Below are 57,671 nucleotides of genomic sequence, written 5' to 3'. Positions count from 1 at the left end.
GGTTAATTTTACTCTAAAAGAACATTTCCAAAAGACAGTTATTATCGTACTAACAATGCACAATTCATTATCATGGTAACTATTTAAAACATCATTATTTGATCAATCACATCTTGTAATTTCTTTCATCTTATTTACTTTCTCATTTTAAAAAACAAAGAATTTAATAAAACTAAAATAGATGATAAAAACATTGCTAACATTCCAATGTGTGGTGATAACACACCAAATAAAGCCAAAGGTATTATTATTAAATTATAAGTGAATGCTCAAAATAAATTTGAATAAATAATTTTTTTAGTATTTTTAACTTCATTTATAGTGTCAACTATTAAACTAATTTTTGAATCTAACAAAGCAATATCTGCATCAAGATCTAAATAAGTGCTTTTATTAATAACTGCAATTGATAAATCTGCTTGTTTAATAGCCAAAGCATCATTTAAGCCATCACCTGCAAAAAGAACTTTTTCCCCATTCATTTGCATTTCTTTAATTAAAAGAAGCTTTTTATCAGGTGTCATATTTGCATATACATGTTTTATTTTTAATGAAATAGCAACTTTTTTAGCAACTCCAATATTATCACCAGTAATCATTACAACTTTAAAACCCTGCCCCATCAACTCTTGAATCTTATCATCTACACCTTCTCTCAGTTTATCTTCAAAAAATATTTGAGCTACAAGATTTTCGTTTTTAAACAATAATGAGCTTGTGTTTGTAGTCTGTCTAAAATTAATTTCTGGTGCTAATCCTGCACTTTTAAAATTACTATATTTAATTATTTGATAATGATCATCTAAGTATGTGAACGCTAAAAAATCAGTATCAATTTGGCGTAATTTTATATTACAGTCAATATTTTTTTTATTGAGATAATTAATAATTCCTGAAGCAATTGGATGTTTTATGTTTAATTGAAATGAACCAATTATTGGTAAGTATTTTTCATCACCAATATAATCTTTAACTTCAATTTCGCCTTTAGTTAAGGTACCAGTTTTATCAAAAACAACTGTTGTAATTTTATGCAGTTTACTAAAAGATTCAGGTTTATTAAATATAACGCCCTTTTTAGCAGCCCTGCTAGCCCCTATTAAAATAGCTAATGGTGTTGCTAAACCTATAGCACAAGGACAAGCGGAAACTAAAACAGTTATAGAAACTTTTAAGGATAACAAAAAACTACCATTTTCAAAAAAGAAATAAGATATGAAAAAACCTAAAATAGATAAAACTAAAACAACTGGTGTAAATCACAAAAGTACTCTATCAACAATTGTTTGAATTCCTTTTTTTTCGGTTTGAATTTGATTTATTTTCTTAACCATTTTATTAATTAAATTATCTTTTACTAAACCTGTAGCTTCAATTGAAAATTCCTCACCCATATTCCTCATTCCTGCAAATACATTATCTTTATATGATATTTCCAGACCATGATTTTCACCATTAATAAGTTGTGAATCAACAAGTGCTTGTTTAGATATTAAAATACCATCCATTGGAACACTGTAACCAATAGGCACTTTAATAATATCACCAGCACTAATTTGATTTACGTTTACTTTTATATATTCTTCATTTCTCAATAAAAAAGCATTTTTAGATTGAAGTGATTGAATTTTTTTTAAGTCATTTCCGATTTTTGATTTTATATAATCATTTATTAAATCACCTATTTTTACAAAGATAATTACAAAAATTGGAATTTCTATTAAATGCAATTCTAAATGATCACCATGATTTAAGTAATAAATAATTTCTATTAAACTATAAATTAAAGATATTTGAGTTGATGCAAATACTAAAAAGTTCATCCCTATTCTTTTTCACTTAAATATTTCAAAATATGTTCTTTCTATATATTTTCAACCTATAAAATAAGTGTTAATAATAGCTAACGGGACAAGACCAAAAAACACCATATATAAATTATTACTTATGGTTGAGTTTAAATTAATAATCGATAAAGAAAGCGCTAGTATAATATCTATTAAAAAAACCAGTTGTTTTAAAAACTTTTTAGTTTTAACTTTCGCTAACAATTGTTCCTTTATATCCTGATTTTTTTAATATTTTTCTAATCTCTTTGGCGTTAGTTTCATTTTCATCGTAAACAACTTCTATTTCTTTTTCACGTAATGAAACTGTATAATCTTTTATAAAATTATTTCGAAGTGATTTTCCAACAGAAGAAACACAACTTGCGCATTCCAATGAATCTACATGTAATAATACAGTTTTTGCCATAAATAAAAACTCCTTTTTTCGATATATAAATTATATATCTTGAATAGGAGTTTTTAAATTAAAAAGTGCTTGTTTTTATAAATTTACGAGTTACCATTTTGTTATTTATGCAATTGTATAAGAAACTAAAGCTAAAAAGTATTACAACAACTAAAACAAAGGCAATTGCGAATCATCCATATCCAGGAATTCCCATAGGTCCTACTTTGTGAACATTTAAGAAAAAGTAAGGGTAAAGAATGCTTTCTGTGTAACCAGATTTAAGTCTTATTTCACCTCTAAACATTGCAAATAAACAATATGCTAAAGTCATTGTGAATGGAATTCAGAATTTTTTTACAATGTATTCTTTTTTAATAACTATTTCCTTGTTTTCCATCATGAAGTTTACATAAATTACAAATATAATTGGTGTGATTACATGATTTATTATTGAAGTTATTCAACTAAATGTTTGTGTTGGAAAACCTTGAACAGGAATTAAGACAAAATTATAGATTATAAAAGTTAAAGTAATTAATGTTGCTAAAGTATTTGCACTTGTATGACCTAATAATTTGCTTTTACCTTCTTGTTTATAATTGATCCCTGCTGCAATTAATCATGCATGAACTAGAACATTTGAAAGTAATGTAAAAGTAGTAAAATAATCTATGGTAAAAGTCTCATAGTTTCCATTATATACGTCTATAATATCATTATTATTAAAAATTCCTCATACATAATACGCAATCATTACAGTAAATGATAGTAGTCCAAAAAATAGTTTATATGATATTTTAAATTTTGTCATTTTTTTATTTCTCCTTAATAGTTTTAATTAAAACTTAATTTTAACCAATTCTCTTCTAGCCGAAGTTAGAAGTTTATAACCTTTATTGGTTACTAATAAGTCATCTTCAATTCTTACACCACCAATTTCAGGGATATAAATCCCAGGCTCAATAGTTATAGTCATATTAGGTTCAAGTATTCTATTACCTGTGGGTGAAGTGTATGGTTCTTCATGAATTTCAACACCATAACCATGACCCAAACCATGTGTAAAGTAACCAGCATAACCACGCTCATCAATATATTTGGCAACAGCTTTATGAATTTCACCAGCATCTTCACCAGCTTTAACTAAACTTATACCTAAACTTTGAGCTTCAAACACTGTATTGTAAATGTCTTCTAACTTTTTATCAATTTCTCCCATTGCAAAAGTTCTAGTTTGATCAGAACAATAGCCATTGTAATAACAACCCATATCCAAAGTGACTAATTCACCTAATTGAATTTTTTTATCACTTGGAACAGCATGTGGCATTGCACCATTAATTCCACTAGCGACAATAGTATCAAAAGAGATTTTATCAGCACCTAAAACTAAAAATTCATTATCAACAAATCTTTGTAATTCTTTTTCAGTCATTCCAGGTTTAACAAATTTTAAAACTGATTCAAATACCTCATTAGTTATATCACATGCTTTTTGAATTTGTTTTATTTCTCATTCATCTTTAATAATTCTAATTGACGAAGTATCAACTGGTTTTAAAGTTAGTTCTTTAAAGATTGTTTTATATTGTTCATATTCTGAATAATGAACTCAATCTGATTCAAAAGCTAATGTTTTAATATTTTCATTTTTCAACACGTCTTTAATTGAGTCTCATAATCCTTTATTAAAACCTGAAATTTTAATATCACTTGGAATATTTTTATTATTTAAAGCAGCAGTAATATATCTACCATCTAAAAATAAATAACTATTTTCTTTAGTTACAATTAAATACCCTAGTGAAGAATGAAATCTTGAAAATCAGTATCTATTTTGTGGTGAATATAATAATATTGCATCAGCATTATTTTTTTCTAATAAATTTTTTATAATTTTTTGTTTTGACATAAAATCTCCTTTTAATAAAAAATTATTTAAATAAATTATACCAATATTATATGATACGATTTTTATTTAGTTTCAGAATATCTGAATAATTTTCTGCATTTTTAGAAAATTATTTTTTAGTATTGTTTTAGCTAATATATATATAAAACAATCATTTTTCTTGCAAATAATCTTTACTTTTTCTTGCTAACTTTATTTTATGGAATGATTTATTTTGTAAAATATTAAAAGCAATCAAAATATAAAAATTAGTATTAATTATTTTTTTTGTTTATGAACTTCATGTTTGTTACATTTGCTACAGAATTTTTTAACTTCTATTTTTTCTTTTTTCTTGTCGTTTCTACCAATGTAGTTTTCATTTTTACATTCAGTACAACGTAGAATATATTTTTCACGCATAAACTTTCACCTCGCTGCTCATTTAAATTGTTTTGTTTTTTAAGACAATCTATAATAAATAATATCACAGATTTGTAAAACATTTTTATATATTGATAAATATTTAAATAATTTTTATTTGTTATAAAATCAGTTTTATAGTAAAATATATTTAATATATCTTATAGGAGAAAACATGAAGAAATTATTGATCATTTTGGGAGCATTAACGTTAACAGCAACACCTAGTTTAGTTGTTGTTTCTTGTTCTAATAATGTTGCAGAAACAGTTAATCAATTTATTGAATTAGCTGATGGTACAAGACCAACTTTTAAAGGGGTAAATGAAATAGATAAAAAAGGTTCAACGCTAGTTTATTATATAGGTGGGGCTGACAACTACTCTTCTTTATCATTTGAATATGCTTTAAAACAAGCAACAAACACTGAAAATTTAACAGATGCTTTTGCAGTTTTAAATAATGGTACAGATGCAAGTACTGGTGCTGTTAAAGCTTTTAAAGATCTTGGAAAATTAACTTCTCTTGGAAATGATGCTGGAATTCAAGAAGTTTCAACAAAATGAAATAAATCAAATTCTAGACATGAGTTTATAAATAAAACTGAAAATGTTATTTTTTCAAAAGAAGCACTTGGAACAGATATTAAAATTGCAGGCTATCAAGCTTCTTCAATTGATAACTTATGAACAAGCAAAGTTACTAAAAAAATATTAAGTGATTGATTAACTCCTTCAATAGCTAGAATGACTTATGACATTACTTTAGAAACAAACAATCAAAAGTTAGCTGAAGCTAATACTAAAACTAAAAAAAATGAGTTATTTGATGGAGCTCAAACATTAATTGAAACAAAAGTTAAAGAACTTAGCGAGTCAAAAGGGCCTATTTTCTTAATTATAAGAAATGGTGAGCTAATAGGCTATTTAAATGGCTATACAGTTTACAATGAAGTTGATAAAGTTATTCTTCAAAAAGACCAAGATGCTTTTAAAGATAAAGGTAGATCATATGATTCAAAAGATATTGAAAATATGTTTAAAACTTGAAATGAAACATTAGCTTTTAGTAATGTTGAAAGTAATAATAAATCAATTTTACAAGATATCTATAAAAAAGAAGGAACATCTAAATTTTCTTTTAACGATAGTGGTCTAGAACCTTATAAAAAATTTATTGAGAAATGAGATGAAGGTGTTTTAAATAGAATTCCTGATTAAACTAACTTATTTAGTTAGTTTTTTTATTATTAATATTATTTAAAAAATAAAAAAAACAACCTTAATGGTTGTATTATTTTAAAATGGTCCCCAAGGCCAGACTTGAACTGGCACAGGATATAAAGCCCGGCGGATTTTAAGTCCGCTGCGTCTACCGATTCCGCCACTTGGGGATAATTAATGGTGACTCGCCGCAGGCTCGAACTGCGGACCCACTGGTTAAAAGCCAGTTGCTCTACCGACTGAGCTAGCGAGTCATAGTTGGTTGGGCCAGCAGGATTCGAACCGGCGCATGAAGGAGTCAAAGTCCTTTGCCTTACCGCTTGGCTATGGCCCAATAAATGGTGGAGGGGGAGGGATTCGAACCCCCGAACCAAAGGAAGTGGGTTACAGCCACCCGCGTTTGACCGCTTCGCTACCCCTCCATTTATATGGTGCTGACTAAAGGAGTTGAACCTTCGACCTATTGATTACTAGTCAATTGCTCTACCATCTGAGCTAAGTCAGCATTACCTTTAGATATGCATCCTTATTCTAACAAGGACAATATTTATTTTATCTTAAAGACAAAAAATAAACAAGTAAAAATAAGAAATTTTGAAAATTTTTTGTAATAAAAAAACAAGTAGTTTTAACACACTTGTTATTAGTCAACTACATTGAAAATATCTTTAAGTTTTTTCTTTTGTTTTTTTGGTGAAGGATTAGTTTTTTTCTTAATTGATTCTCTAATTTCTTCTTCATTTTTAGGATTAATTTTATTTATAGTTTTGTAATCTCAAATCAAATCTTTATCCTTGTATTTTTCCATGTTTTCTGAGATAACTTTTCTTACATTATTTGATAAATCTTCTGTTTTTAAAGATATATGTTTACTTGGCATTATTGGTTTACCAAAAATAACTTTTACTTCAACTTTTTTTGGTCTATCTTTTTTAAATATTTGATAGGCATTAATAATTGTTACAGGAATAACAGGTGCATTAGCCATTTGAGCTATTTTAAGCGCTGCTGGATGAAAATCTTTTATTTCTTGTGACTTACTTCTAGTACCTTCTGGAAATATCACTAAAGATCTCTTATAATCAACAACAAGTTCTTTAGCTTCTTTAAATGCTTCTAAAGCACTTCTTGGATTTTCTCTATCTAAAGGAATACAGTCAATAATTCTTACAAATCTACCTAATTTTTTATCATTTCACAATTCTTTTTTAGCAATAAATGCCATAGGTTGATTCAAGTAAAAATTGTTTAAAGCAAAAAGAATAGTTGGATCAAAATTTGACTGATGATTAGCTGCCAAAATAACTCCACGATCTAATCAATTTTCATACCCCTCAACTGTAATATTTATATTTGAAGCTTTTAAAATTCTATTAGCTGATTTTTTAGCAAAATTATAAGCATACTCTTCTGAATAAAAACCAGGAGTTTTGTAATTTTTTTTACTAATTTTTTTAGCTTTAGCCATCATTCTTCAAATTGGAAACCATAAATAAATAATTTTTAGTTTACTAATTTTTAAACTGCGTTCATTATCGTTTATTTTATTTTCTGATAATTCATGTTTTGTTAATTCTTTATTAGTTGTCATCTTTTCTCCTTGTAAAATATTCAATATAAAAGTCTTTGTACTCAACTATATTTATTTTATCAAATTTAGTTAAATTTACTTCATCCATGTAAACATTACCTTCATATTCATCTTTTATAATAGTTCGGATTAATTCATCAGCAAAATCAATCATTTTACTAAAAACTGAATTTCCACCAATAACATATAGATCTTTTTCATTAGTTTGATATTTTTCAATTAGTGAATCAACATTATTTATAAAAAATAAACCATCTTGATTATCTTTATAAGAATCAAGATTTTTTGTCAAAACATAATTAATTCTATTAAGCAGTTTTTTATTATTCATTGATGTAAAAGTTTTTCGGCCCATCAAGACACTAGAATTAATTGTAGTTTTTTTAAAATGTTTCATTTCTTCAGGTATATTCCATGGTAATTTTGCGTCTTTTCCTATTACCCCACTTTTTGTTTGAGCCCATATTAACTTAATCATAAATATTAATAGCCATTCCTATGGAATACTTTTTTTCATGAGATATTGAAATTAATATTTTACTTAATTCTAGATTAGTTATTATAGGGCTTTGATTATCATAACCAACATTAATTTTATTAAAACTTATTTTTTGTTTTGAATTAAGAGATTTAAATATAGCTTCTTTAACAGCCCATCTACCAGCAATAAAGTTTATTTTTGCTTTTTTAGAAATAATACTTTCTAAAAGCACTTTTTCTTCTATTGTTAAAACTTTATCAATAAATTTTTGTTTTATTTTAATGCGTTTATTTTCAATAATGTCAATTCCGATTCTTTGCATATATATTCTCTTTCATTTTTGTATATTTATCATTTAATAAAAAATAGCCATTAAGACTACTTAGTAACTTCAACAATAATATCATTTATTTTTTTAGTTGGGATATTAGCAGCTTTTAACATTCTGATAGAAGCTTGGGCTTCTTTAGAATCTATGTTTTTATCCCCTGTATAAAAAACTTCTTTAATACCTGCTTGAATAATAATTTTTGCACACTCATTGCATGGAAACAAAGTTATGTATAAACTGCAATCTGATAAGTTTGCTCTTGCGTTTACAATTGCATTTAGTTCAGCATGCACCACAAATGGATATTTAGTATTTTCTCATTCTGCTTCTTGACTTTTTGTTCAAGGAAACTCATTATCATCAATTCCTCTTGGAAAACCATTATAACCAGTAGCTATTATTTGTTTTAAAGGATTAACAATAACAGCCCCGACTTGAGTTGAAGGATCTTTACTTCTCATTGCACAAACCTTAGCTACACTAACAAAAAAACTCTCTCAACTTAAATAGCCTTGTCTTTTCATATTAGACACCTGTTATAATTCCAGGTTGTCATACTCAACCAGACCATGTTATTAAACCTGCTGTGTTTTTGATATCAACATAATTAATATCACCCATTCAACCAATTTTATTAACAACTAAATTAGACGCGTATCCTTCACTAATAATTCCTTTACTTAGATAAAAGTTTATAGCGGCTAAAATATTATTATTGTATGCGGGAATTGTTTTTAAAACAAATAAAAACACAATTCCAACAACAATAAATAAAACTAATAAAAACAACATAATTTTTTCAGATACTTTTCATTCATTTGCACCTTTACTTGTTAATGCATAAGTTATTGAACCAAAAACCATTCCTAAAAAAGCAATTGAAAATGAACTCATTGTATCATTTGATGAAGATGCAACTAAGATAATGATCAATATTGGTCAAACTGATTTTGTTTTTGCAAAAATTGATACTGGTGTTTTATCACCAGAAACATTCATTAGCATTATTCCTATCATGATAGATAAAATAGGAAGAGGACCAGAAGTTATTGAATATGGCATAGTTGTTGATGTAATAAATCCTAATAAAATGTAACTAGCAACAAATGGTATTGCTATTTTTTTTACAGAACCGTTTACTATTTCAGTCATTCTTGATGTAGAAAAAAGAGCAGAACAAACAAAGAATAATATAAGCAAATCAAACAATAATCCACTTTTACTATTTTCCATAGCACTAAATCCATATGTTAAAATTCTTCAATACTGACCACCATTAATTGTTATAGTCCTGTTTGTACCGCCAAATACTATTTGTGCAGCACCTGATGTTCAACTTCTATGTACTACGGTTGGTACATTGCTTGTGGTTTCATCTAATCAATTTATATTTAACACACTTCCAAGTATTGTTGCTATTGAAGGTAAAATAATAAATAAAACCAATATAGCTCAAGTAAAAGAAATTTTGTTATTTTTAATTTTAGCCATAAATGAATTAAAGTTTTTTACTTTGATTTCGTTTTGTTCTTGAATTGACATGTTAGAATTTTCTGGTTTAGTTTCTTCTATTTGATAAAGGTTTAATTTATGAATATCACCAAAAATCTGAATTAAATCACTTTGAACTTTTTCATTATTTGTTTGAATTGCTCAAATACCATTAATTTGTTGTAAAGGTCTTGGCGCATTATTAGAAAAAGTAATTTTTAAAATTGAGTCTTTATCAATTGATGAATCATTGTATAAAATATTTTCACTAGTTAGATCATTAGCACTTTGATCATTATCTAAAATTATAATTTGATATTTATAAATTCTATTAACTAAAAATACTTTATTTTCTTTTGATGGGATTTTTTTTAATTCTTTATACTTGTATTCTTTTTTTAAAAAAGAAATAAAAGACTTAAACATTTGAATGTTTTTATCACTCATGCTTTGTTCCTCCTTCTTTTTTAATTCTATCTAAAAATTCTTTAGGTAGTTCTGTTTTTAATTTTACCATTTCTTTTTTAATGGGGTGTATAAATTGTAATTTATAAGCATGAAGCATTTGACCAAATTCATCAGTTTTATCAGATAATCTACCATATATAGGATCATTTACAATTGGAAACTTAATAAAATTGAAATGAACTCTGATTTGATGTGTTCTTCCAGTCTCTATTCAACATTTAACTAAAGTTGTATTTTCAAATCTTTCAAGCACTTCAAAATTAGTTTTTGCATACTTAGAGTTTTTATTCGTCACCATCATTTTTTTTCTATCATTTTGATGTCTACCAATAGGTGCGTCAATGACACCTTTTTCTTCTTCAATATTACCTCACACTAATGCAATATACTCTTTGTAAATTTTATGATCTTTTAATTGATTGGATAATTCTTGATGAGTTTTATCATTTTTGGCAACAATAACTAGACCTGTTGTTTGTTTATCTAAACGATGAACAATCCCTGGTCTTTCAACACCACCAATATTACTTAGATTTATTTCTTCTCTTCCAAGTAAAGCGTTAACTAATGTACCATCAGGGTTACCAGCACCTGGATGAACTACCATATTATTAGCTTTATTGATTACTAATAAATGTTCATCTTCATAAACTATATTTAAATCAATTTTTTCACCTTTAAGTTCGGATTTTTTAATTTCAGGAAAATTAATTTCAACTTTATCACTAACTTGTAAATTTGTGTTAGATTTTGTTTGCATTTCGCCATTAACTAAAATATTACCATCTTTAATTAACTTTTGGATATAACTTCTCGAATATTCTTGATCTTTGTTTAGCTGTTCAACTAAAAACTTATCTAACCTATTTTTAACTTCGTTAATTAATATTTTAGTCATGTAATTCCTTTTTGTTTTTCTTGGCCTCTAAAAACATTTGTATAAATTCTATGATAAAACAAACCCCCATTAAAGGTATACCACTACAAACCCAAACATCTGCTAAATTAAATATATAAGATTTTGAAAATATAAAGAAATCAAAATCTCACACCAACAAATCAACAACACCACCATGCACACCATCAGCATTCATTGGAGATCATGATCTGGCCAATACGTTAGCGAATGCACCTGAAAATAACATGGCTATTGGTATTATTCATTTTTTTGAATTTACAAATATAAATACAACCAATATCAATATTGTGAATATTGCTGCAAAAGATATATTTTTTACTAAGCTTGCAGGATCATTGTTTTCACCTCAAGCTCTTCCTAAATTAATTATGTAATTAAGGTTTAAAAAACCTGGTAAGAAATCTTTTGATTGACCCAATGTCATATTAGAAGTAACTATTCCTTTTGAAATTCAATCTAAGGCTACTAAAATAATAATAATTGGCATTCCTACTGTTAATTTCATTTTTCATTCATAATTATATTTTTTTAAAAATGACCAAAAATTATTAATCCTATTTTTAAGTATCATACTTTCACCCTTTATTCTTATTAAGTTTATTTTAAACTATTCACAACATTATTACATCTTGTACAGACTTGATAGTTAACTAAAGTGTCAAAAATTGCTCAACATCTTTGACATTTTTCTCCAGTTTTTAATTTAACACTGATAACTGATGTTTTTAATTCTAATCCTTGTTCTAAGCTCACAAAATTTATTTTATTAACTATAAATATTTGATTTAAATCTTTTATAGTTTCAAGTTCTTTGTAATCACTTTTTAAATCAATATTTAGAATAGCTTCAAAACCTTTACTAATTATTTTTTCTTCTCTTGCTATTTCTAAAGCTTTATTTACATCTTCTCTTAATAATTGTAATTTATTTCATCTATTAAGAAACTCATTATTTTGAGTAAAATTTTGTTCTTTAATATCAACAAGATGGACTGACTTAGATTTATTTTCTATATTAAATTCTTGATATACCTCTTCAATTGTATGAGGAATAATTGGTCTTAAAGCATCAATTAACATAATTAATTGTTCATACAAAACAGTTTGAACTTGACGTCTTCTTGTGGAATTTGCACTTTCAATATATAATATATCTTTAATAAAATCTAGATAAAATGATGATAAATCTTTTGTCACATAATTTAAAGATGTGCTATAAACTTGATTAAATGCAAAATTTTCATAAGCTTCAATTATCTTATTTTTATTTAAAGTTAAATTATGTAAAGCATATCTATCAACCTCTTCTAAATTTGTCTGATAATGTTTAATTGAATCAAAATCATACAAGTTAGCTAAAATAAATCTAATTGTATTTCTAATTTTTCTATAACTTTCTCCAATTTGTTTAATAATATCATTACCAATTTTTTGATCATCTGAATAATCAGTTGAACTAACTCATAATCTTAGAATATCAGTTCCTTGAGTATTTGCAAATTCTATTGGGTCAATTCCATTGCCTAGTGATTTACTCATTTTATTACCTTTTTCATCAACAGTCATTCCGTGAGAAATTAATTTTTTGTAAGGTGCATTATTTGAATAAATTGTAGAGTTAATCATAGAAGCATTGAACCAACCTCTGTACTGATCGCTTCCTTCTAAATACACATCATATGGCAATTTAAATTCTTTATACTTCTCACTTAAAGCAATTGCAGAAGATCCTGAATCAAATCATACATCTAAAATATCTTTTTCTTTTACAAAATTTTGACTATGATATTTTTCAGGTAAAAATACATTTGCTGGTTTTTCAAATCAAGAATTAGTTCCTAAATTTTCAATTTGTTTAATAGCAAAATCTAAAATTTCATCATTAATAACTAATTCCTTATCTTGATTATAAAAAGCAACAATAGGAACACCTCATAGTCTTTGTCTTGATATAGTTCAATCAACACGGTCTTCTAAAACTTGATAAAGTCTTTTTTTTGCTCATTCAGGTCTTGTTGTAATGCTATCAACATTTTTTAAAATGTCGGATTTAACTTTTTCTAGATTAATAAATCATTGATAAGTACAACGGTAAATTACTGGTTTTTTAGTTCTTCAATCATGTGGATATGAATGAGAAACAAACTTCAACTTTAATAATCTATTTTTTTCTTGTAATTCCATACCAACAATTTTGTTAGCATCTTCATAAAAAACATTTACTAGTTGTTCATCATATTGAGCTATTTCTTTTGTAAATTTACCTTGATCATCAATTGGTGCAAATGGTTCTATATTATTTTTTTTAACAATAATGAAGTCATCTTCTCCAAAACCTCCAGCAATATGAACAATTCCTGTTCCAGCTTCATCTGTTACATGATGTCCTAAAACAACTTTATTAATTTTTTTGTCATACAAAGGGTGTGCATATTTAACATCTATTAATTTGTCCCCATAAAAATTATTTATAATTTTATAATCACCTCAACCAATTTGATTAGAGATACTTTCAAGAAGGTTTTTAGCTACTATGAATCTTCTTGACTCTACTTTAACTAAAACATATTCAATGTTTCCAGAAACAGCTGCTAGTTGATTTGAGGGGATAGTTCATGGAGTGGTAGTTCAAATAACAATTTCATCACCAACACTAACAAATTCATTACCTTCAGTTATTTTCATAGCAACAAAAATAGTTGGTGATTTAACATCTTGATATTCAATTTCTGATTCAGCTAAAGCTGACTCACTTGATGGTGATCAATAAATTGGTTTTAAGGCTTTATAAACTAAACCTTTTTCAAACATTTTTTGAAACAATCTCAATTCACTCATTTCAAATTCATGTTGTAAAGTTATGTATTTAAGATCAGTATCAGTAAACACTCCAAGTCTTTTAAATTGTTTTGCTTGATTGTCAACTTGTTTTAAAGCATACTTTTCACATAATTGTCTAAATTCTACAACTGGTGTGGTTTTTCTGTCAATCCCACTTTTAGTAACAGCAGTTTCAATTGGCAATCCATGAGTATCTCAACCGCAAATAAATGGTGCTTTAAAGCCACTAGAGTTTTTAAATCTAATGATAAAGTCTTTTAATGTTTTATTAAGTGAATGACCTAAATGTAAATCACCATTTGCATATGGTGGTCCATCATGTAACATAAACAATGGTTTATCTCTATTAATGTTTAACTTTTTGTTATAAATATTTTCATCTTCTCAAAATGCTTGAATAGTAGGTTCTTTTTCTTTTAAATTTGCTCTCATGTCAAATTTTGTTTGCCCTATTAACAGTGTGTCTTTATAGTTATTGTTCATATGTTTCCTTTCAAAAAATAAAATCGCCCCTTGAATAAGGAGCGATTAAAAACGCGGTACCATCCTAATTAACAAAATCTTTTGATTTGTTATCTTTAAAGTTTTAACGGGTCCACCGCAGAATTCTACTCAACTTATAGTTTTTCTTTTCTGGTAAAAAAAGGTGATATTAGAATAACGTTTATTATCGAATTTCAGCAAACTTCGACTCTCTTTAAATAAACTATTATATAACTTGTCCTTTAGTTTTATACAATAATATTTTATCTTATTTTGATTCTAATTGGTGTTTTTTAACAAATTCTAAAGTTCTATTTGTATAGTCTTTTGTAAATTTGATAATGGACTTTGTATGATTATAACCTTCATCATAAATGATTAACTCATTTTGGTCACTATGTTCGATATTATTTTTAATCTCTTGCATTTTGAAACTGTCTAAAAAATTAGTTACTCGATCAAATCGATTATGAATAAACATTATTGGTATATAATTCTGTCCTTTTTGAATCAACTTAATAAAATCTAAACCTTTAAAATCAACTTTATACTCTTGTTTATAAATTTTTAATATATCTTCTAAAATATTTTGAGCATAAGTTTCAATCATTTTAAAAGCATTATCAGAAATCATTTCAGAAATCATGTTATTAACAGACATATATGCTGAATCAGATACTAACCACCTTATTTTATTTTCTTCAATAAAAACTTGTTCAGTCATTAAAGTATAAATGCAAGTAAAAGCTCCCATGCTTGTTCCAACTAAGCCTATTTGAGAAATAATATAATTTTTAGTTAATCATTCTATTACTGACATAAGATCTCATTTTTCTTTATATCCCCATGAAACAATGTCATTTTCGCTGGCCCCATGATTTCTAAAATCAAATGTTAAAATATTATATCCAAGAGCACGATAATGTCATGTTAAATATAAAACATCAAACCTTGATGAGTTAAACCCATGAACACCAACTACTCATTTGTCAGACACTTTTGGATTCAATCAAACACTAGCAACAATTTTTAAACCATCTTTTGATGTAATAATTGTATTACCAGTAGGTTTTTTATACTCCTTTATTTTCATTTTTTTATTTGAGTTACGATTAGTTGGTTTAATACTATTAAATGTCTTAACATAATTAAATTTAACATTTTTTCTATCTGTTCTTATAAAGAAAGTTTTAGTAAAACTAGAGTTTCACATATTAATGATAGTTCTTGCAATTGGTGAATATTCTGCCATGAAACTCCTTTAATTTAAATCTATTTTACTATAAAAAAAGAAAATAGAGAAATCTATTTTCTAATTATTAATTTATATATTTCTTTTTCTAATTTTTTTTGTGATCCATCATTTATATAAATAACACCTGAAATGAAGTCAATCACTCTTCTTTTATCATCGCTTTTTAGTTGAGATAAATCAACTAATGCGATTTTATTACTTTTTAATTCATCTGCAACATTTTTAACATCATTAAAAATCTTTGGAACAAAAATCTCTGTTCTTTTAGATAAAATATCTTTTTCTATAGTTAAATTGTCTTTACTATTTTCTTTCGGTAATTCTGATTCATTTTCATCGTACATGTCATATTCTTTTAAATCATTATGAATATTTTCATTTTTGGTTTTTAATTTATTTAAAAAGTTTTTTAATTTATTGCTCATAAAACCTCCTACTTTAAGAATGTTGGAAAATCATTATCCAATTCTTCTTGTTGTTGTTCTTCATTGTTTAACAATGAAGAACTTTGCATAGTTTGATGTGCATTAAATATTTCTTCTTCAAATGTGGTGGTTTTTAATGTTTCGATTGATTTTTGTGCCTGTTTTGTTAAATTAGAAGATCTAAGATTTGCAAAACTTGAAACAGTTGTTGGTTTAACAGAAGGTTTAATAATATTTTGCTCAATATCTTTGTTTTCATCAAATCCAGTTGCAATAACAGTTACAACTAATTCATCTTTTTCAGTTAATTCTTTATTAATAGCTACCCCAAAAACAATATTAACTTCAGGGTTATCAATTGCTTGGTTAACAACATCAACAACATCATATGCATCATTTAATGAAATACCTTCTCCACCAGTTACATTAACAATAACATCTCTAGCTCCATTAATTGAAGCTTCAAGTAGTGTTGAAGATATGGCATCATTTGCTGCTAAATTCGCTTTATCAGGTCCAGTACCTAAACCAATACCAAATAAAGCATTTCCTTTTTTAGACATAACTGTTTTAACATCAGCAAAGTCTAAGTTAATTAATGCTGGTACTGCAATAAGATCAGTAATCGTTTGTACTCCTTGTTTTAAAATTGCATCTGCTTCACCAAAAGCTTCTTGAATTGGTTTAGCCCCGATAAATTCTAAAAGTCTATCGTTTGAAATAACAATAGTAGAATCAACGTATTTTTTTAATTCAATAATTCCTTCTTCAGCAAATTGATTTCTATATTTACCTTCAAACCTAAATGGTTTAGTTACAATAGCTACAACTAAAGCTCCAGTTTCTTGTGCAATTCTAGCAATAACAGGAGCAGCACCAGTTCCAGTGCCACCACCCATTCCAGCTGTTATAAAAATTAAATCAGCATCTTTTAAAGATTCTTTTAATTCAGCTTCACTCTCTATAGCTGCAGCTTTACCAACTTCTGGATTAGCTCCTGCACCTAATCCTTTTGTAGATTTTTCACCTAAAATTAATTTATTAGGTACACTTGAACCTGCTAAAACTTGAGCATCAGTGTTAGCTATATAAAAATCAACGCCATGCGCTCCATATTCAAACATTCTTGTGATAGCATTATTTCCTCCACCACCAACACCAATAACTTTTATCTTGGCTCTTTGACTAAAATCTTGTTTACTACTCATACTTTTGCTCTCCTTCATTAGGCTTAACTTTATCTATTATTATACCATCTTGTTTTAAAAATAAAGCTTGCATATATCCATTTTCAGAAGGGTGATTGAAAAAATCAAATGACAAGTTTGCTTCTACTTTTTTAGGTTGTAATTTATCAAATGATTTTTCATTTTTAATTAAGGTATCAATTGTATTTCAAACACCATATGTTGTTGCTAATATACATTCATTAAGAGTCCCAATTAAAGAAAAAGAACCAAAAAAATTATTTGTTGTGGTTTTAGTTTTAAAGAATTTACTAATGTTTGTTATTTGGGTTAATATGCCATAATGATAAATGGGAAATCTAAATAATTCATTACCTAAACTTTGTGCAATAATTTCAGTTATTTTTTTTAAAACTTCATCGATTTGTTTAATAAACTCTTTTTTAAATATATAACCATTAAATTCATATTCATTTTTAAAGTTTTTAACTTTTAGAATTATATTTGATAAAAAGTTATTTGAGTTTAGGTCTAATGATTCAAGTAAATATTTTCGACATAAATTTTCATCAATATTAAATTTTTTAGCCATTTTTTCAATTACTTTATCAAAACCTTGATTTAAAGTTTTAAAAGTTTGAATGCTATTTTTTTTGAAAACACCAAATTCAACTTTGTTATTTTCTCAATTAATAATAATTGCATTTTCTGGTGTTTTTATGCCGGAATTTGGTATGTTAAATAAAGCTTGAATATTGGGAACAATTTTGCTTATTTGTTTACCACAACTTTTAACAATACTTGTGTGTGATTTATATACAGCTTTGTCAATAGTTTCATAGTTATAAATAAAAGTAACTAATGAGCCATTAATTTCTTTAAAGTTTTCTCATTTTTTATCATTTACTAGAATGTTTTCAAAATTTAAATTGAAAATTTCATTATGATCATTTTCTTTTAATTTCTTTTCAATTGATAACTTCAATTTATCAATCATTTCTTTATTAATTGGTTGATCTGCAGATAATCTAAAAGAATTTTTTATTGGTGTTTTAACATAAGTTTGACTTGGTAAAATACAAATAACTTCTTTTAAGTATTCTTTAGAAAATTCAAGAGAACATTGATTAAAAATATTTCCAAGAGCTTTTTTCACCATAATTGGTTCTATAACAAGACCATTTGAGTTTAAAACAGGGATATCAAAAAATTTAGTTTCATTAAAAATACTAATTGGTTTATTTTTAAAAGTTTTAGTTGTTGCAATTGTAATACTTCATTCTTTTATTTCAATTGTTGTTAATGGTTTATTTTTCATAATATCTCCTTATTTTTTTTCTATAACTCATAGTTTTGCACTGTGGCTTCGTTTATTTTTTTCTAATTCAGTTTTACTTGGTTTTAATGGTTTAGTTATTACTAACTTAAATTGCTTATCTGATTCAAATGCAAATGGCAAGTTATTTAAAAAGTATTTTTGTTCATCTAATGTTTCTTTTTTAAAAACTTCTTTAATTATTTTTTCTTCCAATGAATGAAAAGTTATTACCACTATTCTTCCTTTTTGTTTTAATAAGACCAAACTTTGTTGAAGAGATTGTTTAAGAGATTCAAATTCATCATTTACAGCAATTCTTAAAGCTTGAAAAGTTTTTTTTGCTGGGTGTTTTGGAGAATTAAGCACTTTTGCAGGTAGTGATTTTTTAACAATATCCACTAGTTCAAATGTTGTTGATATTGGCCTTGCTTGAATAATGTTTTTTACAATTGATCTTGCAAATTTTTCATCAGCGTAATTTCATAAAATTTTTTCAAGGTCTTCTTGTGAATAAGTATTTAATATAGTTTCAGCTGTCACAGGATTGTTCACAATATCCATTCTCATGTCTAGCGGCCCATTAAACCTATAACTAAAACCTCTTTCTGGGATGTCAAATTGAGGTGAAGATACGCCCAAGTCATATAAAATGCCATCAACTTTCAAAACATTATTTAAAGCTAACATCATTGCTATGTCTTTAAAGTTAGATTCCAATATTTTAAACCTGCTACTAATTTTTGATAGTTTATTTTTGCCTTCTTCAATAGCAGTAACATCTTGGTCAATACAATATAACATTCCAGAAGTTAACTTTTTGAGAATCTCACTAGAATGACCACCTCTGCCTAATGTGCAGTCAACATAAACTCCGTCTTTTTTTATATTTAAATAATCAATTGATTCTTTTAATAAAACTGGTATATGCTTATTCATTAGTTATTTATTCCTTGATAAATTTTTTCTGATATCACTTCAAGTTTATTTTCATTTGCTTTTTGATAGTTATTAAAGGTTTGACTATCTCATATTTCTATACGATCACCCATCCCCAAGATAAAAACAGACTTATTAATATTTGCTAGCTTTAAAAGGTTAGCGGGTATATTAATTCTTCCACTTTTATCTAATTCGACTTCGTGGGTGTTAGCGATAACTTCACGAGTCAACATTCGAGTGTCTTTATTAAAACTTGATAAACTTAATATTTGATTGCTTCACTTTTGAAATTCAGTTTCAGTTCTCATTTCTAAACTTCCTTCAAAACCTTTAGAAACGTATAGTATAGTTCCTTGAACTTTTCCACGTATCTTAGAAGGAATGGTAAGTCTTTGTTTTTCATCTAAATTATGTTCATATGTTCCATAAAATAACATACCACTTTCCCCCATTTCTTCCCACTATCATGTTAATATTATAAAACTTATTAATAAAAATGTGTAAAAAATAGAAAAAAAATGAGCTCAAAGCTCATTTTATTATTATTTTAAATTAATCTTCAATAGATTTAACTTCTTTACCTTTATAAAATCCACAGTCTCTACATACTCTATGAGATTTTATCATTGCTCCGCAATTTTCACAAGAAACTAAATTAGATGCTACTAAAGCTAAATGACTTCTTCTTTTATTCTTAACGGATTTACTAGTCTTTCTAAATGGTACAGCCATTTGGTACCCTCCTTTTTACTTTTTCTTGTTAAACTGGTCCAATTGATTTCATCTTGGGTCCAGTTTATTTTGTTCTTTTTTATTATACTCTTCTTCTGTAAAAAAAACATCATTAGAGCATACTTTTTTTATTATATCATTATTGTTATTGGATAAGTTATATGGCAAATTTATGTTTATTTGTTCTATAGCGTAATTTAATACATTAAACCTATCACCCAAAATAATATTAGAATTTGAACTTGCGTTTGAAGAAAAACAATATTCTTCACTTCAATCAATAGAATTTGAGTATTCTTCTTCTTTATTAGTGAATTCATTTACAAAAAGTAAACTAAAATTAATTACGCCATTAACACTTAAAATAGAAAGCGATTTACTTCAATCTAAATCAACATCAATTTCAAATTTAGATAATTTAGTAACTGAAGGATGAAATATTTTAAAACCCTCAAGTGTTTTAATTTCTTTAATTATTTCAGTATGTAAATTATTTTCAAAATAATTAATATCCATATTATCTTATTTTAACCTTAGCATCTTTTATTCTATTTAAAATAATATTAAATTGAGAAGAAATTTCTTGTTCAGTTAATTGTTTATCAATGCTGTTAAATTCAAATTTAAAAGTTATTGAGTATTTTTTCTCATTTTTCATTTGATCATCTGCATAAATATCAACTATTTCATAAGAAACCAAATGTTTAACACTATCAACAATTGATTTAACAATATCTTGGTAACTTTGCTCTCTAGATAATTCCATTGAAATATTTCTGTAAGATTTTTGAAATTTAGATAATTCATTAGTTTTATGAATTTTTTCAGAAACATCATAAATGGCATTAATGTTTATTTCACAAACAAAAGTTTCACCAATTTTATTTGCCTTTTCAAAAGCGGGGTTCAATTTAAATATGTAAGCTAAAGTTTTATTTTTATATTTAACTTCAATATTAATAAAAGGGTGGATATCTGAAGTTGTTGGTTCTTTATTAATAAAAGAAACTTCTTTTAAATTAACTTTATAAAAATTTAAAATAGCAATTAAATAAGATTGAATATAAGCATAACTTGATTTAATATCAACTTTTGTGATTGGATCTTTAACAATTTGATTACTAACAGCAAAACATAAATGATTTTCTCTAAATTCATTTAGTCCAAAAATATCTCCAACTTCAAATAATTTTAAGTTCTTATTTCCATTATTTGCATTAAAAATAATAGTTTCAACCATTGTTTTAGATAAATTAGTTCTATAACTTTCTCTTTGAATTGAAAGAGGACTCATTACATTAATAATCCCTTTAACATCAAACATGTTTCAAGCTTTATTAGTTGTCTTTTCAGTTAAAGAATATGATTTTATATTATTAAAACCATTACCTACAAAATATGAAACAACTTTATTTTTTAATTTTCTTTCAAGGTTGTTTGTCTTATTAAACATTGTAAATTCTAATGGTTTTTCATCAAAGTTGTCATAACCATAAATTCTTGCAACTTCTTCACATAAATCAAATTCACCATAAATATCAGTTCTATTTTCATCAATATCAAAAGTTATTTCATCTTTTTTTGATGTGACTTCAATGTCTAAATGTTTGAATAAATCTATTATTTGAGGAACAGTAAATTCCATACCTAAAATTTGATTTATTCTTGATAATGTAGTTTTATATACATTTAAAGGTTGTTCGCCTTTTAATAAAACTTCAATATTTTCAGCAAAATCTAAAATTTTATATTTACTAAACACATTTAGTAAAGCTAACAGCCCTTGATTAAATAAATTTTTATTTAACGGCTTAGCATATCTTTGCAAATCAATATTACTTATATTTAATTTTTTTAATTGCCCTCGCATTATAATTTGATCTATATTTAACATTAGTACTAATATTCTTTGTGTTTCATTAGTTACTGCAAATTCTTTTTCGGTTTTTAGACCAATAATGTTTACTAATCTTTTGTTATTTTTTAAAACTAGAATCTCTTTGTCATCAATTATTTGATTAGTTATTTCAAAATCATTTGTAACTTTGTCAGCATCCATTAAAATAAAAGGTTGACCGGTTTTAAAAGTTGCTATATTGGCTAATTGTTCAAATTTATTATCATTAGATTTAATTTTTGATATTTTTAGTAAAATATCATCGTGAGTTGTTAAATTAAATTCATTTTCATTCAAGTGAACTAAACTGTATGATATGGTATTAATATTTTGTTCTACTTTTTTATTTATATTAATATTAAATTTTTGAGTTTGCTTACTATACTTAAATTCATTTTTATATTCAATTGGTTCTAAATCAAAATAGTTAGCTAGTTCTTTAACCAATTGATAGCCAGCTAAAGCGTCGCTTCTATTAAGTGTTAAATCTAGATCAAAAGCATAATCATCAAGTCCAATTATTTCACCAATTGGATTACCTAATTCTTTTTCTAAATCTTTTGATAACGATGTTACAAAAACAATTTCCACAATTTCTGCTTCAGTTAAGTTATTATTTGAAAATGCTATTTCGTTATATGCACAAAACATCCCTTCTGAAACTATGCCTAACATTTTACGGTTATCTAATATGTTTCCATTAAACAAAGTTGCCCCAGGTAAAGCAACCACAACATAATTATTTGCAATAATATTTCTTGCAGTTGATAAAATAGTAACTTTTTTGTTAGCTCCAATTTTTGTGACAGTTTTTTTCAAATTTGTTTCAGGAATTTGTTCTACAGATTCTATGTATCCCAAAACTATTTTATTATTGCTAAACTTTGAATAGTCAATTTCTTCTTCTACTTCAAAGCCTAGTGAGTTGAAAGCAATAGCAATTTGTGCATTTGTAACATTTGTTAAGTCTAAGTATTTATTTAATCATTTTCTTGTAATTATCATATTTATCCTTATTCCCCATAGAACTTAAATTGTTCTAAAAATTTAATGTTATTTTCATATAAGCTTCTGATATTAGAAATACCAAATTTCAACATAGCTATTCTTTCAATACCTACTCCAAAAGCAAGAGCAGTATTTTTTGAAGGATCCATTCCATTTAATTTCATAACTTGCTCATTAATAATTCCTGATCCTAAAATTTCTATTCACCCTGAATATTTACAAATTGAACAACCTTTTCCTTTACATTTAAAACAACTTACATCAACTTCAACGCTTGGTTCAGTAAAAGGAAACAAACTTGGTCTGAGTCTAATTTTTGCATCTTCTCCAAACAATCTTTTACACATATATTTTAAAATTCATTTTAAATTAGTAAAGTTAATTTTTTTAGATACAGCCAAAACATCCATCTGCATAAATTGGTGAGAGTGAGTAGCATCATCATCATCTCTACGATAAACATTCCCAATTGAAATATTTGCATAACTTCCTTCAAAATTTTTTTCTTCAGCCATTTTAAATAACATTCTAGCAGACATGTTTGTATTATGAGTACTTAGCACTAACTCTTCATTAATATAAAACGAATCTTGCATGTCTCTTGCAGGATGACCAACTGGTAAATTTAAATTTTGAAAGCAAAATTTATCAAACTCAACATCACGATTTGGTAATACATCAAAACCAATTTCGCTAAATATATCAGTTAATTCTTCCACAACAATATTTAAAGGGTGAATTGTTCCAAGTCTAATTAAAGAACTTGGAATTGAAGGGTCAAATTTCTCATTTTGTAATTTTATATTATTTTCAATTTTACTCAACTCATTTATTTTATTTGTTGTTTGTTCATTAATAAAATTTCTTAATTCATTACCTTTCATTCCAACTTCAGTTTTATTTTCTATTTCAGAGCTTCTTAATGATTTTAAAATTGCATTCAATTCGGAATCTTTTGATAGATTTTTTTTCTTAATTGCTTCAATTTCTGAAACAGTTTTAGCCTCTGCTAATTCTTTTATTACTAAGGTTTTAATTGCTTCTATTTTATTTAACATGTTTCCCCTTTTATATTATTTCTAATTGTTCTTCATAAGCACTAATAATTAATTGCAATATTTTTATACCTGGATAGTTCTTATTTATAGATTTTAACCTTTTTAAAATAAATTTTTGAAAACATATTTTAAAATCTTGAAATATTGTATCAAAACTCTCAATAACTGGGTGATTTTCATAATTTAAAGTATATTCAATACCTTCGTTCATACAAATAATCATGCTTATAAAATGATTATTAACTAATTTTTTGGATTTAGAATATATTTCTCTTAAAAATTCTTCATACATATTTAAGATTAATTTTGAATTATTTGTTAAGCATATGTAATCTCAAAAAGCAGAATCTATAGATTTCAAAAAGGTTCTTATTTGATCAATGCTTTCATTAACAAAATTGTTTGTTTTTCAGTTTATATCTTTTTTATATATTTTTTTTATATAAGCTAATAATTTAGGTTTTGAACATAACTCAAAAAGTGAGAGATACTCTCACTTAAAGTTGATATCAAAAATTTCACTTGATTGTTCTTTTTTAATATGCTTTTTTTCAAAGTCATTTATGAGTTTTATTTTAATCGATTCCATAATATAAATATTATATATTGGTTATTTGTGATAGTGATAATTTTTCTACTTGTTTATTAGCTACAAATCAACCAAATATTAAAACAACAAAAACAATTGGTGCTGTAATTAAAGCCGACCTATAATCCACTCCTAAAAATATATAAACAGAAAATTTAACTGATACTCAATGTAAAAGAACTTGCCAAATTATAATTGACAAAATAAATGCTATTGCAAAAGAAATTAGTAGACCTATAATATAACTTCCCATAATAGTCCAATTAACTCGCATTTTTTTATATCCTAAAGCTTTCATTGTTAATATTGTAGCTTTTGATTCATCAACTATTATGCCTATTACCACTAATAAAATAATAGATAAAATAACAGTTGATAGTAAAACAAACACAAACATAATTTTATTTGAAATTTCGATTGCAAAGTTTGCAGCTGATTTCATGATGTTAAATGGAACAGAACTATTTCTATATTTAGTTAAAAATGATTGATTTGTTATTAAAAAAGTATTTTGTTTTTTTAAATCATTTGTTGTTGAAGATATTACTTCTAAAGGTTTTTCTTTAGTTTCTTCAAATACACCATAAATCATTTCATAAAATACATTTGATTGCTTATCACTAGTTATTGTGATATTTTCTTCTTTATTTATTGTTTTTAAAAAGGAAGTGATAATATTTGAAAAAGACATTTCAGTTGATAACATTTCTTTATAAGAAAATAATTGATTAAACACTGGTTTGACCAATAAATCATTATTAAAATACTGATTTTCAAAACTCTCTTTATTTAACATGATTGAATCCTGACCTAATGAAATTGTTTCAGCTTGATTTATGCCAACGACTTTAACTTTTATTTCTAACTTTTCAGAAGTATTGCTATGTAATGTTAGAATATCACCAATATTAATATTTTTATCTCGGTGCAAGAAATAAGGAATAATTGCGGGAATAACACCATCAGAAGGTTCTAAAAATTCATTCATTTGATTATTATTTATACCATAAAAATTAAATGTTTTTCTAAAGTCACCGTACTTTGATGTTTGATTAGACAATAAATAGGTTTGAATAAGACTTTCATCAGACTTATCACCTATATTCAAATATATTTTCGATGTCAAAGTTTCTTTATTTTTATCAAACATTATGCTATTAAAGTTTATCATTTTGTCAGTTAACGTATTTTCGTTCGTATCACTTATTAATAAATTTGAAGATAAAGTAGAAGGTAATAAATTCAAACTTCCTTTGTACAATAGCGAAATTATTTGAGAATCATTAAACTGCTTTGTGTCGCTTAAAATTGATGATGTATGTTTAAACATCTCATTATTATCACCAGTTTTTCAAAAAACTGATTTAGCTGGATTATAATTTTTTAATAATGGCAAATTGCTTGTTATATTAATGAACTGATCATAGTTAAAATTAATTTTTTCATTTGATGCAAAAGCAGAAACTAATTCTTCAGTTGTAAACTTACTATTTGGTTTATTTAGCATTACAGGTAAATACTCATAAATAGCAGCTATTTGAAACATTTTTATAGCAAATAGTTGAGTTAATTCATTATAAAAAATGTTTTTTAGCTTAGCTTCTGTAATGTTTTTAAGAGTTACAGTATTTTCATTTTTTGAAGATTCTAAAGATTCTAAAGTAATTTTTTTATTAGTTTTTCCAGTTGTTTTAATCTCGAAAATGCCTTCTTTTAATGAATCACTGTTTAAGTCAAAATTTAAAATCGTTGATAAAAAATTTACATCACTAATTGTTTTACCATCAGGACTTGATGATAAATCAAATCCAAACGTTTTTTGTATAGTGTATTCTACTTCATTTTGAGGCAATATGAACTGAACTTTATCTTCATCACTTAAACTATTGAAATAGTTTATAGTCATTTGAGCTAAAGCAGAAACTTTATATCTATAATCATTGGTTAAATCTTCACTGGTTAAATAATCATTTGTGTTTTTAAAATCTGATATATCTTTATAGTCTAGTTCTATAGGATTTTGTTTTGATTGATCTCAATCATATTTTTTTTGCGAATTTATTACGTATTTTGAATATGAACCAGTTCAATCATAATAATGATCAACTTTTTCATTGTAAACAGCAAAACTTTGATTAATAATTTTTGTTGTTAAAGTTTGAGATCCAAATATTAAAATATATGAAAGTGAAGAAAAAGCAAAAAGAGTTTGAATCATAACGAACTTCCCTTTGGAATTTTTAATGAAAGCTTTTCTTAATCTTCAAGAAAAAAATATGTTATGTTTTTCTGAAATTTTTGATAATAAACTTTTTTTAGTTTTATAGGTTCTCTTTTTATCATTGTTTATTAAAGATAATGGTTTTTCATTTAAGTCTTTTAAAGTAAATAAGAAAGCAATAAACAAAAAGAATAAAGGTATCCCAATAACAATAACTAAAAACATAATTGGTGAAAAATAGACTTTATTAAAATAAATTGTTAAAGAGTTTTCAAAACCTCTAGCAGCAAACTTTTGAAATGGGAAAGAACAGAAAAAACCTATTAATATACTTGTGAAAAATAAAACAAAAGTTTTAAGCGCAAATACTCAACTAAGTTCTGTTGTAAAGTATCCAGAAGATTTAAAAATTCCCAGTTGTTTTCTTGTTTCATTTATTTCTTTTTTAATATTAAAGTTTATAAACAAAAAAGCTAAAAGTAATATTACAAAAGATATAACTATAAAAATAATAATTCTAATTTTTAAATTTGTTGACTGTTTGTCAAAGTTACTGTCACTTCATTTTTTTAAAAATGAACTTGGTTTTTGAAAAATTAAAAAATCTTCATCATTATTTTTTTTAAATATAAAATCTTGAGCTTCTAATTTGTCACTTGTTTTTTCTGATTTAATTTTTAAAGATAAAGCACCTGTTGATTCAGAACTATTTAAAAATTTTCATTCAAAATTTTTATATCTTTGTGTGAAATTATTATTTGCATAAACTATAGCGTAATTGTTTTGTTTTTGATTAAAAGATGAATATGAGGGTCCCGGAAAAAAATCTTCTAAATTTTGACCTATGCCAACAACTTTAACTTTAAATGAGTTTGTAAAATACATTTCAGTTAGATGAATATTATTAAAAATCTCTTCTTTACTTAGGAAGTTTAAAAACGTTCCAAATTGTGATGAATTTGCTTCTGGTAAATTTATATAGTCACCTACTTTAATATTATTTAATTTTGCAAAAGCAGCAGAAATAATAACTTCAGGGTTATCATTTAAATCAGCTTTTCATTCGTGAGTATTTTCTGAGTTTTTAGCAATTGATTTGTCAAATAACACTTTTGTTATATCAGAATATTTCTTTTCTTTTGTATTTATAGCTCAACTATATTCACTTTTTAAGTCAGCTGTATTTTTTCCACCAAAAATACCTTGAGAGGGAGCTAATTTGAAAGATTGACTAACACTCAATTCATAATTTGCTTTTTTATTTTTTGAGATTTCTTCTATAATTTTTTCTAATACTATAACTCTATCATCATGTAGGTAATTTTTATTTCAAAGTTTTTTTGAATATTCTGATTTTATCAAAGCATAATTTAAAAAATAAAATTCTTGTGCTTCAGATTTTTTAAAATTATTAACCATTAAATTAATCAATTCATTTAAATTTTTTTCATTTCAATTTTTTAGTTGATCAACTAAAGAAAAAATTGAAAAATCAATAAGTTTGTTCAAGTTAGCAAAAAGAAAAATTTTATATAAAGCACCGAAAAAAGCTGAACTAATATCTTGGCTAGTAACATCGCTGCTTGAACTTTCTAGTTCAAATATAGCTTCACTAATAGCCTTAGTGATATGTAAATATATAACCTTTTTTATTTCTTCATCTTTAAATATTGTTAAAAAGGTTTTTTTACTTAAAGATAAATTTCCTATGCTACTAGTTCTATAAGAAGCTAAAAAATTGTTAAAAACATTTGTTAAATTATCTTTTTCAGTTTGAAAATCACTAATTGAATTCAAATCAATGTTTACATTTGCGTTTGATTTTAAAATGTTTATACCTTCGCTCTCAATAGGACTAGTCTCAGCCATAAAATATTTTTCAATAAAATCATAACTATAGATTACGCTTTGAGAATTATCTAAATCTATTTTATTGTCATATTTAACAGTTTTATTTTCACTGGAATGTAATTTTAAATAAATTTGTATGGGTGAAGCTAAAATGCCTATAATTGCTGTTGTTAACGATGCTAAAAATACAATAATAAATAATGAAGAAACTCAATTTTTAATAAAGGTTTTCATATAGCTTTTAAGTATTTTTTTCATCTATATTTTGTCCTTTAAACTGTAATTATTTATAGTATAGCACCTTTAAGGAATAATTGATTTTAAATTAAAAGGATATTATTTTATAGATTTCATAAAATAAAAAAAACATGAGCATTTAGTTTCATGTTTTGATCTAAGATTTGAAATATGAATATTTTATTTTTTCATATTTACCTTTCTATGACATAAAATAATTACTGTCACTTAAATTTCTTAAAAGCTCAAAGAGCAAAAACAATTAATTGAATTATTGCTATCAAGTAAAAATATCAAGTTGAACTTAAAATTATTCCTTCTTTTAAATTAACAATTATCAAAATAGCCGAACCACTAGGTATCAAGATTTGAATGATTTTCACCCAGTTCGGAAATAGTTCAGCAGGTATTACAGAACCTGATAAAAATAAAATTATATAAAAGCAAATTAATGCAGTAAACGAACAATTTTTATAAGTCTCTAAACTACTAGAAATAATTACTGAAATAAAGAAAAAAGTTAGAAAAGCAATTGTTGTAATAAATAATAAAGAAATTATGATAAATAAAGTTCAATATATTTTAAAAATTAAAAATGAGAAAAAAGTAATAATAAAAAAATTAATAAGAAATAAAATGTAATTAAAAATAAGTTTTCCAAACATGTATTTTAAAATAGATAGTTGAGTTATTGAAATTTGCTTTGTTATTTTTGTAATTCTGTCATTAAATAAAGAATTTGTTAATATTGAAATAGTTAGCGTTGCAGCATTCATTATAATTAGGCCTGGACCAATATAATATAGCTTAACGCCAAAGACTGTACCTTCAAAAATTAATAATATAAAAGGCAATAGAAATGAAAAAAATAACGAAAAAGGATTTTTCAAAAACTTAATTAGTTCTAATTTAATTATTGCAATCATTATCATATACCATTTTTTTAATGATTAATAAAGATTCTTCAAAGTTACTAGATAATTTAAAATCTTTATTAATTACATTATCTTTAATAACTATAACTCTGTCACACAACTTAGCGACTTCATAAGAGTCATGTGAAATTAACAGCAAAACACACTCTTTAGTATCTAAATATTTTGTAACTAAATCAACTATTTTAATTTTTCATTCGTAATCTAAATGAGTTGTTAGTTCATCGAGTAACAAAAAGTTTGGATTATTTAAAAGTGCAATAAGAAATTTAAACTTTTGTTTTTGACCACCAGAAAGATTAGAGTATCTTAAATTTAATTGATTTTCTAGTTCGAACTTTTCAAACTTTTCAGATATTTTTTTGTTGTCACATTTAACCTTAAGTGCGGAACAAAAAAACTTGAAAATTGACCTTAATTTTAATTCTCCATCAAATGATACATCTTGAAAAACTGCATTTTTAATTACTATATTGCTATTTGAAAAAATAATTTTTCCTTTATTTGGCTTTATAACACCAAATATTATTTCTGCTAAAGTCGTTTTTCCAGAGCCATTAACACCCATAATACCTATTTTTTCATTTTCTTTTATATTTAAATTTATATCTTTTAAAATAGGTAAACTTTTGTATTTTTTATTTATATTAACTAAACTTAGCATAATTTTAATTCCCCTTTCTATATTTAGAAGTAATGATACTCTTAAAACAATTTGAATACAAGCAAAAAGCAAAAAGCAAAAAGCAAAAAAAAAAAAAAAAAAGAACCTTTCGGTTCTTTAATTTTGAACTGGCAACGTGCTACTTTCTCACAAATGCAATATCATCGCCGCTATAGAGCTTAACTTCTGTGTTCGGTATGGAAACAGGTGTGACCTCTATGCTATAATCACCAGATCATTATCTCAGAATTGTTCTCTGAAAACTAAATACTAGACTTGCATCATTCAATTGCTTTTTTCTCTAAAAATTCTCTCGATCTATTAGTAATGGTTAGCTTAATACCTCACGATACTTACACATCCATCCTATCAACCTCGTAGTCTACAAGGGATCTTACATTTTAAAAATGGGAAAATTCATCTTAAAGGAGGCTTCTCGCTTAGATGCCTTCAGCGATTATCCGTTCCACACATAGCTACCCTGCTGTGCCACTGGCGTGACAACAGGAGCACCAGAGGTGTGTCCATTCCGGTCCTCTCGTACTAGGAACAGCTCTCTTCAATTTTCCTACGCCCACAACAGATAGGGACCAAACTGTCTCACGACGTTCTGAACCCAGCTCGCGTACCGCTTTAATGGGCGAACAGCCCAACCCTTGGAACCGACTACAGCTCCAGGATGCGATGAGCCGACATCGAGGTGCCAAACCTCCCCGTCGATATGAACTCTTGGGGGAGATCAGCCTGTTATCCCCGGGGTAACTTTTATCCGTTGAGCGACGGCCCTTCCACTCGGGACCGCCGGATCACTAAATCCTACTTTCGTACCTGTTCGACTTGTAAGTCTCACAGTCAAGCACCCTTCTACTTTTGCGCTCTTTGCATGATTTCCAACCATGCTGAGGGTACCTTTGAGCGCCTCCGTTACATTTTAGGAGGCGACCGCCCCAGTCAAACTACCCACCAGACACTGTCCTTAACCCAGATAATGGGTCGAAGTTAGAAATCCAATATAACGAGGGTGGTATTCCAAGGACGACTCCACTGGCCCTAGCGGTCCAGCTTCAAAGTCTCCCACCTATCCTCTACACGTTATACCAAATTTCAATATCAAGTTATAGTAAAGCTCCACGGGGTCTTTCCGTCTAGTTGCGGGTAACCGGCATCTTCACCGGTACTAAAATTTCACCGAGTCTGCAGCCGAGACAGCGAAGGGATCATTACGCCTTTCGTGCGGGTCAGAACTTACCTGACAAGGAATTTCGCTACCTTAGGACCGTTATAGTTACGGCCGCCGTTCACCGGGGCTTCAATTCAAAGCTTCGCTTGCGCTGACTTCTCCTCTTAACCTTCCGGCACTGGGCAGGCGTCACCCCCTATACTTCGTCTTACGACTTAGCAGAGAGCTGTGTTTTTGCTAAACAGTTGCCCCTCCCTCTTCACTGCGGCTCACTAAAAGTGAGCACTCCTTCTTCCGAAGTTACGGAGTTATTTTGCAGAGTTCCTTAGCTACAGTTATCTCGCTTACCTTAGGATTTTCTCCTTGACCACGTGTGTTCGTTATAGGTACAGGCTACTAGTTATTAAGTTAGAAGCTTTTCTTGGAAGCGTAGGGTCATGTACTTCGTTACTAGGCGAACCGTTCACTCCTCATAACACTTCAGCGTTTAATACAACACGGATTTGCCTATGTTGCCGCCTTTGTGCTTAACCCAGGACATCCATCGCCTGGGATACACTACCTTTCTCCGTCACTCCATCACTAACTAGCAGGTACAGGAATATCAACCTGTTGTCCATCGACTACGCCTTTCGGCCTCGCCTTAGGTCCTGACTAACCCTGGGTGGACGAACCTTGCCCAGGAAACCTTGGTCAAACGGTATGAGGGATTCTCACCCTCAATCGTTACTCATGCCGGCATAATCACTTCTAAGCGCTCCACCAGTCCTCACGGTCTGACTTCATCGCACTTAGAACGCTCCCCTACCACTGTATTAAAAATACAATCCGTAGCTTCGGTATTAGGTTTAGCCCCGGTACATTTTCGGCGCAAAATCACTCGACTAGTGAGCTGTTACGCACTCTTTAAATGATGGCTGCTTCTAAGCCAACATACTAGCTGTTTGTGCAATTTCACATCCTTACACACTTAACCTAAATTTAGGGACCTTAGCTGACGATCTGGGCTGTTTCCCTCGCGAGCATGGACCTTATCACCCATGTTCTGACTGCCGAGTATCCGACAATGGCATTCGGAGTTTAATTCTATTCAGTACCCCTAGGTGGGGCCATCATATATTCAGTGCTCTACCTCCATTGCGGTAAACCTCGACGCTATACTTAAATATATTTCGGGGAGAACTAGCTATCTCCGGGTTCGATTGGAATTTCACCGCTAGCCACAAGTCATCCGCGGTCATTTCAACGAACGTCGGTTCGGTCCTCCATTAGGTTTTACCCTAACTTCAACCTGCTCATGGCTAGATCACCCGGTTTCGTGTCTACTACATCGTACTAAACGCCCTATTAAGGCTCGCTTTCACTACGGCTCCACAGATTCTGCTTAACCTCGCACGATATAGTAACTCGCCGGCTCTTTCTACAAAAAGCACGATATCACCCATTAACGGGCTCTATCTTCTTGTAAGCACATGGTTTCAGGAACTATTTCACTCCCCTCTCGGGGTACTTTTCACCTTTCCCTCACGGTACTGGTTCACTATCGGTAAAATGGGAGTATTTAGGCTTGCCGAGTGGTCTCGGCGGATTCCGACAAAATTTCACGTGTTTCGTCGTACTCAGGATACATCTACGAGATCAATATATTTCGTATACGGGGGTATCACCCTCTATGCCACTACTTCCCAGTAGCTTCTACTATATATTGATTTTGTAACTCTAAAAGATGTCCTACAACCCCAGCCCGTAGACTGGTTTGGCCTTTTCCGCGTTCGCTCGCCGCTACTAACGGAATCATTATTATTTTCTTTTCCTCTTGGTACTAAGATGTTTCAGTTCCCAAGGTTCCCTTCTCATAAACTATGTATTCATTTATGGATAATATGAGATTAATCATATTGGGTTTCCCCATTCGGATATCACCGGATCAAAGCTTACTTCCAGCTCCCCGATGCTTTTCGCAGGTAATCACGTCCTTCTTCGGCTCCATTTTCCAAGGCATTCACCATGTGCCCTTACTATTTTTTTAGAAAAAATCTTAAAGCAATTGATAATTGATTCAGTAAAATTTATTAATTTGTTAAAATTGATTTGATTTATTTAATCTTTTTACAATGCTTATCTAATATTCAGTTTTCAAAGAACAATACTCTTTTCCAGAGATTCATTTTTAATGATCTCTGAAAACTAAATAGAACATATAATAGTCAATCTGTTTTTGTCATATCTCCATAGAAAGGAGGTGATCCATCCGCACGTTCCCGTACGGATACCTTGTTACGACTTAACCCCAATCGCTAGTCCTACCTTGGGACGCGCCTTCCTTACGGTTAGGCTACGTACTTCTGGTATTACCAACTCTCGTGGTTTGACGGGCGGTGTGTACAAGACCCGAGAACGTATTCACCGCGGCATAGCTGATCCGCGATTACTAGTGATTCCGGCTTCATGAAGTCGAGTTGCAGACTTCAATCCGAACTGAGACTGGTTTTTTGAGATTAGCTCCCCCTCGCGAGATTGCGACTCTTTGTACCAGCCATTGTAGCACGTGTGTAGCCCAGGACATAAGGGGCATGATGATTTGACGTCATCCCCACCTTCCTCTAGCTTACACTAGCAGTCTCGTTAGAGTCCTCAACTTAATGTTAGTAACTAACGACAAGGGTTGCGTTCGTTGCGGGACTTAACCCAACACCTCACGGCACGAACTGACGACAACCATGCACCACCTGTCTCAATGTTTACCTCCACTACATCTCTGTAGCTTTGCACTGGATGTCAAGCCCTGGTAAGGTTCTTCGTGTTGCTTCGAATTAAACCACATGCTCCACCACTTGTGCGGGTCCCCGTCAATTCCTTTGAGTTTCACTCTTGCGAGCATACTACTCAGGCGGAGTACTTAATGCGTTAGCTGCAGCACTGAGGTAATCCCCAATACTTAGTACTCAACGTTTACGGCGTGGACTACTAGGGTATCTAATCCTATTTGCTCCCCACGCTTTCGTGCCTCAGCGTCAATAATCAGCCAGTAAACCGCTTTCGCCACTGGTGTTCTTCCATATATCTACGCATTTTACCGCTACACATGGAATTCCGTTTACCTCTCTGATATTCTAGTCCCACAGTTTTCAAGGCGAACCGGAGTTGAGCTCCGGGCTTTAACCTCAAACTTGCGAAACCGCCTACGCACCCTATACGCCCAATAAATCCGGATAACGCTTGCCACCTATGTATTACCGCGGCTGCTGGCACATAGTTAGCCGTGGCTTTCTGGTAAGGTACCGTCAAGATAAGAGCATTTCCTCTCAAATTTTTTCTTCCCTTACAACAGAGCTTTACAACCCGAAGGCCGTCATCACTCACGCGGCATTGCTTCATCAGACTTTCGTCCATTGTGAAAAATTCCCTACTGCTGCCTCCCGTAGGAGTCTGGGCCGTATCTCAGTCCCAATGTGGCCGATCAACCTCTCAGTTCGGCTACGTATCATTGTCTAGGTGGGCCATTACCCCGCCTACTAACTAATACGCCGCATCCCCATCTTTTAGCGATCCAAACGGATCTTTGAATATCTTCTCATGCGATAATGATATTAATATGCGGTATTATCTTTCGTTTCCAAAAGTTATCCCCCACTAAAAGGTAGGTTAGATACGTGTTACTCACCCGTTCGCCACTGGAGTGCAAGCACTCCCGTTCGACTTGCATGTATTAGGCATGCCGCCAGCGTTTATCCTGAGCCAGGATCAAACTCTCATTTTAAAATTGTTTAATTCTGACTATTATATTTATGTTGTATATTAATCTGTACTCAATTGAATTGTTTACAGGATTGTACAATGTTGTTCTATTTAGTTTTCAAAGATCATTAGCATCTCCTGAGAGACACTTAAAAATAATATCATAATAAAAAATAAATGTGTGAAAAAAATAAAAAAAAATAAAAAAGTTTTTTTCTTCTTTATTTTTATAAATTTTTAATCAGTCTTGTTTGTAAATGTTTTATATATTTCTCAAACCCTTTTTTCATAATTTGCATCTTGTTTAGCAATGTAATATTTCATATTTTTTATTTTGTTTGGTAAATACTGTTGTTCAACGTATGCCTTTTTATAATTGTGAGGGTACTTATACCCAACACCTCTATTTAATTTAATAGCAGATTTATAGTGAGCATCTTTTAAATAATCAGGAATATCATATACCATCCCTTTTTGAACGTCTTCAAATGCTTGATGAGTTGCATTAACTGCTGAATTAGATTTTTGTGATAGAGCCATTTCTATAACAACTAATCCTAACGGAATAATTCCTTCTGGCATGCCTAAAGTTCTAAAAGCTTCACAAGCAGTGTATACACGTGGTGGAAGACTTGGATTTGCTAACCCTATATCTTCATATGCCATAACTACCATTCTTCTCATCAAAGTTTCTATATCTCCAATTGATATTAGTCTTGAAAAGTAATGCAATGACGCATCCACATCACTTCCACGTATAGATTTGTGAAAAGCTGATTTTAAATCATGAAAATCATCACCAGCTGCAGTAGAAGGATTTTTAGCATTAACAAATATACTAGTTATTAAATCTAAGGTTATTTTTTCTTCTGCATATAAATTAATGAGAATTTCTAAATTATTAATTAAGCTTCTAATATCACCATTATTAATTTCGCAAAGATATTTCAAACTTTCATCATCTAATAAAATATTAAGTTTATTTGAATTAATAAGTTTTTTGATATATTCAAATGATTCAAAAGGATCAACTCTTTTTAATTCTAAAATATTAGCTCTACTTCTAAGAGCTGGGTTAATTACAAAATATGGGTTTTCAGTAGTTGTTGAATATAATATAATATTTCCATTTTCCATATAACTTAATAATATATCTTGTTTATCTTTATTTAATCGGTGAATTTCATCGATTATTAATACAAATCTTTTTGAAGATAACGCTTTATTTAAAATACTAGTTAACTTTTCTTTTTTTTCAAAACTTGCATTAAACGTATCAAATTCAATTTTTAAGTCATTGCATAAAGCTATAGCAAAAGAAGTTTTTCCAGTTCCACTTGGACCATAAAAAATTAGTGATGATGTAAAATCATTTTTAATCATTCTTTCAACCAATCCATCTTTGGCCAATAAATGAGTTTGACCAATAATATCTTTAGTTGTTTTTGGTCTTAATAAATAAGCTAATGGTGTTGGCATAATACCTCTTTTTATTTTGTTTTTAATTTTTGGTTTTTAGAATAATCCATTTTCATAAATCTATGTGGTGCACCATCAAACATATGTGGTTCTGAAGTTGATACAAACCCTAAAGACTCATAAAATCTTTTTAAATAATCTCGAGCATGTATTTCAAGTTCTAAATCAGGGTATTTTTCTAAACAAGCATCAATTCCTGCTTGAACTAACATTTTCCCATAATTGTTCGATCTAAACTTTAAAGGCACAACAATTCTTCCTAAAGTTGAATGTCCGTTTTCTAAATAAATTCTTAAGTATGCAATTAGTTCATCATCTTCATTTCTAAAAGTCAAGTGATGAGAAATCAGGTCATTTTCGTCAATATCAGAAATTATAAATTGTTGTTCAACATTAAAGACTTCTGTTCTTAATTTAAAAATATCTCAAATTTCTTTTGGAGTTAACTCGTTATACGTTTTGATTTGTTTTTTCATTTTTCTCCTTTTTATAAAATAAAGTACAATCACAATAATCATACTTTTATTTATTTATTTAAAAATTATATCAAATACTTGCTCGTATTTTTCTGCAGGTATTATTTTTAAAATAGATTTTACTTCATCTGGAATTTCATCTAAATCTTTTTCATTTTTAATTGGAATTATAATAGTCTTCAATCCACTTCTAGCAGCAGATATTGATTTTTCTCTCAAACCACCAATAGGCAATACATTACCTCTCAAAGTAATCTCACCAGTCATTCCAAATTCTTTGGAAACAGGTTTATTTGCTAAGGCAGAAATAAGCGCTGTTGTAATTGTTATACCTGCGCTTGGACCATCTTTTGGCACTGCACCTTCTGGAACATGAATGTGTATATCGTTATTTTCAAAAATTTTGGAATCAATTCCATATTTTTCATTATTTGATTTTACGTAAGTTAAAGCAATTGTTGCAGATTCTTTCATAACATCACCTAATTTACCAGTTAATACTAAATTACCTTTTCCAGGATATAAACTTACTTCGATAGGTAAAATGTCTCCACCAAATTGAGTATATGCTAAACCAGTAACTACACCAACTTGTGATTCATTTTGTTTTTCAGTATGGTCAAATATTCTTTTTCCTAAAAATTCGTTAACTACTTTAGGATCAACAATCAAGTTTGTAAGTTCTTTATTCAATAGCTTAACAATATATTTTCTTGAAATAGAGTTAATATGTCTTTCAAGTTGTCTAACTCCGGCTTCACGAGTGTAGTATTTAATAATTTCTTCTAAAGCTGAATCTGTAAAAGTTAATTCTTCTTTTGAAAGCGAATGTTCTTTTACTGATTTATCTACTAAATAGTCTTTAGCAATTTTCATTTTTTCGATTTCAGTGTAACTTGATAGATCAATTATTTCCATTCTATCATATAGAGCTTCAGGGATATCTTGTGCATAATTAGCAGTAGCTATAAACATAACTTGGCTTAAATCATATGGTTCTTCAATATAATGATCTGAAAATTCTTTGTTTTGTTCTGGGTCTAAAACCTCTAACATCGCACTAGCAGGATCACCTCTTTGATCAGATGCCATTTTATCAATTTCGTCTAGTAAAAATAAAGGATTTTTAACTTTGGCTCTTTTCATAGTTTGAATAATTCTTCCTGGCATTGAACCTACATAAGTTTTTCTATGACCGCGAATTTCAGATTCATCTTTAACCCCACCCAAACTTACCTTAACAAAAGTTTTTCCAATAGCTTCAGCTATTGATTTAGCAAGTGAAGTTTTTCCAACTCCTGGGGGACCAACTAAAGTAATTATTGGTGCCTTTAAAGAACTAGTTTTAGTTTTAACAGCTAAATATTCAATAATTCTTTGTTTAACTTTTTTCAAACCATAGTGATGTTTATCTAAAATATCTTGTGCAAATTGTAAATCAGTTAAATCTTCAGATTCTTCTCATCAAGGGATAGACATCATTCAATCAACATAATTTTTTTCAGTATTTCATTCAGGTGTGCCTGATTGCATAGCCTCGATTCTTTTAATTGAAGCTAATATTTTATTTTTAACTTCAATAGGGAAAGGTTCTTTTGCTAATCTATTTTTGTATCCTTCAATAGAATTTTTATCATTTTCAGAGTCTTCTTCATCTAATTCATCTTTAATTATTCTCATTTTTTCTCTTAAATAATATTCTTTTTGTTGTTTGTCCATTTTATCTTTTAATTTTTTGTTGATAACATGTTCAACATTCGCTCTGGCTTGTGCTTCTGAAGCTACATTGTTTGGTTGAACAATCATTTCATCCTCATCACTTGATAAAATGTTTTTCAAAATAGCTCATCTATTTTTTAAAGAAGGACTTAAAATAAAATCTGGGTTTTGAACAATTTTTCCTGAAGCAAAGTCATTAACTATAGAATCTAATAATAATTCATAGTTAATTTCATCATTATTATTTTCTAAATTAACATGTAAATACTTTTCTCATTCTTTATTATCTTTTGCTTGATCAGTTATATAACTTGCTATTTCTTTTTTATCTTCTTCATTTAAGTCAAAAATTGTGTTTACTTCTTCAAATTCACACATTCAAAAATCATTTTCACTATCTTTTCAGACTTTATTTATATTAACTCTGAATTTAGGGCTTAGTTTTAGTGTTAGAGCATTATTTTCTCATTTTTTAATTACACTAAAATCTGTAATAGTTCCAAATTCAAGAAAATCCTTGACTTTTACTTCACCTTCTGAACTTTGTTTAATTGGAACAATTACAACTGATGCTTCGGATTCTTTCGAAGCAAAGTCAACAGCTTTAAGAGTCGTTTTTTTACCTACTTCAATATTTTTTGTTATTAAAGGTAAAGCTACGTTCCCTTTAATTGGTATTATTGGTAATATGTTTTTTTTACTCATCAATTCAACCTCCTTAATTAGGTTATATATATATTACCACTATTTTTTAGCAAATGATAGTATAGAGTGCTAAAAAATAAAAAAACCTTTTCAGGTTATTTTTATCCATTGTTTGAATATAAGAAATCAACTAATAATTCGTTGATAATTTCGCCGTTTAATATTTCAGGATTAATCATAGTTTTAACTTGTTCAACATCAATCCCAAATTGAGAAGCAAACATTTCATATTTAGCATTTAAATGTTTTTCACTAACTTCAAATTTTTCTTTAGCTCTAATTTCAGAAGTTATTAAATATGATTGTAATTTAGCAATTGCATCAAATTTTAACTCTTCATTAATTTGTTCATCAGATAAACCTGTTTTCTTTTTATACTTTTTAATATCCATGTTTTGTTTTTTAAGTTCTTCTTCGAATTGTTTTTTAAGATCGGCTGTTTGATTTTCAATTGCAGATTTAGGCAATTCAATAGTTGAATTTTTTGCAATTTCAACAATCAAATCATTAACAAATTGATTTTTAAGATTTGTCTCTTTTTGTTTTTGAATATCAGATTTAACTCTTGCTTCAAATTCTTTATATGTATTAACACCTGGTAAATTTAAATCTTTAGCAAGTTCATCGTCTTTTTTTGGAAGCTCTCTTGATTTAATTTCAGTAATGTTTAATTTAAATATTGCTTTTTTATTAGCCAATTCTGGGGTGTAATCATTTGGGAATACAACTTCAATTTCATGATTACCTAATTTCAAACCAATCATTGATTCTTCAAATCCTGGAATAAATTGCTTAGATCCAATAACTAGTCTGTGGCCCTTAGCTTCTCCACCTTTAAATGCAACACCATCTAAAAATCCCTCAAAGTCAAAGATAACAGCATCACCATGAACAATAGATTCTTTAGCATCTTTTGTTTTTTCCATTGTAAATTGTTCACAATATTGATCAATAGTTGCAGCGATTTCTTCATCAGTAACTTCAGTTTTAAGTTTTTCAATAGTTTTAATGTTTTTATATTCACCTAATTTTATTTCAGGTTTTAAATCAAATATAAACTCAATAACCAATTCTTTTTCACTAACTTTTTTTGGTAATGGGGTTGGTGAATTCATTGGTTCAACTTTAACATCTTGTAATCTGGCAAAATCAAATGCTGGTGAAATCATCATTCTGTAAGCTTCATTGTAAATTTTTGAAGGTGATACGTATTTTTCAACTTGAGCTGGTGGAACTTTTCCTTTTCTAAATCCTGGAACTTCTAGATTTGCAATAACTCTATTTTTAGCTTTTTTTAAAACATCTGTTCATTCTTGTCCATCAATACAAACTATTCACTTACCTGTTCCTTGTTCTTTAACTTTTTGTTCTGTAAATTTCATTTATTCAATTCCTCTATTTTCTATAAGCGATTGCAATGTTTTTAGGTTTTAAACCAAGTGTTTGAAATATTGCTTCTTCAACACCTTTATAAATTTGATGTTCATCTAACATCATTGCATTGTCTATTAATTTTATCTTAATTAGTACATAAACAACATTGTCATAATAAATGTCAGTTCACACATCAATGTCTTTTATTTTTTTAGTAACATCACGTACATCTGATGTAACTGAATGTTCAATTAGTCTGTTCAATGCATTTATTTCAATGTCTAATGAACCCCTGTTATTTCTTTCAATTGAGATATACATAATATCCTCCTTTTTTATTGAGCTCTTCCTGAATACTTACCATCTTCTGTAGAGACAATTATAACTGTTCCTACATTAACAAATAAAGGAACCATAATTTCATGCCCTGTTTCAAGAACTGCTTTTTTTTGAGCACCACTAGTAGTATCTCCCTTAACAGCACCTTCAGCTTGGGTTACTTCAAGTTCAACTTTATCAGGTAAAGATATTCCTAATACTTCACCATCAAAATCAGTCATTTTAATCATAAGACCATCTTTTAAAAATTTTGATTCTCATTCTAATCTTGACATTGGTATTTGAATTTGTTCATAACTTTCAATATCCATTAAATATGCATCATTACCATCATTGTATAAATATTGCATATCTTTTCTTTCAATCATGGCTTTTTCAACTTTATCTCCACCTGTAAATGTAATTTCAACACGTGCTCCAGTTCTTAAGTTTTTAGCTTTCACACTAACTTTACCTTGTTGTCTACCTGTTTTAGAAAAAGATTGTTCTACTACAACAAATAAGTTTTTTTCATAAATAAATGTTGTGCCTGGACGTAAATCATTAACTGACATTCTTTAATCCTTCTTTCATATAATCTTATTTTAATTCAAAATAAATTATAGCATTTTTTAATTTAGTATTGTTTTTGTATTTTAATAATTAGTTTTGTTTTTGTCAAAGTTAAGAACATAAACTCAAAAATTATAAAAGAAACTAACAATTGTATCGCATCAACAATTAGTTCACTAATTAATAATCCATACCTTTCATCACTGCTCAAACCGTTTCAATTAACATATCATTGGTAAGGGATATACAAAAAAACCAACACACAACAAAACAATGCTAAAATATGTTGAACAAATGTTTTATTAGAAATCTTAATTATTAAAAAAATTAATACATTAATAAAAATAGTAATAGGTATTGTGATAAATGAATTTGCAATAGAATCAATCATACTTCCATAAACAACACCAACAATCAACATTCCAATTCCAGGAATAGTTAAACAAAATAAAATATATAATCCATTTGTAAATTGCACAACATATTTGCCTTTTCAAAATAGTGTGGTTGTTAATGAAACAGTTATTAACAAAGCGGTTATTAAACCAAGAATACAAATTTTTTTAATACTTAGTTTATTTTTATTCAAAAAAATCACCAACTTTTATATCGTTTAAATTATTTTGTTTATATAAACTAGCATTAATCATTTTTTTACCAGGTCTTTGAATATTTGTGATTATAATATCAACATCAGCAGTTGCTACTTGAATGCCTTCATTTTTAATCCGAACCACACTACCTTCTTTATATTTAGATTTAACATTTGTAAGTTCAATAGATTTTATTTTATATCTTTCATTATTAATAAATGTGTGAGCAATTGGTAATGGTGAAAGACTTCTGATGTGGTTTCTGATTACCTCACCTTTATTATTTCAAATAATTCTTTCTTCTTCTGAAGAAATATTTTTACAATAAGTTACTTTTTTAGGATTTTGTTTAATTAATTGAAGTTGATTATTATAAATTTGTAACAAATATTTTTTAATCATTTTTTGACCAAGCAAAGTCATTTTTTCAAATAAACTTCCAGCATCATCATTAACATCAATATCAATTTCTTCTTGAACATAATAATCTCCTGCATCCATTTCCTTAACCATCTTCATAATTGATATACCTGTTTTTTTATCACCATTTTTAATTGCATATTGAATTGGTGCTCCACCACGATATTTTGGCAATAAACTTCCATGAATATTGATTGCATCAATTTTTGGAATTTGCAAAATTTTGCTTGGAATAAATTGACCATATGCACAAGTTACAATAAAATCAGGATTAGATTTTTGAATAATTTCATAAATTTCAGCTATTTTTAATGGCTGTTCAATTTTTAAATTATTTTCAAGAGCAACTTTTTTAACTGGAGTTTGTGTTAGTTGTTTTTTTCTACCAACAATTTTATCTGGTTGACTAATAACTAACTCAATGCTCACATTTTTCATTTCTAAAAGTGATAGTAAGATATTTGCTGCTATATTAGGTGTTCCACAAAATATAACTTTAATTTTATTCATAAATATTACCCATCAATTCTTTAATTCTTTTTAATATAACAACCATTGCCAATGTGTCACGATTACAATATTTCAACATTCCTTCTTTGATGCTTATGTTTCAAGCATCAATAGGTATTCTTTTATCAACAAAGTTTCTAAATGTTTCACTAGCCTTATCACCTTTATTAATAACAAGGTCATTATATGAAAAATTAGCATCCAAACTTGGTTGAGTCTTTTTAATAGAATAACTTCCCAAAAAGTTTGGATGATAAATTAAAAAATATGGTCTATTATTTTTATCACTCCCACAAAAGAAATCCATTAAATCGATTGTATGTTCTACTATATATAATAATGGCTTTGCAAATTCAGGATATAGTAAAGCTAATTTTCTTAATACACCTTTTTCAAAACTTTCATTGTAAGCTACATAAACTCCAGGTCCATGCTTGAAAGAATCTTTAATAAAGTTTTCAATAAACTTTGGTCTTGGGTCGACATTAACTTCATTTGATAAAAAATCATAATGAGGCATAGTGGTCGAATCATTGTAATCAAATTTATCATTAATGATTACATCAATTGAATATTGAAATGGAACTTGATAATAACTATTAGTTTTATTAAAGCGTGGAATAGCTCATTTTGATGTTTCAAAATCATACATATATATTGGTGTATGTGAATATGTTTTTAATATATTTTTAATTAAATCAATGCTATTAGGATCAATTATTTTTCATTTATTAATGTCATTTGGATGTTCTTTTTGAGCTTTGTATACTTCAAACATTCTTAGAGCTTTTTGATTAGTTTCTAAAAATGAAACTTGCTTTTTATTTAAAGGAATTGAATGATCTGAAAGTGTTTCATAGTCTTTAAAATATGGAGATTTTGAATTATTTATAATATATGATTTATTTTTTTTAGCTAATTTAGTTATATTTCAAAAACCAGGAGTGTACTTATCAAACCATTTCATTGCATGAAAACATGAATTATATGTTTCATTACCACCAGCATAATTAAAAATGCCTGATCTTGATTTTTCTATTTTAACTTGACAAGTTAAATTACTCAACATTTCTAAAGCTTCTTCACTATTTGAATCTATGCTTAAAAAGTTAGAAATTGTTGAAAAAACAACATCTAAATCAAATGTTGATTTAAAAGTTTTATAATCTTCAAAAAGAGTTTTTCTTGTGGATTTTGTTCCTCAAGTTAGTTCATCAATAAATACTAATGCTTGCAAATCTAAATCTGAAAGTTCATTATCTGATGATACAACAAAATCACTATTAACCATTTCTTTTATTTCATCATATTTAATTGGTGGTAATGATGAATGAACTAATTTAGCAAAGTCACCAAATGATTTATTATTAGGAATTTTATTATAGTCTCATCCTCTAACATAGTTACCATTAACATGAACAATAAAAATATTATCAACAATAAATCCTAATTTTTCTAAAATGTAAGCTTGATAGACTATGTCAAAAAAGTGTTCTTTTTTAACTTTTGACGTTGTCTTTGCTTCATATATTTCAACATGTTTATTTGGTTTAATTTTAATAACATCACATTTAGTTTTTAACATTTCATTATTGTATGAAAAAGCTGCTTCATAAATATATTTAACTTTATCATCTAATAACGCTTTTTGAGTTACATCAAGTGAATTAGCAAAATTTAAATCAGATAAATTTAATGTTTTGAAATTAGTTTGATAAGTTTTGTTTTCAAAAATATTTAACATGTCAAAATATTCTTGAACTTTATGTCCAAACGCTAAACCATCTTCAATAGGTTCACCTTTAAAAGAATCAATATCAAATCCCTCTTCATTTTCTCAAGCTTGATTTCATGCACTTAAAAATTCTTGAGCTTCTGATGGTGGCATTTTATCAACATTAGCATACGCTTCAAATAAGTCAATTGCTACTGCTGATTCATCAAACTCTTCTTGATCTTCAAGCATGGCACCAACATCAAAAGTTAGCTGTTGACTTTTATACAAATTAACTGCATATTCAAAGTTATTTTTCGTATCTCAAACTCATGCTTTTTTAATACATTCACTAAGAGCTAGTTTAAAAGTTTCTTTATTTACAGGTGTTTTCAACTTAATCATAATTCACACCCTTTCTTTAAAATATATTTTACTAAATATTATTCAATATAAACATTAAACATAAAAAAATAAAGTTTAAAACTTTATTTAAATTTTTATTATTCTGAAATCAAAATTTTGGATCATTTTTCTTTATTGCTTAAAAGGTCTATTTTTTTAACATATATTTCATTAGTTGTATTTGGTATGCTTCTTAAAAATAAATGATTTTTTTTGAAAGCCTATGCTTTTTAAAACGTCTTTAAGTTCTTAAATTATAAAAATAGACAACGAAATGATTGAGAAATACCTAAAAAACTTATTTTTTGCATCTCTACTTTCCATTCCATTTAAAACTAAAAATACTCAAAAATGTTAAGATAATTAAATAAATAGTTGATGAAACAATTGGAATTCACTGTTGCAATCCAAAAGATACACCCAACACTCTTCCTGCTGCTGCACCATGATAAATTCATTCAAAATTAGCATCCGAAGATAGTAAAATACTAATTCAAACAGCATGTTTATAAGGGGATATATAACATAAATTTACTAAAAAACCAATGACTGCTGTTATTTCAGGAGCTATAAAAACATCTGAGGAAATTACTGCTAAAATCATTAGTATAGAAGCTATAGATTGAGAAAGCGCTACACTTTTAAAAACACCAGAAACTATAGTTCCAATACATATAGATATAAGTATACAAAAACTAACACCCATGATTAAACCAACAGCTGTTTTAAAAGTCATCATCATAAAAAGCATTTCAGCAAAACCCATTTTTTTCCACTTTGAATAATTGGGAAAAAACTAGAAGTCAATCCAAATACATACAATGATGTGAAAATAAATGAAATTATACCTAACATAAAATTAAAAATGAACAAAGAAAATAAAAATGAGTTTCTTGATATACCAGCTGAATGTATCCTTTTTAAAAAAACAGAATTTTTTCATTCAGAAATTGTTATATTAACTAAAAAAATTACCATAAATGATGGCAATATCAAAATAGAACAAATATCGTTAATAAAAATGGTGTTTTCAGTTTTTACAACTTTATAAGCAATAACAAGAGTGACCATACAAATAGGAAATATTATTAAATAAAGATAAGTTCTTAGGTTTTTAAGAACTGATGTTGAAAGAAGCTTTATGTTATTTCACATATTTAAAAATTGGTTCTTTTGAAAACTATTTTGCATTTGTGGCTAAAACTCCTTTGTAGTAATCTATCATTAAATTTCTTATTGTACCAAATTCTTTTATAGCTTTTTTAACAGTATTTTGATAAAAAATATTCCCATCTTTTAAAATAATGAATCTATCACATAACCTTTCCACTTCTTCTGGTATGTGAGAAACAATAATTATTGTTTTATTTAATTTTTTTAAATCTTCAAAATAATCAAATAATTTAAGTTGCATTTTTAAATCCAATCCAGTTATCATTTCATCCAAACAAATATATTTTGGATCATTCACAACAGCTAATAATGTATTAAGTCTTTGTTTTTGACCACCAGATAAACTATTTAGATCTTTGCTCAAAAAATCACTAATTTCAAAAATTTCAATTAATTTTTTTACTTCAGGTTCTTTAATTGAATTGTGCTTTTTTTTAAAATAATTAATTATTAATTTAGAAGTTACTCCTTTTGGTCATACGCCTTCTTGAAATTGAATTCCTATTTTATCGTATCCATTTTTTTCGTTATCAATAAGTACAGTTCCTGAAGTGGGTTTGATTTGACCAATTATTATTTCAAGCAAAGTTGTTTTTCCTGAACCATTAGAACCTAATAAAGCTACAGATTCGCCATCATTAATATTCAAAGTTATATTATTAAGAACCATGTTTTTACCAAATTTTTTGGATATGTTTTTAATTTCTATCATATGGTGCCCTTTCTTTATTTTATATACTAAATTGAAATCATGATATGTGTTCATAGTTAGCGTTATTTGGAATTTTTTTAATGTAAATACTTGAGGTGTTATCATTTATATCTTTTATATAAAAATTATTAGTTATGTTTTCTGCTAATCTTACTAATTTATTGTCTGAATTTTGATAATAAATTTCATAGTATGCATATTTATCATTCTCATCATAACTACTATCGTTAAAAGAAAATCTAAAGCTTGTTTTATTATTTTTTTTAATTAAAGATTCTATTTCTATTGAACTTTTATTTTCAGCATTATTTTCTTGGTTATTTTGCAAACATTCTTTTTTAGTAACTTTTAATTCACCACAACTAATTAAAAAATCCTGTTTTTCATTATTTGTTGTTATTGTAACACCAATCTTTGCAACTTGTGAGTTGTTTGTATTTGCAGTTAATTCGATTCATTTGTAATTTTTATTGCATTCACAATTTAGTTCTTTAAATTTTTCACTATCAAGAATTACTTTGTTACCATTATTATCAATTATATGAATAGATGTGTTTTTTTGCTTAAATGAATTAGGAACTCTTAAAACTATTGAAATATTTTTTTGACTTGTTTCTTTATAATTTGACCCCATAATATTTCATGTGTACTCAGAATTAGCATCTCAAGTTGATTCTTGAATTTCACCCTTTTGATTATATCCAGATCCTAAACTGATTGAATTTCCTTTTAAATAAACATTATTGTAATCATAAAATCCAGTAATAGGGTTTTTTGAATTAGCATTAATTACAACTGGTTTGGCATCAACTCCAGCTGAAGTTTTTTTAGTTAAATCTCATTTGTATGTTGGTTGTACATCAGCTATGTTAGTGTTGCTTCAGGGATAATTTTCAATAATTGAAAAACTTTTTTCAATATTAGGAGAAACAAACTTTTTACCTTGTCCAGTTGAAAAATTGGTTTTAAAGAATTCGTTCTTATCAATAAGAACCGTTTTTTCTTGTATTAGATTACCAATACCATAACTTTTATTTTTATAACATTTAGCTCATTCATCATCTCATGAATGTAAATAAGCAGCAATTCCTTTATCTGAATCAGACAACGCTTTGTTAGCACCAGTGTACATCATGTCATCATAGTTATTAGCAGCAACCATCCCATAAACGTCTAAGTCAACATTTTTAGTTTTATTATTTCCTGCTATTTCGTCCATTTCTTGAGAAGCAATATCATAAGGAACATGGGCTGCAAAAAATGAAATTGAGTTTTTAGAACCTTTAATTTTTTCATTTGTAGATTCATCATCTTTTTCTTTAAAAGTTATTGTTTCTAATTTTCCATCTTTAGGTTGGGCTTGATATGCTCATATCATTAAATTTCTGCTAGTAAATGGTTGACCATTTTGATCTAAAGGTATATAGTTTAAATCTCTTAAATCTCTTTTACCAATTTTATTTTTGTCTAATCAAATTTTTGAATCAACTCAAGCTCCTGCATTATACATATTAAAAACTTTATAGCGATCATTTTCAGAAATATTGTTTTCTTCAAAGTAATTTTGTAACCCATCAGAAAAATTTCAAAAATCCTGAATAAAATAATTGGTATTTTTATAAATATCTTCAGCTTCAACATCCACTCTTTCATCTTTTTTTGCAGATAATCTTCCGTAATTTTTGTAACCATAAACTTCAAGTTTTTGAATTTCTAAATTCTTTGATGATTTAATATCATCTTGTAATTGTTTCATTATTTCAGTTGTGATCTTTGTATCAATAACAGTAGAGTTAGGATTTGCACCATTTGGCTCATTATTTCAAAATCAACCATCAAAACCTAAATAGAGAGCCATTTCAATCAGCACACTTGTTACTTTATATTTTCCTGTATCATCTTTTTCTAAAAAACCTTTTAAGCTTTGCCTAGTTAAACCATGATAACCATCTAAAAAAATATTACCTAAAATTTTTGTCCCATTTAAATGAGCTTTTTCAATTTGATTTTTTGCAGGAGGAACTATAATCCCCTCATCAATAGCCCCAAGCTCATGAAACTAAAATGTCATTATACTGATAGTTATTAAATGATCTTTCATATACTCTTTTATTTCCAATATTAGAATTTGAAAGCGATGTAGATTCCATTATGGTAGACATATTTAATTCTTTTGTTTGAGGATCTTGATATTTAGTTCATGCCAACATAGTTTTTTCAGTGTCTTGAAGTTTAATTTTTGATTTATTATACTTAGCATCTAAATCAGCTAAAGATGTTCAATCAACTAGTTTATTTGTTTCATTATAAAAGTCTTCTCTTTTCACTTTTTTAAAATCTGAAACATAATTACCATTAGGCAAGAACTTTGAATTAAGAGGCACTCCCGTTGCTGCTTGTTTTTCAATTTCTAATTTTGTTTTAAACGCAGTGCTTTGTGTGTTTAAATCAAAATAACTGTTAGGCAATATTGTATTTGATTCGATCTTTTGAACATTTTGAACTGGTGCTTCAATTGGAGAAACTTCTTCATAACCTTTAAAATAAGGTTCTTCTTTAATCCAATCATAGTTCGCAAAAGAAGAAATATCTGTTCCAAACTTTTTGTCTACACATGAAAAAACATAAGTAGACATTGAAGATGTTATTATTGCAGATAAAAATAAAATTGATACACTTTTCTTTTTAATTTTCACCATTTATTTATTTTCCTTTTTTGTAAAAATATTTTGCAAGCAAAAGTTATTTTTTTAATAAGAACTAAAGTATGCAATCATATTACATCACAAAAAAAATCAAGTTAAAAACTTAAGTTTTTAGTCCATTAATCCGGCTTCGTATAATTCTTTAAAATGACCTTTTTTAGTTTTAAGTTCATCAAATGTTCCTATTTGAACTATTCCTTTTCCATCTTTTCCTAAAACAATTATTTGGTCTGAATTTTTAATAGTTGATAGCCTATGTGCAATTGATACAGTTGTTCTTCCAACCATTAAAGCTTCTAATTTTTCTTGAATTTCTTTTTCAACAATATTATCTAGTGCTGAAGTTGCCTCGTCAAGAATTAATAGTTGAGGATCTTTTAAAAACATTCTAGCAATAATCAATCTTTGTTTTTGACCACCAGATAACATAAATCCACGTTCACCTAAAATCGTTTTATATCCATCAGGTCACGACATAATTAACTCATCTAGTTCTGCTTTTTTACAAGCTTCAACAACTTGTTTATCTGAGGCATTAAATCTACCATATTTAACATTTTCATAAATATCACCATATAAAATTTGTGGGTCTTGTTCAACATAACCAACATTATCTAAATAACTTGACAAGTTTACATCTTTTAAATTAGTATTACCATTAATTAAAACATCACCAGTTGTTGGGTCATAAAATCTTAATAATAATCTAGAAATTGTTGATTTACCAGATCCAGTTTCTCCAACAAAAGCATATGATTTACCTTTTTTAAAAGTGAAATCAAATTCAGGCAATATTTGTTTTTCAGGTTTTTCAGGATATGCAAAACTTACTTTCTTAAAATGAATATCACCATCAACATTTTTTACAATAATTCCATCATTATAATGAGGGTCCATTATTGATTTAGCATTAACTGTTGTAGCAATTCTTTGGGCTGAAACAGATGCTGATGCAACTCCTACTGCAGACATAACAACTTGAAATAAAGGACCCACCATTATTCCTTGAGCTAACGAAAACGAAGCGAAAACAGTTGAAAAGAACAATGTTGATTCTGGACCAGGTGTACTACCATATTTAATCATAGCAGTTGCAATAGCTACAAATTGAATTAATGATATCCCTGAAAATAATACAGTAATCGCAGAAGATTGTACTTTTGCTAATTTAGTGATTTGCTCATAATATCCTTTGTGTTTTTTTTGAAAAAATTCTTTTTCATAATTTTCTGTTCCAGAAGCTTTAATTAATCTAATATTTGAAATTCTATCAGTAACCTTGCCATTTATAGTTGTTAGTACTTTTCTTACTCTTGATATTGAATTTTTCATAAAACCGAACATAACTAATAAAATCATTAAAACAACTACAAAAGTTACTAAAACAGATGTTGCTAATGTTCATTCAAAATAAAGCATCATTGCAGAAGCACCAACTATAGTTAAAAAAGCTGTAAATAATGTGACTGGCACTTGTGCTAATTGGTCGCCCACTATTTGAGTATCAGATATAACACCTGTAATAATTTCACCAATTTGTTTATCTGAGTAATATGATATGTCTTGTCTTACTAAAGCTTCTAAAGTTTTGTTTCTTAAATCTATTTCAACTCTTTTTGAGAAAATAAATGAAAAGTAATTACTAAAAAATTGAGCTATTGAACTAAAACCAACAACGCTTAAAGCAATATAAAGAATATGGTCTCATGAAAAACCTCATCATTCTTTTTCAAGTAATGAAATTTGACTAGCTTCAGCATTGTTAGCAATAGCATTTTTGATCGAAATATCTATTGTCATTTGTCTTGTTAGCAACGGTATCATAACTGAACAACCAACCGAAATTATAGCTAACATAACTATAACGATTCCCAATCTTCATTCTTTTTTAAAATATCTTTTAACCAAAGATGAAAAACTATCTTCTTTATTAATAGTTTTGTTTATTTTTGCTTGTTCTTTTTCATTATCAATTTCTAATTGAATTCTTTCTAATTCAGTTTTTGAAATGATTGTATTATCTGATGCTTTTTTTGATTTTTTTATCATCATTTGCTCCTTAAAATTATTAATGCTTTGTTAATATTTAATAATAATTATACTCTTAAAAAATAAAAAAAGTAGGTTTTAATCTACTTATCCCTTCTTGCTCTAACGGGTACAAATTTTTGCTTGTTTTCAGTGGTTTTGATAATTGGTTGATCTTTTTTATGGTGTTTTTGTGTTTCTCTAATTTTTTTAATTTCATCTTTTTCATACTTAGCTAATTCACGTTCTTTAAGACGATCTGCTGTTTTCATTGCTTTAATTTCATCTTTAGATAGTTTAATTTCTTTTTGCCCAATAGCAACTCTTTGTTCGGTTGCTTGCAAATCTAATTTATTATTAACAATTCAGCTTGTTGTGTAAGTTTTTTTGTCAACTTTTTGAGTAATACCTTCAACCTCATATGCTCTTTTTTCAATTAACTTTTGAGTTTTTGGTTCAATTAACTCTATAATTACATCAAATACATCACGATATTTGTATTCTGGACCTTTTCTTGCAAAAACCTTTGTAAATTCTACTCTAATGTTTTTTTTGTTTTCTGTTTTTGCGATAAAAGTCTTAATTTCATCTCTAACAGCTTTATATCTTTGTGCTTTTTCTTTCTTAGCAGCTTTTCTTCCAGTAATAGTTGTAATAACAACAAATGCAATAACAACTATAATCATTATTAATAGGACTATCAGTCCTGCACTTCCACCCATATCTTAAAGTCCTTCTATTTTAACTATCTTATATTTATTATAAAGCATTTTGCATAACTTTATCAATAACTCCACCACCAATACATATTTCATTTAAATAAAATACCGCTTCTTGACCTGGAGTTATTGCTTTGGTTTTCGGTTCATATTCAACTAAATATTCTTCATCATTAAGTTTAATCAATTTTACACTAACATCATCTTGACGATATCTAAATTTTGCACTACACTCAAAACTATTTTTATTTTTAAAATAATTATTTAATTCTACAGTTCAATTAATTTTGTTAACAATACAACTTGATGATAACAAATAACTTTCATCACTTGCAGGGCAAACATAAATAATTTTTTTATCAATATCTTTTTTAGCAACATAATAGGGTTCATTCATTCCACCTAAATTTAAACCTTTACGCTGACCTAAAGTATAATACATTACCCCAATATGTTTTCCAATAACTAAATTAGTTTTTATGTCAACAATATCACCTGGCTGATTTGAAATGTAATTTTGCAAAAATTTTGTGAATTCTCTTTCGCCAATAAAACAAATTCCAGTTGAGTCTTTTTTATCAGCTGTGACTAAATTTAAGTCATTTGCAATTTTTCTAATTTCAGGTTTAGTTAATGCTTGTAACGGAAATAAGGTTTTTGATAATTGATTTTGAGTCAATTGACATAAAAAATAAGTTTGATCTTTATTTTGATCCACAGCTCTGATCATTTCATACTCTTTAAATTTATCATTATATCTAACACCAGCATAATGACCCATAGCAATATAATCGGCTTTTAAGTTTTTAAGAGCATATTCCATAAATTTATCAAACTTAATATATTTATTACATAAAATATCTGGGTTTGGTGTTCGACCTTTTTGATACTCATCAATAAAATATTTAAATACATAATCTCAATAATCTTGTACAAAATCAACTCTATGTAACTTAATATTTAATTTTTGAGCAACCGCTTGTGCATCCATATAATCTTGTTCTTGAGGGCATATGTTATTATTAATTTCTTGATTACCAAGAACATCATTATTAATTGATGAATCTCAATTACGCATAAATAAACCTTCAACTTCATAGCCTTGCTGTATCAACAAGTGAGCTGCAACCGATGAATCAACCCCACCAGATAATCCAACAATTACCTTTTTTTTCATACACCCTCCTTTCATAAAAAATTACTCTATATAGAGTAATTATATTTTAACACTTTAATCTAAAATATTTTTTGGTTTAAAATCAGATAACTTTTCAACTTCTTCTAAAAGTTTTCTCTCATCTTTTGATATTGAAGTTGGTACAGCAATTTTTATTTTAAGAATTAAATCACCACGTTTATCAGAACTTTGATTTTTATATAAACCTTTATTGTGTACTTTAATGACTTCACCACTATTTATTCCCTTAGGAATTTTTAATTTAACTGGGCCATCTAATGTATCAATAATAATTTCATTTCCTAAAATAGCATCAATAAATGAAACATTATAATGCATAATTAAATCACTCGAACTTGTAAATTCGAATACTTTAGAATTTGCTACAGCAATATGAATATAAAGATCACCATTTTGTCCACCTTCATGTGAAGCATGTCCTGCATCTCTCATAATCATTTGTTGACCAGGTCTTAATCCATGAGGTAATGGCAGCTCAACATTTTCAACAACTTTTTGAATCCCTTTACCATGACACTGCTTACATGGGTTTGATATTTTTTTACCAGTCCCTCTACATTCATCACATGTTTGTTGATTTTGAAATTGCAAAGGTCCCATTTGCCTATTAACAATGATTTGCCCAACTCCATTACATTTTTTACATATATGAACGTCATTTGGATTTTCTGAACCAACACCTTTACATTTTCCGCAATTTCTTAATAAATTTAATTTAACACTTTTCTTAACTCCGAAAACTAATTCTTTCATTGTCAGTGTTACTTCAATTTCAATACTTTGCCCCTGTGAATTTCTTGATTTTGAGCGTGATTGTTTTGCTCCACCAAACATATCAGAAAATATGTCACCAAAATCCATTCCACCCATATTTGAAAAGAAATCACTAAAACCGTTAAAACCTTGACCACCACCAAAGCCATTATTTTCAAAAGCAGCATGACCATATTGATCATATTGCGCTCTTTTATTACTATCTAATAAAACACTTGCTGCTTCATTTATTTCTTTAAACTTTTCTTCAGCATTTGATTGTTTATTAACATCTGGGTGATATTGTTTTGCAAGTTTACGATATGCTGATTTAATTTCTTTTTCATCTGAGTTTTTACTTACTTGCAAAACTTCATAATAATCTTTTTTAGCCATGCTTTCCCTTCTAAAAACTAAACTAACCAAAGTTAGTTTAGTTTTTTAATTATTGCTTATCAGTTTCGTCAGACTTAATTTCTTCATTCTCTGAAACTTCTGGCTCTTGTGCATTTGCAAATTGCGATGCCATTTGAATCATTTGTTCTAATTCATTAATTTTTGCTTCTAATGTTGCATAATCTTCTTTTTCAATTAATTCTTTAACTTCAACTAACATTGCTTCTGCTTGTTGTTTTTGTTCAGCTGGAACTTGCTCTCCACCACTTTTGATTGAAGTTTCAATAATCGCAACATAACTTTCAGCTTTGTGTTTTAATTCAATATTTTTTCTTTTTATTTCATCAGCTTCAGCATTTGCTTCTGCTTCTTTGATCATTCTTTCAATGTCAGCATCACTTAATGCTCCTGAATCTGAAATGGTAATTGATTTTTCTTCATTAGTTGCTTTATCTTTTGCAGATACACTAACAATACCATTAACGTCAATTTTAAAAGTAACTTCAATTTGAGGAACACCTCTTGGAGCTGGTTTGATTCCTGTTAATGCAAATTGCCCTAATGATTTATTGTCACTAGCCATTGGTCTTTCACCTTGCAACACATTAATATCTACAGCTGGTTGATTATCTGCAGCAGTTGAAAATATTTGAGATTTTTCTGTAGGAATAGTTGTGTTTCTTTCAATAAGTTTTGTCATAACTCCACCCATTGTTTCAATACCAAGTGATAAAGGAGTAACGTCTAATAATAAAACATCAGTTACATCACCAGCCAACACACCAGCTTGAATAGCTGCTCCCATAGCTACAACTTCATCAGGATTAATTGTACGGTTTGGTTCTTTATTTAATAAGTCTTTAACTAATTTTTGCACTGAAGGAATTCTTGTTGAACCACCAACCAACAATACTTCATTAATATCTGATGCAGATAATTTAGCTGCTTGTAAAGCATCTTTAACTGGTTTTGATGTTCTTTCAACTAAATCTTTAGTTATTTTATCAAATTCAGCTCTAGATAATTGAGTTGCAAATGAAACAGGTCCCGATTCGTTCATCGCAATAAAAGGTAAATTAATTTCAACTTCTAATTGACTTGATAAATTTATTTTTGCTTTTTCAGCTTCATCTTTTAACCTTTGCAATGCCATTTTGTCATTTTTTAAATCAACTTTAGATTCTGTTTTAATTTTTTCAACTAATCAATTAATTATTTTTTGATCAAAATCATCTCCACCAAGCTTATTATCACCACTTGTTGATAAAACTTCAAAAGTACCATCAGCTAATTCAAGCACAGAAACGTCAAAAGTTCCACCACCAAGATCGTAAACTAAAACTTTTTGTTCAACATCTTGTTTTTCTAAACCATAAGCTAAAGCAGCTGCAGTTGGTTCATTAATAATACGTTCAACTTCTAAACCAGCTATTTTACCAGCATCTTTTGTTGCTTTTCTTTGAGCATCATTAAAGTATGCTGGAACAGTAATAACTGCTTTAGTAATTTTTTCACCAACTTTATCTTCAGCATATTTTTTCATGTATCTTAGAATTTCAGCTGAAATTTGTTCTGGTGTATATTCTTTTGAATTTATATTTAATTTTTCTTTAGTTCCCATTTTTGATTTTACTGAAATAATTACATTAGGATTAGTTACCGCTTGTCTTTTAGCAGCACCACCAACAATAATATCTTCATTTTTAAAAGCTACAACAGATGGTGTTGTACGTTGTCCTTCTGGGTTTTCTAAGATGATGGGTTGACCACCTTCCATAATTGAAACAACTGAGTTTGTTGTCCCTAAATCTATTCCTATAATTTTTTCTTTTGCCATTTTTTGTTTCTCCTTATCTTCATACATACACAAGTATGTTTGCTTTCTCTCCACAACCACAAGTTGCTTCTAATGCTTTTTCTTCTTTTAATTCTATGTTTGCTTTTAAAAAGTCTGAATATCCTTTTGCTAATGATGCACTCATGTGAACACCATTATGCACTGGAATGATTAAAGTTTTCCCTTCGTTTAATAAACTTTCAATTTTATTTGGATAAACACTATCCAAACTTTTAGCGTTGTAAATATTA

At 27.9% G+C, this 57,671-nt stretch carries 47 protein-coding genes, 5 tRNA genes, 3 rRNA genes and 1 pseudogene (1 of these 56 running past the window's edge); 1 reads left to right on the top strand and 55 read right to left on the bottom strand.

What is annotated here, in order from left to right:
* Window positions 1-134: 134 nt before the first annotated feature.
* From EELLY_RS01020 to rpmG, 5 genes are all read right to left on the bottom strand, one after another.
* On the bottom strand, window positions 135-2,051 hold the full coding sequence (locus tag EELLY_RS01020) for a heavy metal translocating P-type ATPase (protein ID WP_104205659.1): 1,917 nt from the start codon (window positions 2,049-2,051) through the stop codon (window positions 135-137).
* The gene (locus tag EELLY_RS01015; protein ID WP_104205658.1) at window positions 2,035-2,256 is read right to left on the bottom strand and encodes a heavy-metal-associated domain-containing protein; all 222 of its coding nucleotides are present in this window, start codon (window positions 2,254-2,256) and stop codon (window positions 2,035-2,037) included. The genes EELLY_RS01020 and EELLY_RS01015 overlap by 17 nt, the downstream gene beginning before the upstream one ends.
* Before the next feature lie 58 nt (window positions 2,257-2,314).
* Window positions 2,315-3,049: a Pr6Pr family membrane protein gene (locus EELLY_RS01010; protein WP_104205657.1), complete on the bottom strand. Its 735-nt coding sequence runs from the start codon at window positions 3,047-3,049 to the stop codon at window positions 2,315-2,317.
* Window positions 3,050-3,076: 27 nt separating this feature from the next.
* Window positions 3,077-4,150: a M24 family metallopeptidase gene (locus tag EELLY_RS01005; protein ID WP_104205656.1), complete on the bottom strand. Its 1,074-nt coding sequence runs from the start codon at window positions 4,148-4,150 to the stop codon at window positions 3,077-3,079.
* 258 nt (window positions 4,151-4,408) lie between these two features.
* Complete coding sequence (gene rpmG, locus EELLY_RS01000; protein WP_104205655.1) at window positions 4,409-4,552, bottom strand: 50S ribosomal protein L33; 144 nt, start codon at window positions 4,550-4,552, stop codon at window positions 4,409-4,411.
* Window positions 4,553-4,727: 175 nt separating this feature from the next.
* Here rpmG and EELLY_RS00995 point away from each other — a divergent pair, with 175 nt between their 5' ends.
* Window positions 4,728-5,771, top strand: coding sequence for a lipoprotein (locus tag EELLY_RS00995; RefSeq protein WP_104205654.1), 1,044 nt, complete (start codon window positions 4,728-4,730; stop codon window positions 5,769-5,771).
* 84 nt (window positions 5,772-5,855) lie between these two features.
* Here EELLY_RS00995 and EELLY_RS00990 read toward each other — a convergent pair.
* The 50 genes and pseudogenes from EELLY_RS00990 to EELLY_RS00745 form a co-directional block, all read right to left on the bottom strand.
* Window positions 5,856-5,944, bottom strand: a tRNA-Leu gene (locus EELLY_RS00990).
* Window positions 5,945-5,952: 8 nt separating this feature from the next.
* Window positions 5,953-6,028: transfer RNA gene (locus EELLY_RS00985), tRNA-Lys, on the bottom strand.
* 5 nt (window positions 6,029-6,033) lie between these two features.
* Window positions 6,034-6,108 (bottom strand) — tRNA-Gln (locus EELLY_RS00980).
* A gap of 5 nt (window positions 6,109-6,113) precedes the next feature.
* Window positions 6,114-6,196, bottom strand: a tRNA-Tyr gene (locus tag EELLY_RS00975).
* A 7-nt stretch (window positions 6,197-6,203) separates the two neighbouring features.
* Window positions 6,204-6,279, bottom strand: a tRNA-Thr gene (locus tag EELLY_RS00970).
* A 138-nt stretch (window positions 6,280-6,417) separates the two neighbouring features.
* A complete protein-coding gene (locus EELLY_RS00965) occupies window positions 6,418-7,365 on the bottom strand; it encodes a lysophospholipid acyltransferase family protein (protein WP_104205653.1) in 948 nt (315 codons plus the stop codon).
* Window positions 7,355-7,843, bottom strand: coding sequence for a dihydrofolate reductase (locus EELLY_RS00960; RefSeq protein WP_104205652.1), 489 nt, complete (start codon window positions 7,841-7,843; stop codon window positions 7,355-7,357). Before EELLY_RS00960 ends, EELLY_RS00965 begins: the two co-directional genes overlap by 11 nt.
* Window positions 7,836-8,168, bottom strand: a complete 333-nt coding sequence (locus EELLY_RS00955) for a holo-ACP synthase (RefSeq protein WP_104205651.1) — start codon at window positions 8,166-8,168, stop codon at window positions 7,836-7,838. The genes EELLY_RS00960 and EELLY_RS00955 overlap by 8 nt, the downstream gene beginning before the upstream one ends.
* Before the next feature lie 56 nt (window positions 8,169-8,224).
* A complete protein-coding gene (locus EELLY_RS00950) occupies window positions 8,225-8,701 on the bottom strand; it encodes a deoxycytidylate deaminase (protein WP_104205650.1) in 477 nt (158 codons plus the stop codon).
* Between the two features lies 1 nt (window position 8,702).
* Window positions 8,703-10,115, bottom strand: a complete 1,413-nt coding sequence (locus tag EELLY_RS00945) for a hypothetical protein (RefSeq protein ID WP_104205649.1) — start codon at window positions 10,113-10,115, stop codon at window positions 8,703-8,705.
* The gene (locus tag EELLY_RS00940) at window positions 10,105-11,034 is read right to left on the bottom strand and encodes an RluA family pseudouridine synthase (RefSeq protein ID WP_104205648.1); all 930 of its coding nucleotides are present in this window, start codon (window positions 11,032-11,034) and stop codon (window positions 10,105-10,107) included. Before EELLY_RS00940 ends, EELLY_RS00945 begins: the two co-directional genes overlap by 11 nt.
* Entirely contained in the window at window positions 11,027-11,560 is a 534-nt protein-coding gene (locus EELLY_RS00935; protein ID WP_219818095.1) for a signal peptidase II, read from the bottom strand. Before EELLY_RS00935 ends, EELLY_RS00940 begins: the two co-directional genes overlap by 8 nt.
* Window positions 11,561-11,652: 92 nt before the next feature.
* Entirely contained in the window at window positions 11,653-14,379 is a 2,727-nt protein-coding gene (gene ileS / locus EELLY_RS00930) for an isoleucine--tRNA ligase (RefSeq protein WP_104205646.1), read from the bottom strand.
* 268 nt (window positions 14,380-14,647) lie between these two features.
* On the bottom strand, window positions 14,648-15,631 hold the full coding sequence (locus EELLY_RS00925) for an alpha/beta hydrolase (protein ID WP_104205645.1): 984 nt from the start codon (window positions 15,629-15,631) through the stop codon (window positions 14,648-14,650).
* 53 nt (window positions 15,632-15,684) lie between these two features.
* Entirely contained in the window at window positions 15,685-16,059 is a 375-nt protein-coding gene (gene sepF, locus EELLY_RS00920) for a cell division protein SepF (protein WP_104205644.1), read from the bottom strand.
* Window positions 16,060-16,067: 8 nt separating this feature from the next.
* Window positions 16,068-17,267 (bottom strand): cell division protein FtsZ, encoded by a 1,200-nt coding sequence (gene ftsZ / locus EELLY_RS00915; protein WP_104205643.1) that lies wholly within the window; start codon window positions 17,265-17,267, stop codon window positions 16,068-16,070.
* On the bottom strand, window positions 17,260-18,564 hold the full coding sequence (locus EELLY_RS00910) for a hypothetical protein (RefSeq protein ID WP_104205642.1): 1,305 nt from the start codon (window positions 18,562-18,564) through the stop codon (window positions 17,260-17,262). The genes ftsZ and EELLY_RS00910 overlap by 8 nt, the downstream gene beginning before the upstream one ends.
* Before the next feature lie 9 nt (window positions 18,565-18,573).
* Window positions 18,574-19,500, bottom strand: coding sequence for a 16S rRNA (cytosine(1402)-N(4))-methyltransferase RsmH (rsmH, locus tag EELLY_RS00905; protein ID WP_104205641.1), 927 nt, complete (start codon window positions 19,498-19,500; stop codon window positions 18,574-18,576).
* Entirely contained in the window at window positions 19,500-19,955 is a 456-nt protein-coding gene (gene mraZ / locus EELLY_RS00900; RefSeq protein WP_104205640.1) for a division/cell wall cluster transcriptional repressor MraZ, read from the bottom strand. The genes rsmH and mraZ overlap by 1 nt, the downstream gene beginning before the upstream one ends.
* A gap of 100 nt (window positions 19,956-20,055) precedes the next feature.
* Window positions 20,056-20,235, bottom strand: coding sequence for a 50S ribosomal protein L32 (rpmF, locus tag EELLY_RS00895; RefSeq protein WP_104205639.1), 180 nt, complete (start codon window positions 20,233-20,235; stop codon window positions 20,056-20,058).
* Window positions 20,236-20,250: 15 nt separating this feature from the next.
* Window positions 20,251-20,751 (bottom strand): DUF177 domain-containing protein, encoded by a 501-nt coding sequence (locus tag EELLY_RS00890; protein ID WP_104205638.1) that lies wholly within the window; start codon window positions 20,749-20,751, stop codon window positions 20,251-20,253.
* 1 nt (window position 20,752) lies between these two features.
* Window positions 20,753-23,137: a phenylalanine--tRNA ligase subunit beta gene (gene pheT / locus EELLY_RS00885; RefSeq protein WP_104205637.1), complete on the bottom strand. Its 2,385-nt coding sequence runs from the start codon at window positions 23,135-23,137 to the stop codon at window positions 20,753-20,755.
* 8 nt (window positions 23,138-23,145) lie between these two features.
* A complete protein-coding gene (gene pheS / locus EELLY_RS00880) occupies window positions 23,146-24,198 on the bottom strand; it encodes a phenylalanine--tRNA ligase subunit alpha (RefSeq protein WP_104205636.1) in 1,053 nt (350 codons plus the stop codon).
* A gap of 10 nt (window positions 24,199-24,208) precedes the next feature.
* Entirely contained in the window at window positions 24,209-24,787 is a 579-nt protein-coding gene (locus EELLY_RS00875; RefSeq protein WP_104205635.1) for a hypothetical protein, read from the bottom strand.
* Between the two features lie 10 nt (window positions 24,788-24,797).
* Window positions 24,798-29,093 (bottom strand): ABC transporter permease, encoded by a 4,296-nt coding sequence (locus EELLY_RS00870; RefSeq protein ID WP_181021032.1) that lies wholly within the window; start codon window positions 29,091-29,093, stop codon window positions 24,798-24,800.
* 221 nt (window positions 29,094-29,314) lie between these two features.
* A complete protein-coding gene (locus EELLY_RS00865; protein WP_104205633.1) occupies window positions 29,315-30,022 on the bottom strand; it encodes an ABC transporter permease in 708 nt (235 codons plus the stop codon).
* Complete coding sequence (locus tag EELLY_RS00860; protein WP_104205632.1) at window positions 30,006-30,695, bottom strand: ATP-binding cassette domain-containing protein; 690 nt, start codon at window positions 30,693-30,695, stop codon at window positions 30,006-30,008. Before EELLY_RS00860 ends, EELLY_RS00865 begins: the two co-directional genes overlap by 17 nt.
* 126 nt (window positions 30,696-30,821) lie before the next feature.
* Window positions 30,822-30,930: ribosomal RNA gene (rrf, locus tag EELLY_RS00855) — 5S ribosomal RNA — on the bottom strand.
* A 65-nt stretch (window positions 30,931-30,995) separates the two neighbouring features.
* Window positions 30,996-33,904: ribosomal RNA gene (locus EELLY_RS00850) — 23S ribosomal RNA — on the bottom strand.
* 206 nt (window positions 33,905-34,110) lie between these two features.
* Window positions 34,111-35,635 (bottom strand): 16S ribosomal RNA (locus EELLY_RS00845).
* Together the 16S, 23S and 5S rRNA genes form the textbook arrangement of a ribosomal RNA operon.
* A gap of 215 nt (window positions 35,636-35,850) precedes the next feature.
* Window positions 35,851-37,092, bottom strand: a complete 1,242-nt coding sequence (locus EELLY_RS00840; protein ID WP_104205631.1) for a replication-associated recombination protein A — start codon at window positions 37,090-37,092, stop codon at window positions 35,851-35,853.
* A gap of 11 nt (window positions 37,093-37,103) precedes the next feature.
* Complete coding sequence (locus EELLY_RS00835) at window positions 37,104-37,568, bottom strand: GNAT family N-acetyltransferase (protein ID WP_181021031.1); 465 nt, start codon at window positions 37,566-37,568, stop codon at window positions 37,104-37,106.
* Window positions 37,569-37,622: 54 nt separating this feature from the next.
* Window positions 37,623-39,992 carry an endopeptidase La gene (gene lon, locus EELLY_RS00830; protein WP_104205629.1) on the bottom strand — a complete coding sequence of 790 codons (2,370 nt, stop codon included), beginning with the start codon at window positions 39,990-39,992 and terminating at the stop codon, window positions 37,623-37,625.
* A 101-nt stretch (window positions 39,993-40,093) separates the two neighbouring features.
* On the bottom strand, window positions 40,094-41,374 hold the full coding sequence (gene tig, locus EELLY_RS00825; protein ID WP_104205628.1) for a trigger factor: 1,281 nt from the start codon (window positions 41,372-41,374) through the stop codon (window positions 40,094-40,096).
* Window positions 41,375-41,387: 13 nt separating this feature from the next.
* Window positions 41,388-41,687 carry an MMB_0454 family protein gene (locus EELLY_RS00820; protein ID WP_104205627.1) on the bottom strand — a complete coding sequence of 100 codons (300 nt, stop codon included), beginning with the start codon at window positions 41,685-41,687 and terminating at the stop codon, window positions 41,388-41,390.
* Window positions 41,688-41,701: 14 nt separating this feature from the next.
* Window positions 41,702-42,259: an elongation factor P gene (gene efp, locus EELLY_RS00815; RefSeq protein ID WP_104205626.1), complete on the bottom strand. Its 558-nt coding sequence runs from the start codon at window positions 42,257-42,259 to the stop codon at window positions 41,702-41,704.
* Between the two features lie 62 nt (window positions 42,260-42,321).
* Window positions 42,322-42,846, bottom strand: a complete 525-nt coding sequence (locus EELLY_RS00810) for an ECF transporter S component family protein (RefSeq protein ID WP_181021030.1) — start codon at window positions 42,844-42,846, stop codon at window positions 42,322-42,324.
* Entirely contained in the window at window positions 42,839-43,780 is a 942-nt protein-coding gene (gene fmt, locus EELLY_RS00805) for a methionyl-tRNA formyltransferase (protein WP_104205625.1), read from the bottom strand. The genes EELLY_RS00810 and fmt overlap by 8 nt, the downstream gene beginning before the upstream one ends.
* Complete coding sequence (locus EELLY_RS00800) at window positions 43,773-45,899, bottom strand: DUF2779 domain-containing protein (protein ID WP_104205624.1); 2,127 nt, start codon at window positions 45,897-45,899, stop codon at window positions 43,773-43,775. Before EELLY_RS00800 ends, fmt begins: the two co-directional genes overlap by 8 nt.
* Window positions 45,900-46,212: 313 nt before the next feature.
* On the bottom strand, window positions 46,213-46,665 hold the full coding sequence (locus tag EELLY_RS00795; RefSeq protein WP_104205623.1) for a hypothetical protein: 453 nt from the start codon (window positions 46,663-46,665) through the stop codon (window positions 46,213-46,215).
* 414 nt (window positions 46,666-47,079) lie between these two features.
* A complete protein-coding gene (locus tag EELLY_RS00785) occupies window positions 47,080-47,784 on the bottom strand; it encodes an ABC transporter ATP-binding protein (RefSeq protein WP_104206186.1) in 705 nt (234 codons plus the stop codon).
* Window positions 47,785-47,803: 19 nt separating this feature from the next.
* On the bottom strand, window positions 47,804-49,642 hold the full coding sequence (locus EELLY_RS00780; protein ID WP_245859139.1) for a hypothetical protein: 1,839 nt from the start codon (window positions 49,640-49,642) through the stop codon (window positions 47,804-47,806).
* Window positions 49,643-49,675: 33 nt separating this feature from the next.
* Window positions 49,676-49,756, bottom strand: a pseudogene (locus tag EELLY_RS04380) (hypothetical protein); the annotation flags it as partial.
* Window positions 49,746-50,483, bottom strand: a complete 738-nt coding sequence (locus EELLY_RS00775) for a hypothetical protein (RefSeq protein WP_104205620.1) — start codon at window positions 50,481-50,483, stop codon at window positions 49,746-49,748. The pseudogene EELLY_RS04380 and the gene EELLY_RS00775, both read right to left, overlap by 11 nt.
* A 117-nt stretch (window positions 50,484-50,600) precedes the next feature.
* On the bottom strand, window positions 50,601-52,538 hold the full coding sequence (locus tag EELLY_RS00770; protein WP_181021029.1) for an ABC transporter ATP-binding protein: 1,938 nt from the start codon (window positions 52,536-52,538) through the stop codon (window positions 50,601-50,603).
* Window positions 52,539-52,621: 83 nt separating this feature from the next.
* Window positions 52,622-53,239: a hypothetical protein gene (locus EELLY_RS00765; RefSeq protein WP_104205618.1), complete on the bottom strand. Its 618-nt coding sequence runs from the start codon at window positions 53,237-53,239 to the stop codon at window positions 52,622-52,624.
* Window positions 53,240-53,276: 37 nt separating this feature from the next.
* Window positions 53,277-54,413, bottom strand: coding sequence for a tRNA 2-thiouridine(34) synthase MnmA (gene mnmA, locus EELLY_RS00760; RefSeq protein ID WP_104205617.1), 1,137 nt, complete (start codon window positions 54,411-54,413; stop codon window positions 53,277-53,279).
* 54 nt (window positions 54,414-54,467) lie between these two features.
* Entirely contained in the window at window positions 54,468-55,583 is a 1,116-nt protein-coding gene (gene dnaJ, locus EELLY_RS00755; RefSeq protein ID WP_104205616.1) for a molecular chaperone DnaJ, read from the bottom strand.
* Between the two features lie 49 nt (window positions 55,584-55,632).
* Window positions 55,633-57,420, bottom strand: coding sequence for a molecular chaperone DnaK (dnaK, locus tag EELLY_RS00750; RefSeq protein WP_104205615.1), 1,788 nt, complete (start codon window positions 57,418-57,420; stop codon window positions 55,633-55,635).
* 13 nt (window positions 57,421-57,433) lie between these two features.
* Window positions 57,434-57,671: the 3' portion of a hypothetical protein gene (locus EELLY_RS00745; RefSeq protein ID WP_104205614.1), read on the bottom strand. 17 nt of this gene lie beyond the right edge of the window; the window shows 238 of its 255 coding nt (coding positions 18-255); its start codon lies off the right edge, out of view — the gene reads right to left on this strand; it ends in the stop codon at window positions 57,434-57,436.

The organism is Entomoplasma ellychniae (assembly GCF_002930155.1).
Lineage (GTDB): Bacteria > Bacillota_I > Bacilli_A > Mycoplasmatales > Mycoplasmataceae > Entomoplasma > Entomoplasma ellychniae.
The sequence above is the reverse complement of the archived record's forward strand: the minus strand, read 5'-3'. Positions and strand labels throughout refer to the sequence as shown.